The following is a 57,671-nucleotide window of genomic DNA, read 5'->3' as shown; positions in this document are numbered from 1 at the left end:
TTCTTTACTGTTATCCATGGTCTTAACAGTATTCTTCCAACAGCAAATGACCCTAAAAATTTATTTGAAATAGTTTTCAAGGTCAGTCCTAATAGTTCTGTTATCTTAGTTCTCTATATTGCCCTACTACTATGGGATTTTTACAATTGGAACCAGGCTGTCCACCAACAATCTATCGATAGACTTAACAAAGAACGTCATAAATTGTTGGGTACTATGACTAACTATAACAAATCCTTTATCCAGATTATTATGCAAAAGCAAACGTCCTTCGACTTATTCAAGAAAAATCTCAAGGACGTTTCTCTTGCCTTGGAAAATGAAGATACTGCCAAAGCTACTAGTCTACTTGAGATTTATAAAACGGACAATGCTAGCATTGGTAATCCAGAGACTCAAGAAAACTTAGATAGGCTTAGCAATCCAATAATATCTAGTTTCCTCTCTAACCGCATTTTAGAAATGCGAGCTGCTCATATTGATATTGCTATAAACATCAGTCCTCAGTTTGGTGAGATTCCTTTATCTGACCTCGATTTATATCAACTGCTCCAAGCTTCGGAAAGAGCGATATTTAAACTACTTCGTCCTGATGTCAAGGTCAATAGTAGTTACCTTCAACTAGATCACTCACAACTCCTTGTTGTTGAATTACCAGTTTTGGCTGATAAGGTTAGCAAAGATAAAGAACTGAATGATTTAGTAAAGAGTTTGCCAAATGTTGACTATCGCATCGGTTTACATGCAGGTTATCTGACTCAAATTATTGAAATCTTTGAACCTGGTTATTAAGATCATATTTAAAAAGAGCCACTGGCTCTTTTTTTGTTACTTTATATCTCTTCTCACTAAAAATTCCTAACAGTTTAGAATGAAAGGAATTATTCGCCAAACAAAAAGACACCCAAGATCATATAGACTGAGTGTCTCTATTGATAGTAAACTCCAACTAGCGTAGCTTAGAAGGCGCCACCACCGCCTCCTCCGCCACCACCAGAGAAGCCACCACCACTAAAGCCTCCACTACCACTACTTGAGTTGATAGAAAAATTACTTACAGTATCTGAAGCAGAAACATAATTTTGCAATGCAGTTGAATTATAGAGCATGGCAAAAGATACAGGTGAATAAGTAAAGGCATCTAAAGATGGATTGCTGAGGTGAATGTTGTAACGTTTCAGGACGTCACTAACTTTCTTGGCCTGTCCATAAAGTGTCGCATAAACTAGAATACGATTCCATAAAACAATGGATTGTAATTCTGCTTGATTAAACTGCCCGATACTCTTAATCATGTTGTTAAAACTATGCCATTGATAATAAATATCTGAGTTTTCTGGAACAAGGCATCCGTTTGCCCGCCCATTGATTTGAAAACGATAAATAAGATGCATGGTAATAACTGGGAAGAAAAAGAGTAAATATAACAAGGATAAATTAGAGGAGAAACCAATTGAGAGAAGGAAGAAACCAATCGCAATAAGTATGTAGAGGAATACAAATATGTTGTTCGCCACTGAAGATAAATGAGTTTCTGAAGAAGTAAGTTGCCTATATAGGCTTGGTAGTCCGAGTTGCTTTTCTTGCCTTTCGACACCTTGGGTAACCCTTGTAGCATCATCCAAAAACAGACTTCTAATATTTCTACCTATAGAGCGAAGCTTATCTCTTTCCGTACTATTTTTAGCTTTTTTATACTGACTCTCAATTTCATCTTCGTTAATATAGTATCGTGAGAACATATCTTTCTCTTTGACTTGAGTTTGACCATCAAAAAGCATCTCAATAAAAGCTAATTCAAAATCAGCTAAACCATCCCTTTTAACAAATTCAAGAATTGGCTCTTCCGTTGATTGACTAAACGATAAGTTTCCTCTATCTATAAGATCCAGTATCGTCGCTTGAACCATATGGTTAAAGGATATTGGGTAAGTCACACTATTCAGACCACTAATGTCAAATCGTTGGTTGTAGACGTTCTGAGCAAGAACAAGAGGAGCTAGATTTTGAGGAATGTCATAAAGTCTACTATCCTTTGGGAAACGTGGTGGTCTCGTGCTTCTCAAGACTGAACTATATAAAACGATTGCTATAACAAACAAGACGAGGAGAAGTCCTGGAAAAAGACCATAGAAAATTATGTGATAAATCTTTCTATTTCTCACAATATCATTTTCCTGTTTTAGGAATTTATCTTTAGCTGAACTATCGATGATATTAGTGGAATTTTTAGATTTTAGACTTGCTGTCATAGGCCAATAAGCATGAAGTTCGAGTTTTCCCTTTGCAGGAAAATTATCAAACTGAATATTATAGCCTTCATCCGTCCTTTGAACCTGAGGATTTTTTTGAAAGAATCCTGCATGAGCATAAAGCTCACCCTTATTGGAATCTAAACCATCAACAGTAAAATCAACATGACCAATTGACTTATCCCAATCGGAAATCGGAAACCAATTGAGGACAGCCACATCAGAATAGAGGTCTAACATGTGTTTGATTTGCCAAGTCACCTTAAGAACCACTTTATCATAAGCCCCAGGATTATAGACCTTTAGTTTGATACCGTCTTTGAGTTTTTCTGATTCCACACGTATCTGTCTTTTCGTAAAGACAGTTTCCACACCATTTTCTGTGGTTATTTTTTCAGCTTTATCAGAGACTGTGACAGTTGGATTTTCTTCAATATTAAAACCTTTTGGAAGTGGTTTTACACTGCCTAATGTCACGTACTGACCATTATAAGAACTTGAAAAATCATAAGTCACTTCTTGGGTAAAGGTCGCTCCGCCATCCTCGTGAATAGCCAAGTGTCCCTTATAACTTGGAATGCTATACGACACCTCATTATCGCTATCACTGGCTTTAGCGATGTCACAAGCTCCAATCGTTAGTATCATAGCTAAGACTAGTCCTAACCAAAGCAGTCCTTTTTTCATCAGTCACTCCTTACATATCAGTCAATCTTTAAATATCGAGATTGAAACATAAGCGTTTTACCTCTCTTCTCTTATGACTAGGCTTGATAGACAATCTCACCGTCACAGATAGTGTATTTAACACTGCCCGTAAGTTCTTCGCCTACAAATGGTGAATTGGCTGCTTTAGACTTAAAGTCTGCTGTGACCTGACGTTGTTCCTTGTCTGCAAAAATCACAAGGTCAGCTGGTCCATTTTCAGCCAAATAACCAGCATCGAAGCCATAAAGATCAGATGGGTTGCTAGTCATTACTTTCAAGAGTTCCGTCAAGCTTAAGTGTCCTGCTTCAACCAAGTAGGTCAATCCAAGAGATAGAGATGTTTCAAGACCAGTCATTCCTGATGGTGCTTTAGTCACATCATCGACATTCTTTTCATCGGCATGGTGTGGCGCGTGGTCTGTGGCAATGACTGAGATGACTCCAGATTTCAACCCTTCGATGACGGCCTGACGGTCAGATTCCAAACGAAGTGGTGGGTTCATCTTGGCATTAGCACCTTTTGAGAGCAAGAGGTCTTCTGTCTTAGAGAAATGTTGTGGTGCCACTTCGGCTGTAACTTGTGCTCCAAGTTTTTGAGCAAATTCAACCACTTTTACAGATTCAGCTTTTGACAAGTGTTGAATATGAACATGGGCTTGTGTATCATAAGAAATCATGACATCACGCGCAATCATACTGTACTCAGCTACACCTGTTGCCCCACAAATATGGAATTCTTTTTTAGCAATATTTTCATTGAAACCTAGAATACCATTTAGATCAGGATCCTCCTCGTGAAGGCTGATAAAGGTATTATTCTCCTTAGCTAGCTCCATGGCTTTTTTGACAATACCAGCATTGGTCAATGGAATACCATCATCTGAGAATCCGACAGCACCAGCTTCAAGCAAACCCTTGAAATCAGTGAGGTTTTCACCATCAAAATTCTTAGTAATAGTCGCAACAGACTTAACATGGATATTTTCCTTAGCTGCCGAAGTCAAGACCTCCTCCAAGGTTTCCTTATCTGAAATCGTTGGATTAGTGTTAGCCATCATTACAACTGTTGTAAAACCACCCGCAGCCGCTGCCAAGGCCCCAGTATGAATGTCTTCCTTATGAGTTTGACCTGGCTCACGGAAGTGAACATGGATATCCACCAAGCCAGGAGCAACCACAAGACCAGTCGCATCGATGACTTGAGCATCTCCAGCCTCGATATTTTCAGCAATTTTAACGACTTTTTTACCATCAACAAGAACATCAGCTTGCGTATCCAAACCAGACTTAGGGTCTACAACACGACCATTTTTAATCAGTAACATAATCTTCCAACTTTCTATTTTACTTCAACCAATCAATTGGGGATTGGCCTTGAGATACAAGGTAGGCATTGGCTTTTGAAAATGGCTTGCTGCCAAAAAAACCACGATAGGCCGACAAGGGACTCGGATGGGCACTCTCAATAATAGCATGTTTAGAATTAGTCACTAGTGCCTTCTTCTTACGAGCATAGCCACCCCAAAGTATAAAGACAACAGGAGTATCCTTTTGATTGAGAACCTTAATCACAGCATCTGTAAAAGGTTCCCAAACCTGACCAGCATGCCCATTTGCTTGACCTGCTGGAACTGTTAGACAGGCATTAAGCAAAAGCACCCCCTGCTCTGCCCATGACGTTAAATCATGAAAGGATCTAGGACCTAAATCTTCCTCTAATTCCTTGAGAATATTTTTCAAAGACGGGGGGGCTGGAAGGCTATCAGGTACCGAGAAGGAAAGTCCCTGTGCTTGATGAGGCCCATGATAAGGGTCCTGACCAAGGATTACCACCCGCACTTCTTCAAACGGAGTCTCCAACAAGGCATTAAAAACCTTGTCACGCGGCGGATAAACCGTCCCCTGGCTATAAACCTGGTCCATAAACTGATTTATCTTTGAAAAATAATGGTCAGGCAGCTCCTCTTTCAGAAGCTTGTGCCATGTCGAATGTTCCATAAAAACCTCTTTTTAGACTGTTTTACACCCTAAATTATACCATAATTTGTAGGGAATATTCGGAAAATACTGAAAAAATACCATGATTACGAAGCATTTCCTATCAAGTTTTAAAAATACATTACTCCACAAGTTTAAAGGGCTTACAACCTTTAACTCGTTATAGTTTTATGCTATAATTTAAACTTGTATTTTAACAGAAAAGGTAACCCTATGACTACGTATGAAAATTTAAGAGCAGCCAGACGAGGTCCCATTGTCAGCATCGCTGCCTACCTTCTTCTTACCATTGTAAAACTTCTAGCTGGACACTTTTTAAATTCTAGCTCTTTGATTGCCGATGGTTTCAATAACTTGTCAGATATTTTAGGGAACGTGGCCCTACTCATTGGATTGCACCTAGCTAGTCAACCTGCTGATGCAGATCATAGGTTTGGTCATTGGAAGATTGAAGACTTATCAAGCCTAGTCACTTCCTTTATCATGTTCGTGGTAGGCTTCCAAGTCCTAATTCAAACAGTCCGAAAGATTTTTCTAAGAGAGGAAACTGTAGTCGATCCCCTTGGTGCAACCGTCGGAGTTCTTTCTGCTATCGTCATGTGTGGCGTTTACTTATACAATAAAGGACTTGCCAAAAAGCTGAAATCTAGCGCTTTGATTGCGGCCGCTAAGGATAATCTCTCCGATGCCGTAACTTCTATTGGAACGTCAATCGCCATTGTTGCAGCATCCTTCAACCTCACGATTATTGACTATATTACAGCCATTATCATTACCTCCTTCATTCTAAAGACAGCCTATGATATCTTCATGGAAGCAACCTTTAGTTTATCAGACGGTTTCGATGAGAGAAACCTCAAAGCCTATGAAAAAGCGATTCTTGAGATTCCAAAAGTCACTAAGGTTAAGAAGCAGCGTGGCCGTTCTTATGGTAGCAACGTCTATCTTGATATGGTGGTTGAAATGAATCCTGACCTCTCTGTTTACGAGAGTCATGCCATTACTGAACAAATTGAAGAGGTTCTCAGCAAGCGTTTCTCTGTCTATGACACTGATGTCCATGTAGAACCAGCTGCTATTCCCGAAGATGAAATTTATGGCAATGTCCTTCACAAACTCTCTCGCAATGAAAAGATTATTCTGTCAAAAATTCCTGACTATGAAAATCTCTTAGCACCAGACTTCTACTTAATCGATGAAAATGGTCACCACCACAATCGTGAAGAAGTCATTGCCAATCACCAACCACTTCTCAATAATTTTGACAGCTTCAAGATGACATCTGTTAGTCAAAAAACGAAATTAATTAGTTATGAGTTGGGAGGAAATTTCCACACTAGTATCTGGCGTCGAAATGAAACCTGGTTCATGATTTACCACCAAGTCACAAGGATAAAAGATGAAAAGTAACGAGCAAGCAAGCTCGTTTTTTCTGCTTTCAAATAGATTTTGTGTAACATTCGATCGATTCTAAAAATTACATTAAAATACTAAATGTTAGGAAAACTCTAACTTTTATATGTTATAATGAAGATGTTTGTCACTACCGAATTTAGGGTTTTGACTGGCAAATGATATTAATAGATAAAAATAGGTTCTGCCAGCTACAGAACCCCATAGATATTAAAGGAGACACATTGTGAAAAAGAAAATTGTTGCCGTCCTTTTAGCAGCTTGTCTAGCCCTAGCACCGAGTTTGTCTAGTGCAGACGAATTGATGGATATCACACGCGCTGCTGGTTATACTGAAGCCACTGAGGCCTATCGCCCAAAATCAACCCTCTTAATCGATGGAAATACCGGAGATGTCCTCTGGGAAGAAAATGCTGATGAGGTGCGTGACCCAGCTTCTATGTCTAAGGCCATGACACTTTATTTGGTCTTTGAAGCTATGTCTAAAGGAGAGATTTCTGAAGATACTGTTATTACAGCTACTCCAACCGACCAAGCTATTGCCGATATTTACGAAATTTCCAACAACAAGATTGTTGCGGGTGTTGATTATACCGTTTCAGAACTCATCACTATGACAGCGGTGCCTTCCTCTAACGTTACAACCGTGATGCTAGCCAACTACTTGACCAATAATGATCCTGATAAATGGCTAGACATGATGAATGAGAAATCTAAAGAGCTAGGGATGACCAATACCAAATGGTTCAACGCTTCTGGTGCTGTTGCTGTTGCCTTCAAAGGTTACTACAGTCCTCAACGTTATGATAACAACCAAACCAACCAAACAACTGCGCGTGATTTGGCTATCATGACCTATAACTTCATCAAGAAATACCCTGACATTCTCAAATACACTAGCAAACCTGTTGTCACAGTTAAAAAAGGAACACCTTACGAGGAAACATTCGAGACTTACAACTACTCTATTCCAGGTGCCAAATACGGAATTGATGGGGTTGATGGGTTGAAGACAGGATCTAGCCCAGAAGGTGCTTTCAACTATATTGATACCATCAAGCGTGGTGATCAACGTATGATTGCTGTCATCATGGGTTCTGGTGATTGGTCTGACCAAACAGGTGAAGAGATTCGTCATACCTTTGGTAATGCTCTCGTTGAAAAGATGTACAAAGACTTCTCTTACAAGAAAGTTCTTAGCAAGGGTGAACAAGAAATCGACGGTAAAAAATACAATGTCGAAAAAGACGTCTATGCCACCGTTAAAAAAGGTAAAGACCCTAAAATCTCTGTTAAAGATGATCACATTGTCATCGATAATGGTCTGAAGACAGTGTCACCTAATATCAAAGCTACTTCTGTTAAGGCAACTAAAGTTAAGGGATGGTTCGATTTTGGAAGTAACCAGAAAGATAAAAAGGCTACTAAAACAACAGATAAGAGCCAACTCCCAGTTTATTTCTGGTTGCTATGTCTTGTCCCAGTTGGACTACTCTACTTGATTTACCTTAATGAAAAAGGACGTCGTCAAAAAGTTAAAGAACGTCGTCAAGCAAGACAAATCAATAACTAAAAACGTGCTCGGTTGAGCACGTTTTTAGTTGTCTCCAAGAAATGTTTTGAGATTAGACATATCATTACGCATTTGATCCAATCCTTCTTGATAAATGGCTTCAAACTTTTCAGGATCCTTCTCCAAACGACTAACTTCAAGTGCGTGTTCTGGACGGATAGTATAAAGATTTCCAGTTTTTTCCAAAGCCTCTATCTTTTCAATACTCTTATTGTAGTGTATGTGGCGATTTGAAGCCACTTGGACAAATTCAGGATACTTGCGGTAAAAGAACTTGTAGATTCGCTTACTCGTTTTAGATGGCTGTTTACGGTAGCCTTTAGGACGTGTCAGAACTACAATGAGTTTATCAAAGCCCAAATTTTCCATAAAATCAATAGGGAGACTATCAGACAGACCACCATCCATGTAGCGTTTACCCTTGTACTCGACAATTTCAGAAACCAGAGGTAAGGCGGAACTTGCCCGAAGGGCTTCCATTTGCTCAAAGACATGGTCAATCTTGATATAGTCTGGTTTTCCGGTCTCAATATCTGTAGTGACCACATAGAAGGGGACACCTGAATCAGCAAAGGACTCCTGATCAAAAACGTCCAACTCCATGGGAACCTTATAATAGGAGAATTCCTTATTAACGAAGTTACCTGTTGTCAGCCATGACCAGAAACTCATATAGCGACGGTCTCCCATAAAACGCTTGTTGTAGCGAAGGGCTCTTTGGGGCTGGTTAGAAAGGTAATTAACACCAAAAAGTGCTCCAGCCGATACCGAAACAACGCCATCCACCTTAATTCCAGCTTCTAAAAAGGCATCTAATACACCAGCCGTATATAAGCCACGCATCCCCCCGCCTTCGAGGACTAAGCCAACTTTCATTCTAAAATCTCCTTTATGATTGGTTCCGCAAGGACTTGATAACCTTGTGGACTCAAGTGCAAACCATCCGTTGTATAGTTGTCATTTAACTGTCCCATGTCATCAGTAAGGTAATCAAAAAGATCGACATAAGTCACACCGGGGAGGACAGCTAATTGTTGATTTAGCTCACGTACAGTCGTATTATTTCGAATCTTAACCTTAGAAGCATACTGTGATTCTTCACTAACTGGAAAGACACTCAGCAAATAGACCTCAGTAAAGAGGGATTCCTGACGAACTGTCATGATAATATCGGAAATACGAGTGACAATATCTCGAATAGGGTAACCTCTTCCGATGTCGTTAATGCCAATCAAGAGCACCAATTTACTTGGTTCCAAATCTAAGACCTGCTCTTTAAGGTGTTCTAAAAGCCAAACCGAGTCTGTTCCTGCAATCCCACGGTTTACCAAGGGAAAATCTCGACCCAAGTATTTTTTCAATGCAAAAAACTCCGTGATGGAGTCCCCTGCAAAAACAATTTGGCCTTTGTCTAACTTTTGATTTTCATTCACAAATTTGGCTAAACGCTCTTCTTGATAGGCCACAAGCTCGGGCCTAGTTGTTTCAATCATACTTCATCCTTTTTTCTTAAATATTATACGCACTACCGTGATTAAAGCTAGAAAAGTTCCAAGTCCAAGAAATAGCCAGGCAAGATTTTCAAAACCTGATTTATTGGCCAAAAGGGCACCGGAAAGTAGAAATCCCAATGTCAACAAGGCTAAAACCAGATTATTTAAAACTTTCTCAAAGACTTTAATTCGACCTGAAAAGTTGATAAAATCATGGTTTACCACAATTCGTCCGTTTAAAATCTGCTCCAAGAGCTGATGCAAGCGACGCGGAATATTTTTTCCATTGCGAATCAGATAAAAGAGTTCAATCAAGATACTCTCTTTGTTCAGAGCCTGTTTAAGCATGTCAGGGCCCATATTTTCTAGGAAATAATCCTTGGCCAGAGTCATCAAATCCATATTTGGGGCCAACTCTCGGAAAATACCTTCAATTTGAAGCGAAGCCTTCTCCAAAATGGTAATTTGAGATGAGGCCTTAAGATGGTTCTTCTGGAAAATAGCCAGTAAATCCTCTAGCAAATCTGTCATGGACAGACTTCCCAAGTCAACACCAGAATAACGCCCCAGCATCTGCTCCACATCCTGACTTAGAACTGCACGGTTTAGCCCATTATCAAACTGGGTAACTGACAAGATAGCCTTAGTCATGCCGTCAACATCCTGAGCAGTAAAACTATATAGGATGTCATTTAAGGACGCACGCATCCCCACTTCCAACTCACCCATAATGCCAAAGTCAATGAAACAAATCTTGCCATCACGTACCAAGAGATTTCCAGGATGGGGATCACCATGAAAATAGCCGTCTTTGAAAACCTGCTTGATAAATGACAACATGAGTTTCTTGCCCACATCTTCCAGGTCATAGCCAGACTCAATCAGTTGGCTGTAGTCATTAAGTGGAATCCCATCGATATACTCTTCGACTATGAGGTGTGGCGTCGTAAAGGAATCATAGACCTCTGGGACACCTAGACAAGCGACAGCCCTGTTATTTGCCTTAAAACGCTTCATGGCCTCTGCTTCATTCCTAAAATCAAGTTCCTTGATTAAGGTTTCACGCAGATTTTCCAAAACCTCCTGAACATCGACCATGGGGATAAAATGCTTTGGTATATGCCGTGCAAGCTTAATGAGAAGCTGAATATCTTCCTTAACGACCTCATCAATACCAGGTCTCTGGATTTTTACAATCACTTCCTGACCAAACAATAATCTAGCTCTATGGGTCTGTGCGACAGAACCAGAAGCTAAGGGTTCTTCCGAAAAGTCAAGGAAACTGTCAGAAAGCTCATTAGGTAATTCTCGCCTAATGGCAGTCATGACTTCCTCTTTATTCAAGGGAGGAACTGAGCTCTGGAGCTTTGATAATTCTTTGATATAGTTTTCTGGCAAAAGGTCAGAGCGCGTGGATAGGATTTGACCAATTTTAACAAAACTAGGTCCTAATTGCTCAAAGGCTTGGCGTAGCTTGACAGGTGTTGTCTGTTGGTCTTGAGGAAGATGCTTTTCACGATAAGAAAGGAGACCAACTGACGAGAAAACCTTCAACACATGTCTCAATCGTTTACTAGCCATTTTAGACTCCTTACATTTTATTTATTTTGACTGAGCAAAGCGTCAAGTTTTTCTTCAAGACGTTTCACATCATCCTTAGTCGCATACTCAACTGAAGATTTCTTAGCATCAAGTTTCGCTAAAAATTCTTGAGCTTCTTCCTTACTTTGACGTTTGAGCTCTTGTTCCAGTTCCTTACCTTCTTCAACAGTCAAACGCCCCTTTTCAACCAACTCTTTGACAAAGCTATCGGCCTTATCAACTGTCATAGCAGTCAACCCGATTCCAGCTAAGAGAACTTTTTTCAAATCATTCATTATCGTTACCTCCATCTAAGTAGGAAAAGCAAAGAGATAGACTCGCTACTTCTTCGGAAAATATAAGAACGCTTTCACACTTTTATTCTACCACTTTTTCAGAAAATATGTGGAATAACATAAACAAAGTTATTGTGTATTAAAATACTCTCTTTTTACTCATGTCAACAGAAATCCAGATATATCAAAGTTGTACTTTAATACTAAAAAAGAATCTCGAATATTTTTGAGATTCTTAGTCATACTCTATTTGTAAAGGGCTTCACCATTACTTTCGATAACAGACTTATACCAAACAAATGATTTTTTCTTATAACGAGCCAAGCTACCACTACCATCATCATTGCGATCAACGTAGATAAAGCCATAACGTTTACTGAGTTCAGCCGTTGAAGCTGATACCAAATCAATTGGCCCCCATGTCGTATAGCCCCAAAGTTCTACACCGTCTTGAAGGGCTTCGCCAACTTGAATCAAGTGTTTTTGAAGGTAATCAATACGATAATCATCTTCAACTGTTGGACCATCTGGGCCATCAACGAGAACATCCTTGGCACCTAAACCATTTTCGACGATAAACAATGGCAACTGATATCGATCATAGAAGTCATTCAAAACTAATCGAAGACCGATTGGATCAATAGCCCAACCCCATTCAGATTTTTCAAGGTAGGGATTTTCGACACCACCTAAGATGTTGCCTTTTCCAACCTTATAGTCTTGCGGATTGTGTGCTGTTGCCACAGACATATAATATGAGAATGAAATAAAATCAACGGTATTCTTCAAGATTTCTTCATCACCTGGAGCAAATTGTATTTCAATACCATTCTCTTTGAAATAGCGTTTAATATAGTTTGGATATTTCCCACGCGCATGGATATCTGAGAAGAGATAGTTTTGATTTTCAAACTCGTGAACAGCCAACTGATCCAAAGGATTTGCTGTCATTCCATAAGCTGGCATGGCAAGAACCATACATCCAATCTTAAAGTCAGGGTTGATTTCATGACCGATCTTGGTTGCTGAAGCCGAAGCGACTAACTCATGGTGAACTGCTTGGTAAAGATCCTGTTTAGAGAGCTCTTCCATCGGAGTTGAAATCCCACCTGACATGAACGGTGCGTGTAAAACAGAGTTCACTTCATTAAAGGTCAACCAATATTTGACCTTATCTTTATAACGTGTGAAGACTGTACGAACATAATTCTCATAAAAACCAATTAATTTACGATTAGTCCATCCATTGTACCGACGCGCCAAGTTGAGTGGTGTTTCATAATGGGACAAGGTTACAAGCGGTTCGATGCCATATTTGGCCAATTCATCAAAAACCTTATCGTAGAAGGCTAGACCTGCTTCATTTGGCTCGGCATCATCACCATTTGGAAAGATACGAGTCCATGCAATTGACATGCGGAAGACCTTAAAGCCCATCTCTGCAAAAAGTGCTATGTCTTCTTTATAACGGTGATAGAAATCTATACCTTCTAGTTTTAGATTATCTGGTGTTGGTTGGTCAGTAATCAAAGGATTCAAGGCCCCGGGTTCAAAGGGAACACCGCCTTTTGGCGTTACATCCTGTACGGACAAGCCTTTGCCATCTAGGTTGTAAGCACCCTCAAACTGGTTGGCAGCTGTTGCACCACCCCAGAGAAATTCTTTCGGAAATGTATATGTCATCTTTTATCTCCTTGCATTGTTCAATTTACTAATAGTATAACACTTAGAAAACGATTACACTTATACTATCTTCTTGAAATCTGATACTATAGCACGAAAAAAACAGACCGAAGTCTGTTTTAATTAGTCATTACTTTCAAGAGCATTTGCTGCTTTGGCTTCTTCTCGCCTAACAACATTATCTTTAACAATCTGATATAGGGTTGCGGCTACTGGCACAGAAACCAACATACCTAAGATACCACCCAAGGCAGAACCTATGGTGATTGCGAAGATAACCCAAATACCAGGAAGTCCGGTAGATCCACCGACCACATAAGGATAGATGAGATTCCCTTCAAACTGCTGCAAAATAACCACGTAGGCAACAAACAAAAGCGCCAAGGTCACAGAATGTGTCATAATCAAGATGGTACCAATCGTCACACCAATATAAGCCCCCACAACTGGAATCATTGCTGAAAAACCAATCAGGATAGAGATAGTTGCAGCGTATGGGAAATTAAAGATAATCATCCCAATATAACACAAGGTCCCCAAAATACAAGCCTCAAGCGACTGATAGACGAAGAAATTACGAAATCGATTATTGAGAATAGCAACTACATAGTGGAAAGTCTTACCATAACGTCCTAAATAGACGTCTACCAAACGATTGACCTGATTCCCAAGTTTCTCTTTTCCAGCTAAGACATAACAAGAAAAGACAATACTGATAAAAAGATTAATCAAGGTTGATGGCAGACTCGTTAAAGAAGTCAAGAAACTGGTCAAACCATTCATGATTTGTTGAAGCAACTGAGCACTGTAGCTATTGATTAGCTCTCTAACCTGTGTCACACCACCAAAATCTTGAATAATTTTTTGCAAGGATTTGTTCTTAAGCAACCAATTAATCAAATTATTAATAGCTGAGCGGTCTTGACTAATTAAGGTGTTGATACTGTCAATCAAATCAGGAAGGACAGTGAATACTACCCAAGTAAAGACCAAGCCAATGGTTCCCAATGCCGAGAGCAGAGCAATAGGTCGCTTGATTTTAGCGATAAAACCAAATGGAATAAACTTGACCAGCAGCTTCTCATAAAAAGACATCAGGATATTTACCACAAAGGCAATCCCTGCTCCAACCAGGAAGGGCTGACTGGCAACGTAAATGGTGTTACAAATTGAAATAACTGTTTCCCAGTAAGTATAGATCAAGAAACAGCTGAAAAAGAGGACAGCCAACCAAATGAACTGATTTTTTGTAAATTTCATAGGCACTCCATAATTTAAAATACCCTTCCATTATACACTAAGAAAGGGTTTCTTACTATCTTTGATCATGAAAGCCACTAAAATTCCACCAACTCTTGATCCGTTAAAGAATCAATCAGTTTGACAAAGTGAAAGTTCGATCCATCGTAATCAAAGACTAAGATGGCGCAATTGCCTGGACAAGACTGAAAGGTACGCTCCGGCTCCACAGCATGAAGAAAAGTCATCAAAGCTCCTGCGTGACTGACAGCCAAAATAGATTGGTTAGGATGTTTATCCACTATCTCTCTTGCACCATTTACCACTCGTTCTACAAACTGATCTTGACTTTCCCCACCAAACTGAGCATAATGGTCACCGAAATGCCCCTGAATTTGAATTTTAGGATGAAGATACTCCGGTTGCCCCTCAAAGATACCGAAGTGCATCTCTTTAAGTCCCTTAACACGTTTATAATCAGTACCCCCAGTAGCCAATTCAAGCGTATCAGAAGCTCTTTCAGTAGTCGTGCAGTAATACTGATCAAAAGTCAAACCATGTTTTTCAAAATAGGCACGCACCTGACGAGCCTGGTCCTGACCTTTTTCAGTCAAAGGGGAATCACACCAACCTTGAATTCGATTGAGTGTGTTAAAAAGTGTTTGTCCATGTCGCATTAAATAGAATCGTGTCATTCTTCACCTCCATAGATATACTCTTCTTCTACTGGATTATAAACTGAGACCAGTCCAAATTGACCTTGGTCATAAGTAAAGTGTAAAATACAACAATTTTTAAGACCACGAATATCTGGAACAGGATCTAAAACACGTCTACAGAATTGCAAAATAGATGGACCATGACTAACCAGCAAGGACTTAGAACCATCGGCCACACTCTCCATGATGGCCCTAATCGTCAACTCCATACGATCCCGGACCTGGCTCGTACTCTCGCCACCAAATTGAACAAAGTAATCACCAAAGCCTTGTCCATCAGGTAAGGTTTTAGGAGTAAGATACTCTGGCTGCCCTTCAAAAGCACCAAAATCCTGTCCTTTAAGCCCTTTAAGTCTTTCATAGTCTGTTCGTCCAGTCACAATTTCTAGAGTATCGCTAGCTCTCTCAGAGGTTGACGTAAAGACATGATCAAAAATTGGCTCTTGCTTGGCTAGATACTGACCAGCCTTTTTAGCCTGTTCAATCCCGACTTCCGTCAAAGGGGCATCGCAGACCCCCTGAAGCCTATGATGAACATTAAATCGTGTTTCTCCATGCCTCATTAAATAAAATTCTTTCATAATGTTACCTCTAAACCAGAAATCGGATCAATCACCTGAAGAAGCTCCAATTGACCTTGGTTATAATCATAAACACAAATATTGCAATTCCCAAAACGCACTCCTTCAGGAAAGGCTAAGTCTATGGTAATGATTAATCCCCATAAAGCCGCCCCATGACTGACAAATAGGAGATTCTCAGCACCATCTTTAGTATGTTCTTCTGCTTTCTCTACGACAGTCTTTAAAACCCTCTGTCCAACCTTGCGAATATCTTCGCCACCGTATGGGACCAAGAGATCTTCAAAGGATCGTGAACCTGGACGATGTTTGGGTAGGAGATGCTCTGGTTGAGCTTCAAAAGACCCAAAATTCATTTCTTTAATTCCCTTGAGCTGGGTTACAGTGTACTCAGGCGCCACAATCTTTGCCGTGTCAGTTGCTCTCTCTTGCGTAGATGAATAGACAGCATCAAAGGAAATACCTTTCTTCGCAAAGTACTGCTTAGCTTGTTCTGCCTGACAGATTCCATTTTCAGTTAGGGGAGAGTCACACCATCCCTGAACACGCTTTTGTGTATTAAATAATGTCTCACCATGTCGCATTAAATATAATTTCATTTCTTTACCACCCTTTTTTAATATAAACCTAAATAATCTTCTAAGATAGTCAAGACACCTTGATCCTTATGATGCGGTGCTACTTGGTCTGCCACTTGCAAAAGAGCAGGGCTGGCATTTTCCATCGCATAAGAATGACTAGCCATACGCAAGAGCTCAATATCATTGTCACCATCACCAAAAGCCATAACATTTGCCTCATTCAAGTCCCAATGGTTAAGAAGCTGCTTAAGCCCCCAAGCCTTGTGCATGCCTTTTTGAATGAAGTCAATAGCACCAAAACCGCTTGGAACAGCGACAAGATTACCATCAAAATCACGATTAAAATCCTCTGAAACACGATTGGCTTCTTCAGGACTCAGCAACATGGTGATCTTTATGAAATCATCCTCTAAATCCTTCAACCTATTCAAACGGTGAATGGATGCTTCCATAGCGGCTTGCTCTTCTTCTGTTATCATCTCTTTACCAAAATGTAGTTTCGTTCCTGATAGCATATAAGCAGATTTAGCACCATTAAATATAGTTGGTTTATCTAACAAATCATAATTAAAATAGCTTAGCAAGTTTTCAACATCATTTGATGCCATAAACTCCTGACACAGAAGCTTGCCATAGCTAACCACCTGACCACCATTTTCGGCTACAAAATGCAGGCGGTCAAAAGTCTCCGCAAACATCGGTTTAAGGCGACTCATACTATTACCTGAGGCAACAACAAAGTGCATATCACGCGCAGTCATGGCATCCAAAATCTGACTAAAACGCTCCTTATCATAGCTCCCTTTATCGTCTAAAAATGTTCCATCCATATCTGATGCAATCACCTTAATGGTCATAAAGCACCTCCTTGACTAACTTATCCCTATTATAACCCTTTTGGAAAACGCTTACCAGTACCATACTAGGAAAAACTGATACTATTCTTGGATATTTAATGGTCTTAGGATTGTTTTGTAAGCCTAGATTGTTTATAATTATAGTATGAAATTGAAGAATATTTTAAGAATACTATTTTCTCTTCTAATGATAGGTGCCATAGTTGGTGGACTGCTCTACCTCACCATCTATTTCAACAATCGAGATATTAAGAAGCTTTCCATGCCATCAAATAAGGATGGATTGAACTTTACCATAAAGAATAAAGAGCTCTTAGATCAGTCTGTCTTACTTGAAAAAGGCAATATTAAAAATGTAGACATGCAGATTCTCTCCTTCAAGAAGGACGGAAAATATGTCCTACAAAAAGGAAGAACCGAAGATAATAATCCTGAACTCACAGAGCAAAGTATTAAGTACGAAGCTAAGCGACGAGAAGCTCTTGCTCTTATTAACTCTGGTTTTTGGTCTTACGAAGGGTTAGATCGTCCTTTCACTCAAAAGGAAATCGAATTGGGCAAAACAGGCCTTCTATATGGAGATGATCAAAATAATATCACTGCCGGAACCTATCCAAATATCGACACAGCTAAAATGTTTACCCACATGGGAAGCAACGGTTGGGATACAGGTGCCTTTGGTATTCTCATTAAGGATAAAAAAGTAGATAAGACCTGGGAAAAAGGTGACCCTGACCAACCAAATGCTCGTTCCATTTACGTAGAGACCTATGATGGTATTATCCGTATTATCCAAACCTATGGCCACAACTCCCTTAATAAGGGCTTGAATCACGAAGACGTCTATAAGCTTTTAAAAAATATAGGCTACTCGAATATTCGTCTTGCCTTCCTACTAGATGGTGGTGGAACGACTCGTATGTACACGCGATCTGATAATGGTAAGGAAAAGGTTGCTGGTGCCTTTGTCGACAATAGAACCTATATTGAGTACCTCTACCTCACCAAGCGTGATACTAATGCTGCTGATCCAAATATATGGCGTGATCCAGAGCTCGTAAAAGCAGGTAAATCCAAGTCAATCACTTATGACGACTATATTGAAGCAATCTATTCAAATGGAAAAGTTCCAGGAACCCAATACCAGTTTGAAGTCTCCAAATAATGCAAAAAATCCTCACAAGCATGAGGATTTTTTTTCTTATTTTAAATTGTTCAATGCAGTAAGTAGGTAGTGACCATCACGAATACCTTTACCGACACGCTTGGTATTTTCAACCAAATCTTGGTAATCAGTATCTGAAAGATTGTCAATTGTCGCCTTCAATTCATGAAGTGACTCTACTGCAATTCCACAGCCGTTCTCAAGCACAAAATGAGATAAGGCTGACTGTTTCCAAACGACAAGTGGGAATCCTGAGGCCAAGTAAAGTGACGCCTTGTGAGAGTTGTTATAGCGAAGGTACTCGCCGAAAACACCACTACATGTCTCAGCACTGTCGCCATCCCAGACAAGCCCAAAACCACCCTCAAGGGCCGCAGGAAGCTCATCAGGTAGGAAGGAACCAAAGTAGTTCTCATTCTCAAGAGCTCTGCTTTCGTCGAAGCCGACACCATAAAGGTTATAAGCAGGTTCTTCAGGAAGAGAGTAAAGATAACCAGCTTTTTCTTGTGCCAAGTTACCAGCTACAATAATTGGCTGATTCTTTGTAAGACCCGTCTTCTCTTGGAAATTTGGAATCAAATAGTCAAAAATACCAAGACTGACAATCTTATCTTCTGCAACCCCTTTATCCACTAAAACAGATTTCATAATTGGATTGTGGGCAATGATACCATCAGCTACACCAAGAAGACCTGATTCTTGAATTTGAACCCGAATCTTATGTTTCAAAGGTACTGTATCCAAATTGGCATAGCGTAAAACTTCCAAATCGTGGATAATAAAATGAACTTTTACGCCTTTTTTCTGTGCTTTCTTTACATGATGTGTTGTGAAAAAACTATGATGAAGCATTGGGAACTGGATAAGTAACTCATCACCTTGCTTTAGTTGATTCAAGGCCTGTCCAAAAGCCTTCGATTTATGAAGTTGTGCTTTAAGTGTACTCATCTCGTACCAATTATCAACTGAAAGAACCAAGGCTTGATAACCTTCTCTCTTTACAATTTCTTCAACATCATTACGTGCCTTATTACCGGCATTTTTAACATTGTTATCGTGTAAAAATTCTTCTTTTAAATAGTATTTCATCTCTTATTTCTCATTTTTCAAAAGCTGATTTTTCAGGATAGCGTTCTTGTAAGATTTCCTTAAAACGAATGATATTCTCCTCTTTAAAGTCAACTTCATCATTCACACAAAGCAATTTTTTATGTTTATCTTTAAAGATACTCTCTAACCTATCTATTTGATGTAAATTTATCGTTTCACCAAAATTCTTTGATATAGGATAAAACTGATTACTTTCAATATGCCAATACTGACAGATATATTGATTAACGTCTACTTCGTAGTTTCTAATTTTATTTCGTGACGTTCTATCTAAGGTTTCTCCCTCAATTTGCCATAAATTCGCCAAGGTGCTTTTTTTCATTGGTGTAGCTAAATGGTTGTTCACATAGCCAGTCGGCCCCCATGGCAAAAGTAGCAAGTTTTTCAAAACTAAATGCCCATAGCGGTAGTTAAAAAATTTCCAAGGCGAGGACTTTAGGGCCTTCTTATTAGGAAAATGACGATAAATTAACTCAACATTTTTGTAATATGTATTTGTATAAGCTGACCAAGGAACCAAAGCATCATATACAGCAAAAAGCTTAGGTTGACCATTTTTATAAAAATCCGAAGGTTGACTATCCCTAATCAAGTACACATCATCATTGAAATAGAGATAGTTTTCCGACAAGCCTTCGATACGATGGAGATTAAGCTCAATTGCTGCTGAATTATAGGTAGGTAGATACTCTTCAGGCATAAATTCCTTATGAGTAATCCATCTGAGTTTTGGATGCTCCAAGTTCAACCAGTCAGGTTTTTGTCCGTTGGTAACTAAGTAAACATTATTCACCCAAGGGGCATGTTTTTCAATCATTCGGAACCAGTAATTAAAAATTCCAAATTCACGGTATCTTAAATCTCCATCAACTAATTCATTAGAAACTGAGATTTGGCCTGTTACTTCTTGTTTCTCACGGATAAACTCCGGGTCACTGCCATCTACCCAGAGGACAACGATATCAATTTTTTCTTCTGTCATTTACTAAATTCTTTCTCTACGACTTCCAAGGCACGCTCAATCACCACGTGCATGTCGTAGTATTTATAATCTGCAAGACGTCCACAGAAGATAACCTTGTCATTTTTCTCAGCTTCTTCTTGGTACTTAGCAAACATGGCATTGTTCTTTTCATCATTGATTGGGTAGTATGGTTCATCTCCACGTTTCCAATCGGCTGGGTATTCACGTGTGATAACTGTCTTAGGTTGTGTACCATACTCGAAGTGCTTATGCTCAATGATACGAGTATAAGGAATCTCACGCTCTGTGTAGTTAACCACGGCATTTCCTTGATGATTTTCTTCATCCAAGACTTCGTGTTCAAAACGAAGACTGCGATACTCCAACTCACCATGTTTATAATCAAAGTACTGGTCAATCATTCCTGTAAAGACAACTTTTTCAGCTGAAGCTTCAAGCTCTTCACGATTGGCAAAGAAGTCAACTCCAAGCTCTACTTCTACATCTCCAAGCATATTTTCAATGATGACATTGTAACCACCGATCGGAATTCCTTGGTAACGGTCATTAAAGTAGTTATTATCAAAAGTCAAACGAACCGGAAGACGTTTGATGATAAATGGTGGAAGGTCTGTGGCAGAACGTCCCCATTGTTTTTCAGTGTATCCCTTGATCAACTTTTCGTAGATATCTGGACCAATCAACTTGATAGCTTGTTCTTCCAAGTTTTTAGGCTCAACATCTTTCATATCAGCCGTTTGCTCAGCAATCTTGTCCTTAACTTCTTGAGGAGTCTTAGTGCCCCACATAGCATAAAATGTATTCATGTTAAATGGAAGGTTGTAAAGACTGCCCTTGTAGTTAGCAATTGGTGAGTTGATATAGTTATTAAACTCAGCAAATTGGTTGACATAATCCCAAACTTTTTTATTTGAGGTATGGAAAATGTGGGCACCATACTTGTGAACGTTGATACCTTCAACATCTTCACAGTAGATATTGCCACCGATGTGATCACGCTTGTCAATCACTTTTACTTTTTTGCCACGTTTTGTAGCTTCATGTGCGAAGATTGCCCCAGACAAACCAGCACCAACGATAAGATAATCGTACATATTTTTCTCCTTAGTTTTTCATTAACTGTTGCTTCAAGTCTTTCATATCAACGACACGTAAGACAATAATCAAGACAATATAAATGATAGCACCGACAAGACCATCTACTGCTACATTTAGCATTGGTTTCAATTGCACAAACATCTTAAAGACAACGAGTCCAAGATACATGACAACTGATGCTAAAATAATTTTTGACATGGCTGGAAGGATTGACACATCTTTGATGAATCTCCTTGAAAAATTCAATTGAATAACCCATACCAAAGCCTCTGTTAAAACTGATACAATTGAGGCCCCGACAAAGCCAAATGGAGGAATTAACAAAAGATTAAGTCCAACACTGACAACAGCCGGAATAGTCGTAGAGAGCATAAACTCACGATGTTTATTGTGTGGAATCAAAATCTGGATTCCCATAATATTTGTCCAACCGATAAAGAACATCCTAAAGACCATAATAGCAATGGCAAGATAAGCCTCTTGGAAATCTTTCCCTAGGAAGAAACTCACAAAGTCCTTATTAACAATCAAGAGACCTGCTATAATCGGGAAAATCACAAGATTATAAATCAAGAAAGACAACTCATGCATCTTGTTAACGGCCTTATGGTCTCCGCTAGATAAAAGACCAGATACCCTAGGAAGCATTACACTACCTAAAGACGTCACTAGTGTTAAGAGGATATTGATAATCTTCAATGCCTGATCATAAATACCGACGTCATTGGTAGATGACAAGGCACCCAACATCGTACGATCCAAAGTCACGTATAGTGAAATGGCAACCTGAGGGAGAAACAGCAAAATAACAGGTTTAAGATGTTTCTTAGCATAGGATAAATCAAATTGCGGTTCTCCAATGTAAGGTCTCGCTGGTAACCACATACTTAATTGCCCAAGCAATTCAAAGAAGGTCAATAGGAAAACATAGAGATACAAATCACCAGGTGTTTTCACAAATAGGAAGATAGAAATAACTCCTAAGACCTTTACCGTTGTATTCCTTGCGGTAATACGACGAAAATCCTCCAAACCTTGGAATAACCAAGAAATATCCATTCCTTTCGATATCAAGCTTAATCCTAAGATATAAGCCACCATATTTTGCATACCAGGAAAGAACAAACATAATGATGTATACAAGAAAAGAGACAAAATAGTCGCAATCAATTGGAGGGTATAAATACCCCAGAAATTTTTACGAATATCCTTTCGATGTCCTGAAATCTCTTTAGTACCATAGTTAGCAACACCTAAAGTCGCTAAAAGAATAAAGTAGGTCACAATCGAATTAAAGTAACCATAAGTACCTAAATCCTTAGAACTAAAAATCCTAGTAACATAAGGTGTCGTAATGATTGGTAAAACAATGACCAGTAATTGATAGGAAAGATTGTAGGCGTAATTTTTTAAAACTTTCATATGTATATGACTCTGTCTAGACTTTCTTGATGATATACCTCTGTTTCAATTACAAAAAATCTTTATCAGTCTTCATCACAAAGAGTCGACTAATCAATAAGATAAGAGGTGAGTAACGAAGAACAAGCATTTGCGGATCAAACATGCCATGAATAATCATAACACCTAAGCAAGCAAGGACAATATCTTTTCGATTAGTCACAAAATAATTCATGACACGTGTTAAAGCAAATAACATAAATGCACTAACAGCCAATCCATCAATTACGAGTAACTGCACAAACGAGCTATCAATAAAGTTATAGTTGCTTGAATAATTACCGAAGATGTCCATGGTTGTAAATGAAATTGGTCGACCTAATAAGGAAACTCCGAAGTTTCGGAATCCTTGAACACTAAGTCTTAGACGATTATGTGTAAATTGGTCAACAAGATGGAATAAATCACCAGTTGAATAGAAACAGAAATAGAGGGTTATAGCCAATGCTATAATAAAACCATATTTGGCAAGATTTGCTGTTATAACATTACTATCTATGAAATCAAATTTAAAGACCTTAAGACTAATTAAAGCATAAGTCAAAATCAAGAGACTTAGATAAAGTGGACTTGAGGTTGAGGTCTGTTGGTACATATAAAACGTAGCAAATAGTAGAGCTAACAACTCTATATAAGTAACCTTCTTCCCTCTAAACATAAGATAGCTACATAGGGCAAAAAACATACGTTGAGAAGCAAAGGAAACATAGTTAAATCCTAAACTATAACGATAACCACTATCAGCACTCATCAACATATTAGAAATAATGCCCATCTTACTAGCTAGAATAGTTACAAACAGCACTAAAAAGGTGGCGAAGGAGAAAGTCCCTAATAACTTCTTGAACTCTATATCCCTAGCTGAAAAAACCAACAGCAAAACGTTAATATCAGGAAGACCATCTCGATTTTTTGACACAATTAACATGGTCAAGGTAAATAATAGGAAAATTATTAATTCCTTCAAGTGGTATCTGAAATAATTTATGGTATCAGGAAGATTAATGAGTTCCTTTATCGTAATCATAACTATTGTAAAATATAACAAGATACGATAGAGGGACAAAAGACCATCCACCCTTACAAAATAAGTTGTAGTTACCAGAGATGCAAATAATACCCAAATAAAAAGAGTAAATAAATAGATTTTCTCTGAGATAAAGCGACTGCTATTCACAAGTACTTTCCATACCTTTCAATTATTCTTATTAATGTTGTAATATCATCTGCATTTTTTTGAGGTAAATCAAAAAAATATACATTCGACATCTTAACAACATTTTTATGAGGGGATTTAATATTGAAGAATCATTCCTAATAAAATCTGCCATATCTTTACTTTTACAAATTTCTTTAACGAGCTTAACTTTTTTTGTAACTAGTAATTTTTGCTTAGAAATATTGTAAATATTGCCCATCAATATTCTTGCCTTAACAGTATTATCAAGATTTGAACTATCTATATGCCAATCCTTTAGTAAGCTATCAACCAACTTCAACTCTTGAAGCTGATACTGAAGACGCTTAGGGTTATATCCCGACATAGCAGAACCTTTCCTGCCGATAACATAAACATAGTAGGAATCTTGAGAAAGATAAACCTTGTTCACATTACGATAAACATTGAGATTGAAGCGCACATCTTCACCCAACTCATACTTCTCAAAAGAAATATTAGTTTTGATAAGAAATTCTCTCCGATAAAACTTATTCCAAACAGTATAAAGCATATCCGATAAGAATAAGTCTGTAAATATCTTGATAAAATCATTTTTATCGTATAGCCCACTATAAGGAAGACACTTTTTTGTACGATTCCTCTCAGTCAGTTCCTGTTCAAAAGAATTATAGTAGCTAAATACAAGTAAATCTAAATCAGGCACAAGCTTATCTTCAAACTCAGCAAAGAGATTACCAACAAGATAATCATCACTATCAACGAAGTAGATAAACTCTCCCCTGGCTTTGGATAAGCCAAAATTACGGGCCGAACCAACACCATGGTTTTCGATATGATAGACAGAGATATTTGCGTACTCATTAGCATAAATATCACAAATACTACCACTACGATCTGTAGAACCGTTATCTATCAATATAATTTCCAAGTCATTATAACGCTGAGAAAGAATACTTTTTACACAACGATTTATGTACTTTTCAACGTTATAGACTGGAATAATAACAGAGTATTTCAAATTAAACTCCTAAATCATTTCAGAAAATGTTTTGAATACTGAAGGCTAGTCTTAATACTTTAAGTCTAAACAGTATATATTTTAACTTATTTGGTTGGTCTTTCATTTGAGAAAGAGAAACACTATTCTTAACTAATTCTTGTTTTACTTCTTTAGTAATGTCTATATATTTTTTATCTAATTTAGATTTATATAAACTTGCCAAGATATGAGTCAAGCCATTCACATAATATAGCTGTAAAATTTGTATTTCTTCTTGATTCAATTGAGAACGAACAAAATCAGAATAGAAAATATCTTTATAAAATCCAAACATATCACTAAACTTCTGCTCATTCCAAGACTGTGTAATGGAATCAGGATTATCAATTAAATAGTGATAATACTTTTGATTGGTAGCAAAGACATTTTTGGCTGAAAGAAAAAGCTTGTAATTGGTTCCCAAATCTTCATAATATTTTCCTTTTGGAAAAGAAATATTATTATCAATAAATAGAGACTTTTTATATATTTTGTCGTTGGCAAAACCTGTGATATAACTATGCTTGAGCATTTGGACAAAAGCATCTTTACCTTCAAACACTTGAGTTACTAATGGATCTGAAACTATAGGATCTTCTTCACCCTTCACAAACTCACGGTTAAAAGAAACGATATCAAACTCTTGGGATTCCAACACCTCTGCTAATTCTTTAAAAGTTTGTGGTTCAAGCCAGTCATCAGAATCAGGGAAATAAACATAGTCCCCCTTTGCATGTAAAATCCCTGTATTGCGAGCTTCAGAAAGCCCTCCATTTTCTTTATGAATTACTGAGATAAAGTCATAAACTTTAGCATAATCATCACAGATTTGAGGAGAACTATCAGTACTTCCGTCATCTACAAGTAAAATATCATAATTATGCCACTCTTGGACAAGAACGCTTTCTACACAACGTTTTAAATACTTTTCGACATTATATACTGGAATTACAACAGTTAAAAGTGGTTTCATGGATTCTTCACCTAAATTTTTTATTTTATGTTAAATCTTCTCCGCCCTTATTCAACCAAGTTACAACATTAAAATAGCGGTGGTAAGTTTTCAAATCAATCCCAACATGTCCTTGCTTCTCAGCTGATTTAAAATGGACCAATGAAGGTAGATTACTGTAATTCTTCGAAGAGAAAATCACCTTACTCTTGTATGGAAGCTCTTCGAACTCTTTCATCAGCTCGTAGTACAAGCATCATTATCATTGAACTTGAAATACAAATTATCCCAATGTATTCTCTTCAAATGGCGGTTCCATTTTTGAGTTGCTTCCTCTTCATCAGCATAATGCAGGAAATGAAGTTCAATATCATCAAGAAGTGCTAAAGGATAGGCATTATCAAAGTCTTTGATGTATTTCGATTCCTTAACAAATGTCAAAGAGATACTACCACTCAAATAGTGTTTTAAATTCTTAAGCATCTTGATGTAATCAGGAGAAAAGACAAACATCCCTACAAATGGTGTTTGATAAGGTAAGCCCAATTCCTGATAGACTTTTCCAGCCCAACAATTATCACAAATGATCGTAAAATTTTTATTCTTAAGTCTTCGTCTAGGAATAAAATTAATAATTGGATAAACGATTGGTTATAATTTATTTTTTAGTGTTTCACTGTTCATATTAGTACTTCTTAGAACTTCTTTTTATTTCTTATATAGCTCTGAGAAATTACGAATATAACTTTGTAATGAGAAGAGTTCTTTTTGGCGTTTAACAGAGGCCTTGCCAAATTGCTCTCTCTTCTCAGTGTTATCAGCCAATTCTTGGATGGCCTTAGACAATTCTGCAGGCTGATTTGGTGTGGCAAGAAGACCGTTTTCACCCTCCTTAACCATTTCACAGACACCACCATGACGGTAGCCGACTACAGGTTTGCCACAAGCCATTGATTCGAGAACTACGGTTGGTAGGGGATCTGGATTGGTACTTGGCAAGACAAAGATATCAAACATATTATAGAGCTCTGTTGTCTTACTATAATAATTGATACGCTTGATTTGTCCAGCTACTGGTGAGTCTGATATTGCCTTTTCCAGCTCATCAACACGCCACTCTTCACCTTCAAAAGCACTCCCTGCCAGAAAGGCTACTGCTTTTGGATTAGCCTTTAAGATTGGAGTCACTGCTTCCAAGAAATCGCCTTGACCTTTCCAAGCATTCACTCGACCAACCATTCCGATAACCAAGGCATCCTGTGCGATACCAAACTGGTCACGAACTGCGCTGGCATCCATTTCATGATAGACGGCATTGTCAACACCATTATAGATGACCTGAACTTGGTCATTTTTTACAAAGCGAGACTGCTTCACGTGGTTGGCCACAGCATTTGAAACTGTCACAATCGTATCAGCATAACGCCCCATCAAAAAGTTGATGAAATCAGAGATTGCTTTTGGTTTGACGATAATCTCGTGAACATGCCAAATCAAAGGAAGTTTCAACTTACGTTTGAGATAAATTCCCTCAAGTACCGCAGTCGTATTATTGTGAATAAGAGTAATGCCATTTTCCTTAGCATATTTAGCAATTTGCTTTGAATAACGATTATAAGAGCCAAAATACTCAAGAATTCCCTTAGGATTAAAATACTTCCGGCGCAAGATTGGATAATCGATAACTTTTACCTTAGCACCAACCTTTTCCAATGCACCCACTAAGACGCCATCGTTGGGCAAAATGACATGAGCCTCAAAGGCTTCTTTATCCAATCCTTTAATAAGCTCCAACAAAACCTTATCAGCACCATACATTTCGGCACCAGCGTGAAGATATAAAATTTTCTGCATTTCTATCCTTTAAATACTTTCTCGTAGTCTGTAACAATTTTTTCCCAAGTAAAGGCTTCTTCGATACGTTTACTTGATTTTTGATTGAGGTCTGCGATAGCTTGTTCATCCAATTGTTCAGCTTGATTAATGACACTTGCCAATTGGTCTTTTTTCCAATAGAGAGCACCATCTTCACCGACTTCACGGTTAAAGCCAACATCCAACAAGAGATTGAGCTTAGTTGACTCAAGTGCCTCAAGAAGTGATGGATTGGTTCCACCTACCTCATGACCATGGAAATAAGCAAAGGCATTCTCACGAATGTACTTGAGCAATTCTTGGTCATAAACAGTTCCGACAAACTTCACACGAGGATCCTTGTCAAAACCAGTTTCCTGGCGCAACTTGTCGTAAAATTTGTTTTCTTCAACATTGGTAATGAGAACAAAATCCTTATCGGAGCTAGACGCCATAAAACCACGAATCATAGCCTCATAGTTATTTTCAGGCACAAAACGTCCTACAACAAGATAATAATTGTTTTCAATAACACCCTTTTCGAAGTACCATGTGCGTACCTTATCATCAACCTTAGTCAATCGAGATTTAGTTGTATCAGTTCCATAGGCAATATAGGTTGTTTGAGGACGATACTTCGCATAATCATTTTGAATATAAGATTCAATGTTTTTACTATCACAAATCAAGAGATCTGCATGTTTAACCATGAGTTGCTCTGAAATTTTCCAATACTTACGAACCGGAAGACTCCACTTTGCACGAAGCCATTCATGACCATCCGGGTTAACCATAAGGGTACCACCGATAGCCTTGATTTTCTTTTTAATACCTGAGATAAATGGACCAATTCGGCAGGCCAAAACATAGAAGATTGGTGCTTGATCATTATTTTCCTTAGCAATCTCAATGGCCTTATTAAGAGCTGCGATGTCATAAGCGATGGCACGTGCGGGCCCGATATTTGGGACGTCAATATTGTAGCATTTAGCACCGTTATGTTCGAAAGTATCTGCTGTAATTCCTGATTTAGCAGAATTTTCACGCATACAAGCTACATAATATTGGATATCTTTGTCTTGTTGGAACTCTGTCAACTTCTCAACAAAGGTCTCAAATCCACCATATTTTGCTGGAATTCCCTTAGAACCAACGATATAAACTGTTTTTGTCATTTAATCACCATTAAAAGAAATGGAGAAAGCCATCACTTTGCTCCATCCTTCATTACTACTACTTTAATTGTTTTCAATAATATTTTGATATCGCGCCAGATTGTCCATCCGTCCATATAAGCAACGTCTAGTTTTACAACTTCATCAAAATCAGTAATTTCACTTCGACCGCTTACTTGCCAAAGACCAGTAATACCTGGTTTAAAGCTGAGGCGACGTTTTTGTTCAGGTGTATAAGATTCGTACTCATCCAATGTTGGTGGACGTGTTCCTACCAAGCTCATATCACCTTTTAGAACATTCCAAAATTGTGGAAGTTCATCAAGACTCGTTTTACGAATGAAATGTCCAATTTTGGTAATACGTGGATCATTGTCCATCTTAAACATACCACCAGACATTTGATTCTGTGCCATCAAATTCTTCTTAATTTCTTCCGCATCAACACGCATAGAACGGAATTTATAAAACTTGAAGATACGTCCATTTTCTCCAACACGATCTTGAGCAAAAATAGCTGGTCCTCCATCTTTACGAATAAGAGGATAAAGGAAGATTCCAACAATCCCACAGAGCACCAAACCAACTAGGGCTCCACAGATATCGAGGAAACGTTTCGCCATGATATCTCCATAGCTATAAAAATGCGTTGAAAACGTAACAACTTTGAAAGGACCCAATTGTTGGATACGTTTTTCACCCTGACTCATAAATTCAAGGGCATTCAAATTAATAGAAACTGGAATTCCCATGAGCTCAAAAGGTGATGCATAATCCCAAATCTTATACTGCTCACTTGGCAGATTAATCAAAACTTGGTCTACTACTGAGTGTGTCGCATATTCAATCAAATTTTCAGGTTTAACACTCTTGATAAATGGATCCGTGAAATAAGGATTATCCAAGACACAAACTGCTGTAATCCTACCATCCATATTGTCTTTCATACGAGACAAAACATTTTCAAGACGTGCCTGATCAGAAATCAAGAGAATATTCTTGTTACTTTTACGACGGGTATAAATAGATGAGCGGAAATACTTAAGAACTGTATTTGTAAAGTATAAGAGAACACCTGAAATTAGGGTGACGTAAAGAAGTCCGCGACGTGAGATTGAAAAACTTCCATCTGCAAAAAATGAGAGGAAAGTTGCAATTAGAGCAAATATGAAACAATATTTGACAGTTGCAATGAGTTCATCCAAGTAGCCTCTATACTTAAGATTTTCATAATAACTACTAATATAGTAAGACACTACATGTACGACACCTAAAAGGACAATGCTTCCTTGGGTAATCTCTGTATATGGTATTTTACTAGCTACCATGGCTGCGAAAACAACCACAACCAACTGTATAATACCAATTTCAATGCGACGAATTTCTTGTTTTTCTTTCACTCTAAACCCCTTTTTAATCTGTTAAGGTATAAGGAGCCGCATCATCCCCATTAATGCTATCCTTTTCTACGACGATGTGCTCTTGAATGACCTTCTTTTTGGTCTGATTTTTTCCCGTACTCACCATATGATCCGTAAGAACCATATGATCCATATTTATCAACTGTCATGTCAACTTTATTAAGGACGACACCTAAGAACTGAGAACCACTTTGTTCCAATTGTTCAACAGCCTTAGTTACGAAGCGACGTTTGATTTTCCCAGCTGCTGTAACCAAAAGACTAGCGTCAGCCTGATGGGCAATAATAACAGCATCAATGACCAAACCAATTGGTGGCGTATCAATTATGACATAATCATAACGACTACGAGCAACTTCCATCAAATGTCTAAAATTGTCATTTTGCAAAAGACTTGTTGGATTAGGTGGTACAGGACCAGATGCAATGACATCCAAACCTGAAATATCAGTTTGACAAATCGTTTCATTTAAATCAGCATTTCCAGAAAGGAAATTTGAAAGGCCTTTATAAGGCTCATTTGATTTAAATGTACCTGACAAAACAGAGTTACGAGTATCTGCATCAATGAGAAGTGTTCGGAGCCCGACACTAGCAAATGAAATCGCCAAGTTAACAGATGTCGTTGATTTTCCTTCACCAGCTTCAACAGAGCTAACCGCAATCACTTTCATCTGAGCACCAGAAAATTGAATATTTGTGCGAATGGCATTGTAATACTCTTCTGTTTGTTTGGCAAAGTTTTCTTTAGATTTTACTAACTTTAATAGAGGCATTTCTTCTCCTTAAATTTTATCTGTATCAGGGACAATTCCAAGAAGTGTCATTCCAAGGGCATCTTCCACATCTTCTGGACGGCGAATACGATCATCTAGGATTTCACGTACCAATACACCAACCACTGCAAGGAATCCTCCAAGCACTGCTCCAAGAAGCACATTACGTTTGATATTTGGTGAAGATGGTGACTCTGGCAATTTAGCTTCTTCAAGCGTTGTAACATCTTCAACTTTTGTCACGTTCTTGATTTTTTCTGAAGCAACTTCACGAACCTTATTGGCAAGTGTTTGCGCATCTTGACCAGTTTTAGCATTAACAGAAATTGAAATAAGACGAGTATCAGTAGGAATATTAACTGAAATCATTTTAGCAAGTTCTGCTTCTGTCATATTCAATTTTTCATCTTTGATAACTTCTGACAAGACATCGTTTGATGTAATAATTTCTTTGTAGTCTTTTGTCAAAAATGTACCGGCCTGCAAGTCTTGAGCAGAAAGGTTTTTGCCATCATTAGCTTGATTAACCACATAAATACGTGTAGACGATGTATATGTTGGCTGAATGAGGAAGTAAGTTCCTAAGAAGGCAAAGACAGCGACATAAAAGGCTGTAAATAAAATAAATACTTTTTTAGTCCAAAGTTTTTGCAATAGTGCAAGTACATCGATTTCAACACGCTTCGTGTTTTCCTGAGTCATAGTTTCTCCTATATATATTGATTTTCAAGTAGTGTTTGTGGATTTTCGATAAAAAGGTTACGAGCACGTCTCGTTCCGTAAGTCTTTTCGATAATAGCGTAAGCATCTTTCATAAATGGTGGTCTTGGACCAAGATTATGCATGTCACTAGCAACCATATGAACCAAATTTTTCTCCAAGAAATAACGAACACGTTTTTTTCTTACTTTATCTTTATCTCCAAAGAGCTTTGGTTTTAGAACATGAGAGCTATTAACTTGAGTATAGCACCCCATGTTGATGATTTCTCGAACACGGTCAGCATTTTCTTCGAGGGCATCATAGCGCTCAATATGAGCAACAATAGGCGTTACCCCCGCTCGCAAAACATTACTAAGCCCACTATGAATTTCTTTCCAAGATGTGCGAGCACTAAACTCAATCAAAGCAAATTGAGTGTTGTGCATACGCGGAATAAGATTCTTTTCAAGTTTCTCCACAATGTCTGAGGTGTAATAAAGTTCACCACCATAATAAATAGTTAAGTCTGGATAAAGTGCTTCTGCTTCTGCTTTTACCTTAGAAAAGTTGGCAAAAATTTTATCCTCTGGAGTCTCAAACATCCCCTTACGACGGTGAGATGTTGAAACAATCTTACGTACCCCTTGGGCATAGCTTTCACTAATAAGGTCTAAACTTTCTTCTAAAGTTTTAGGACCATCATCAACATCAAAAACAATATGTGAGTGAACGTCAATCACTTATTTTTCCTCCATCAGATTTTTGATAGCTTGAGAGGCACTTGCCACACTCGAATCATCTAGTTTCATCATGTAAAGACTAGAATTTGGCATAGCATAAGAGGTCAATTGACCAGTAGAACCAGTACCAGTTACTGCTTGAGACGTTACTTTAAATTTAGAGCCTGAATCAAGTTGTGTATTAGCCAAAGCATTAATGGTATCCAAAGACATATTTGTCTGAACAGAGTCTTGGAGATTATTAACGATTGAAGTAAAGTTTGATACAGATTTTAGAGAAGCCAACTTGTTTACAATCGCAGAAATAACTTTCTCCTGATTTTTACCACGGTCATTATCTCCGCCATCTAAACTATAGCGTTCACGAACAAATCCAAGTGCTTGCTCTGAATTCATTTGGATATCTCCAACTGGAAAATCAAACTTCCCATGAAGACTTGTGAAAGCTTGATCATTATGGACTGTCACACCACCAAGTTGGTCAATCAACTTAAGGAAAGATGTGAAATTAATTCGTGCATAGTAATCAATATTAATGCCATAAAGGTTTTCCAGAGTTTTTTCAGATGTTTCGACACCATAAATACCTGCGTGGGTTAATTTATCATACTGGTCTGCCCCACCATCAGGAATCTTAACGTACGCATCACGTGGAGTGGTCGTCAAGAGAATCTTATGTGTGTTCATGTTAACGGTCATAATGATATTGACATCTGAACGTGACACTGTTGAAATCGAACCGTAGGTATCAATACCACTAATATAAATATTGAAGACTTTTGAATCTACTTGTTTTGCAGAGTTGCTATTCTTCTTTTTAATTTTATAAGTATAAATTGTTTTTAGATTTGAAGCATAATTACTATCGACAGACTCTAATAGGCTAGCATAAGAGCCACTCAAGACCATAGCTTTAGATTTGCCAGACTTAAGATTATCATAAGCTTCTTGATATGAGGCAACATCATCAACTTTAACATCAACTTTTTTATCTTTTTTGAGAGCTGACATCAAGGTCTCGATATTGTTCTTATCAACCTTAGTAGGTGCCTGTACGCTAGTAAGCTGGCTCACATCTTTGATGTCACTTTCCTTAGGAACCACGATGCTCATTTCTACTTCAGAAAATGCTGCCGTCTGATTCATACGGTTAGTGATGTCAATCATTTGTTTAAAACCAAAAATACCAACCAGAGAAACTAGCGAGAAGATAACCAGTACAACCGTTGTCACTAGTGGTGATTTCTTAGTCTTCTGAAGGAAGATGCTAATAGCAAGAACTACCAACAAACCAATGGTGATAATGATGTTCAAAAACCTAAAGGATAGGAAATTATAATTGAACATGGTGAATAATAAGACCAATGCTAAAATAGCATACAGAATGGTCAACCCAACGTTGACCATCCCCCACGATCTATTACTCGTACGTTTTTGCTTACGATTCGTACGCGAACTCATATAAATTGCTCCTATAAATTAAAATTAGACATTTCCCATTATCATTATAACATTACTATAACTTCATTTCAATTGTCATTCTTTTTAAAAAAGAAGAAACCGTTTTTCATTATGATATCAAGCATTTAATTTCTATCATTTTTCATTGTTTTGTAAGTTCTTTTTCACATTTTTAGCGGTTGTTTTTTAAATTGTCGGATATTTACTTATTCCTTAAAAGCATCCTTCTTCCGAATATTTTTATTTTTTTATAGTAGTTTGAAAAATTTTAACCATTGTCACTTCGAACAGATATTAGCTACAACACAAAAGGACGACCAAATGGCGTCCTTTTACAAACTAGTCTGCAATTAGTGTTTCAAGACCAACTTTCATCATGTCAGTGAAAGTATTTTGACGTTCCTCAGCTGTTGTGTCCTCATCTGGATTAACCAAACTATCAGAAATAGTCATGATGGCAAGAGCATCTACTTGGTGTTGAGCCGCAAGGTAGTAAAGTGCTGCTGCTTCCATTTCTACAGCTTTCACACCCCATTTACCAAGCTCGATGTTCTTTTCACCATAGTTCGAATAGAAGACGTCAGAAGACAAGACATTACCAACATGTGTAGTCATACCAAGCTCTTTAGCAATGTGGTAAGCCTTATCTAAGAGATTGAAACTTGCAATTTGTGGGAAATCGTATTGTGGCCAATCGTTACGAATAATGTTAGAGTTTGTCGCTGCCGCTTGCGCTAGAACTAACTCACGAACGTGAACATCCTCATTCAATGAACCAGCAGTTCCCACACGGATCAATTTTTTAACCCCGTAGTCAACAATAAGCTCACGAGCATAGATAGAGATAGATGGCATCCCCATTCCAGTTCCCATTACTGAGACACGTTCACCTTTGTATGTTCCTGTGTAACCAAACATATTACGAACTTCATTGAAACATACAGCATCTTCGAGGAAATTATCGGCAATGAATTTCGCACGTAAAGGATCTCCAGGTAGGAGAATTTTATCAGCAATTTCACCTTGCTTAGCAGCAATATGGATAGACATAATATAAGATACCAAGGGCGTTAAAGAGGCAAAGTAAAAATAGGAAATCCAACAAAGATGCTTCGCATCTAGGAGGATTTATCTTTTTTACACATACTCTAGTCCGGGTTCAGTTTCAAACCTGAACTACCCTTCCTTTCATTTTTTATATACAGGACAGGCGACAGAGAACAAAATAATAATTGGAAACTGACAACACATTATAAATGCTAGACAGTTTATCTTTTTACTTCGTTCTCCGCCCGTATTCAATTTAGTGAATACAGTTAACCCGTAATTTCTATTTTAGATGGTAAAAGAGCAACCTGAACACACTATCTACCATTCTTATTTTTTATTTTTAAATAATTTTTCTACTATTATATAGTTGATAAATAATTACTTTTTTAAAAGTGGATTAAGCTTGAGTCAATGAATCAAGAAAATCATATAACTTCTTGTTCATTTCTGAATAATCGTTGGTACGCAATTGTTCAGGTGTTTGAACAAAAGGTAACTCCTTATTTTGCTTACGCAAGTGTTCTTCGCCATCCGCAGCTATGAGCAAATCAATGGCTTGGGAATCAAACTCTAGGTGTGCTTGGAAGGCATAGTGTTTAGGACTAAAGCGAATAATTTGACGTGGACAACCTTGACTAGTAGCAAGAACAACTGCATTATCAGTCAATCCAGGCATATCACCATGCCAGTGGCCAGTATTGAGAGTTGTGCCAAAACCTTTGACATGCTCATCAGCTAATCCATCATCCGTAAGTGTTATTGGAAACACCCCAATTTCGCGTTCTGGACTATGCTCATACTTACCACCATAGGCTACAGACAGAAGCTGAGCTCCCAAACATACACCAACAATATAGATATCAGCAGCAATTGCCTTTTGCATAAATGCAATCTCAGCGTTTGGGTCATAATAAGGAAAGGTCTGACGATCCTCATCAGGTGACTGAGGACCACCCATCACAATTAGAAAATCAATACCTTCAACGGTTTCAGGAAGGACCTCTTCCTCATATACCTTGGTTGATGTGATATTATGCCCACGGTCTTGAGCCCATTTTAAATAGGCTCCTGGAACTTCAAACGTTTCGTGTAAGATAAAATGAATATTCATTGTTTTTTCTTCCATCTATTATTAATTATCCTTGATAGTAGACCCGCTAAGATTAGAGGAATTGCTACTAGCCCTCCTTGACCGGTAAAACCTAGAACTAAGGCTATTCCCGTCAGAGGAGCATCCAAAGTTGTTACTAAAAATATGGTTGCACCAAGTAACATTCCTAGATTAGGATTTAGGGATAAACCAAAAGTCTCAAGACACCTTGTTAATAAGAAACCAAATCCGACACCTAAAGTAAACGAAGGCGTCAGTGTTCCTCCATAAGTACCTGACCATAGCAACAAGCACACAATAAGCCCTTTGATTACTAGCAAAATCGGAAGGTATTCCGAAGTTCCTCCAGAGAACATCCATTGTGCTAGAACCTGACCATTTCCCATGATTATAGGATAGAAAGCTACAATACCACCTAATATTATAAAAGAGACGGGCATGGTCCAGAGAATATGTTTATCTGTTATACGACTTTTACTCGCCTTTTTAGCTAAAACTTTAAATATAAGAGCAAGCGGAGTTACAAACAGCGTCAAAACAAGAATCTGTATCAAACTAGTAGGATGTAAGCTTACTTTATCAACTAAATATATAGCTTTCCCACCAACAATTGGACGAGCACAATAAGCTGACAAATAGGTTGTCACAAGAATGATACCAATGTTTTTCAGTTTCCAAGCAACTCCCAAAGTTTCCAAAACAAACAGTGTACTGGCAAAGGGAACTTGGTAAACCGCAGCTAAACCTGCTCCTGCACCACATGCAATCATGAGTTGTCTTTCAGGAATTTCTAAACCCAGTTTTTTTGATAAACTGCCAGCACATAAGGCACCTAATTCTCGTGGAGCTGCTTCCTTGCCTACCGAAGCACCTGCTCCAACGATTGCTACCTGAACCAAAGCATGTAGACTTTGGCCAAGAAAATTTGGACTCTTCTTGCCAACGAGTTGCTTAACCTTTCTAATGGAAAGAAGGGACACTCGACGCTGAAGGAAATACCAAAAGATACTAGCTAAGACACCAGCTACCACTATAACTACGAAGCGTCGATAAGCACTTACAGAATTAAATTGTAACAAGAGATCTGTCGTATCATTGCCAAAAGTAAGAATTTTTATAAAATCTAAAAGATAGTGGCAAAGAATACCGATCAGACCAGAAGCTATACCGGTTGTCAAAACAGCCAAACTTAACCTAATTAACTTAGCTGACGAGATTAAACGTTTTATTTCCCGAAAAATCATGTTTTAGAGTTCAGCCAAAATAGCTTTCAGCAAGCCTTTGAAATCCCCTTTAACACGTTCTGTCACTTCCATAACTTCTTCGTGATTGAGTTCTTCTTGGAAACCGGCCGCAAAGTTGGTAATACATGAAATACCAAGAACTTTCAAACCAGAATGTGCTGCAACAATAACTTCAGGGACAGTTGACATCCCAACAGCATCTGCACCAAGAGTCTTATAAGCACGAATTTCAGCTGGAGTTTCGTAAGTTGGACCAGTTACGCCGATATAGACACCATCATCTAATTTTATGCCCAATTTGTCAGCAACTCGATGTGCAGTCTCACGGTATTCTGGAGTATACGCTTTAGACATATCAGGGAAACGAGGACCAAAATCATCCAAGTTTTCTCCAATCAATGGATTTTGACCAGTCATGTTGATGTGGTCAGTGATGGCCATCAAAGTACCTGGACCAAAGCCGATACCACCAGCTGCATTGGTTACAACAACTCCTTCGCATCCAAGAGCTTTCATAACACGTACAGGGAAAGTAACTACTTCAAGCGGATTTCCTTCATAAAAATGGAAACGTCCTTGAAGAGCTAAAACCTTACGTCCAGACAAAGTTCCATAAACAAGTTTTCCAGCATGACCGACAACCGTTGATTGTCCCCAGTTTGGAATATCCGCATAGTCAATAACAACTGCGTCTTCAACTTCTTCAGCCAACTCACCAAGTCCAGAACCCAAAATTAAACCAAACTCAGGTTTTTCAATTCCTTTACTTTCCAAAAATGCTTGAGTAACTCTAATTTTTTCAAGTAGCGACATGTTAATTCTCCCTTAATTTTATTTCATTCTTAAAAACTGACCAATTTTTGAAAAAGTTCTTGCATTTCGAATGGTTATAGAAGGATAAAAAGATGCTTTCAATAGCTTCTTATGATAAGCCGTTTGGTTATAGCTTGATTTATCAAATTTACCCCAGTAGATTCCAAGTTGACCAAGATGAATAATTTCATCTCCCAACTCTAAAGAGTTAATAATCTTCTTCATTTCGTTCTTATCAAGTCTTTCAGTGAATAAGAGGACGTCTTTTCTATAGAAATCATCTTCCCACCACTTAGGTAATGAGGCCACTTCATTTTGATAATCTTCAAGAGTAAAAAGAGAAAATACCTTAATAAATGGATAAGCCTTATTTAGAAATTCCTCTAAAACTAAGAGGAGTTCCTCTTTCATCAAGGTAGAATCAAAGAAAAGATTTCCACTATTTATATAGGAAGAAACATGTGACATACCGAGTTCTTCCAACTCACGACAAAATTCCTCCATGACTACCTTGTGACGACCACCAACGTTTATTCCACGAACCAAAAATGCATAGCGCTTCATTTTAGATAAGTTTATCCAAGAAGCTTTCACCAATCATGGCTTTATCTACACCAAAGTTTTCAGCGACAGTTGCTGAGATGTCAGAGAAATGACCTACTGGAATAAGTCCATTTCCTTTGAATGATGGGCTATAAGCCAAGAAAGGAATATATTCACGAGTATGGTCTGTACCTGCATAAGTTGGATCATTTCCATGGTCAGCAGTAATCATCAAGAGATCATCTTCACGCATAGCAGCAATGATTTCAGGCAAACGTTGGTCAAATTCGTGCAAGCAATCACGATATCCATGTGGGTCACGACGATGTCCATAAAGGGCATCAAAGTCTACCAAGTTTGTGAATGAGAAACCATGTTTGAAGTCTTCAGAAGTCATAGCTTTAATCAAATTATCAATACCATGGCTATTTGATTTGTTGTGTCCCATATCGTGGTTGATACCAGCTCCATTGAAAATATCATTGATTTTACCAACGGCATAAGTATCGATACCAGCTTCATTCAATTTATCCAAAACAGTTGGTGCAAATGGTGAAACAGCCAAATCACGACGGTTAGACGTACGAGTGAAGTTTCCAGGTTCACCAACGTAAGGACGAGCAATGATACGCCCTAGAAGAGCTGGACGCTCAAGAGTAATTGAACGTGCATATTCACAAATATGATACAATTCAGCCAAAGGAATAACGTCTTCGTGTGCGGCAATTTGAAGAACTGGGTCAGCTGAAGTGTAAATAATCAATTCACCAGTTTCCATTTGACGAGGTCCAAAGTCTTCAATAACAGCCGTACCTGAGTATGGTTTATTAGCTTCACGAATGACTTTACGTCCTGAGAATTCTTCAATTTTAGTGAGAATTTCTTCTGGGAATCCGTTCCAGAAAGTATCAAAAGGTTCAGTAATATTGAGACCCATGATTTCCCAGTGACCAGTCATCGTATCTTTACCAAGAGAAACTTCCTGCAATTTTGTTGCATAACCAGTTGGGTTGCTCTCTGCTGGTACTGTTTTCAAAGGTGTTTCACGAGGAATATTTCCTAGACCAAGCTTAGCCATATTTGGCACATTCAATCCTACAGATTTAGAGATGTGACCAAGGGTATCTGAAGCACCGTCTGGCACACCTGCATTGACAAAGTCATTGGCATCTGGAGCAGCACCAATTCCTACTGAATCAAGAACGACTAAATGCATTCGGTTAAATTTGGACATAATAACACCACAAAGAGCTAAAATCTTTTCGAAATTACCTCTTGCCTTTCTATATTATTTAATAGTTTGAAAATAATTAATTAGTTTTCCTCATTAAAAGTGAGGGGAATAAAAATCGGACTAGGCCTTAACTTCAACGACCTTAACACCGTCTTTTCCTGCAACGATGACTTTGTTAACCATGCCATTGAACAATCCATGATCGACAACCCCTGTCATAGCTTTTAGTTCTTCACCAAGAGCTACTGGATTTTCAATCTTACCTAAATCAAGATCGATGATATAGTTCTTCATATCTGTAACAAAGCGGTCACCTTGTTCCGTAAGTCGGAATGATGGCTTATAGCCCTTAGACTCAAAGACACGGTACAGACGGTCAGCACCATATTGAACCACTTCAACTGGTAGTTTGAAAGCACCTAATTGATCAACCATTTTAGACTCATCAACCACCCAGATATATTCTTTTGTAGGTGTAGCGACGATTTTTTCCATCAAAAGGGCGCCACCGCCACCTTTAATCCCGTTGAGTTGAGGGTCTACTTCGTCGGCTCCATCAACAGTAACATCAATACTGTCAATGTCATCCACTGCCTTCAAAGGAATGCCTAAGCCTTCAGCTTGTTTAGTGGTTTGACTTGATGTCGTTACACCAACAACACTAAGACCTTCTTCCTTAATACGACGGCCAATTTCCTCTACAAAGAAGTAGGCTGTTGACCCTGTACCGAGTCCAACAACCATTCCATCTTCAACATATTTGGCAGCGGTTACACCAGCGATTTTCTTAAGTTCTTCCATGCTCGTCTCCTTGCATCTTTCTAAAATAGTCGTTCAAAACAATTATAACATGTTTCACCAGTAAATAGAAATAATATGAGGGAGGAAAAACGAGCAAAAATAAAAACTAGATCCTAAATAGAATCTAGTTTTGATGGGGAACTAATTTAATAGCACCACTTAATCTTCTTTACGACGTTTGAAGAATCCTACAAAGGCTGCAAAAATCATTGAAAGAAGTCCAATAAATCCAGCATTGCTAGTGTGCTCACCAGTTTGTGGCAACTCAGCTTGAGGCACTACAGGAACTTCAGTATCTGGAGTTGGTGTAGTTGGTGGTGTCACTGGAGTTGGAGGAGTAACAGGTGTTGGTGGTGTAGTCGGTGGTGTTGGTGGTACCACGTGAGACTCTCTCTCAACGACATAGTTCTTGTGCCATACAATACTTGGTTTTTCAGGAGTTTTAGGTTCTACTGGTTTAGCAGGAACTTCAACTACTTTTGGTGTTGGTGGCGTTGGTGCCGTTGGACCTGTTGGTGGTGTTGGTTCAACCGGTTTTTCTGGAACTTCAACCACTTTTGGTGTTGGTGGCGTTGGTGCTGTTGGACCTGTTGGTGGTGTTGGTTCTTGTGGTTTACCAGGAACTTCAACTACCTCTGGAGTTGGTGGCGTTGGTGCCACTGGCTCTTTTGGAGGTGTTGGTGGTGTTGGTTCTTGTGGATTGATACCAACTGTTTTAACGACTGGTTTAACCGGTGCTGTTGGTGGTGTTGGTGCCTTAGGCTCTTCAGGTTTTTCACCTGGATTCTTAGGCAAACCAAGGTTAGAGTTGATTGCGAACCAATAAACTGTTGGTGCACCATCAGCATTTGCACCTTCAGCAGTAAATACCAAGTGACCATTAGTCATCTTGATACCTGCACCTCCATAGTAGAGGTAAGGTGAATCAGCGTTATCCCAACCTGTCAATTCTGATGTTGTCTCACCATTAAAGACTGCACCATGGTCAATGTATTGGTTATCATTGACAGATGTTACTTCTTTAGTGGCAGCATCATAAGTAACTGATGATTTTGGAATAGCGATGAATTGGTTATCACCAATATTTACATATTCTTGGTGGCGTGTTGATTGGTATTTTTTCTTAGGTGTGAATGTAATCAAACCAGTTTCAGCAGAAACACTGTATGAACCAATAACATCATCTTTATCACCAAACGTATAATCTTGGTTACCAAGAGCGTGCCCATTACCGCTACCTGAAGCATTAAGAGTTGTGACATCAGATGGAATTTCACGTGAGACAACCCATTCTGAACCATTCCAGTCAGTGATAGGAACCACTACCTTAAGTGGGTTCTCATCTGAAATGTTAACTGTAGCTCCACCAAAATCTGCGTAACCAGATTTTGTAACAACTTCACCGTTTTGGATTGCCAAAGTAGAACCATCTGCGTAAGGATTGTAAGTACCGCGAACAGTATTACCATTAACGTCTTTCGCTTCTACTGTAAGTGGACGTGGGCGCTCAGATGTTTCAACATAAGCTGCACCGTTCCAGTGGTTAAGTGAGTTAAGTGCTACGATAGCATTACGCTCACTAAGGTTGAACATTTTACCATCTTTATCGTAAAACTCAACATCTACAGCTACTTTAACCGGTTTATCTTGATCAGTTGACGCTCCAACTGTCATAGTTACTGTTGGATCCTTACTGATTTTCGCGATACCTTTTCCGTCGTTTGATGGAAGGCTAACGATTTCGTAACGGTATACAACACGTTTGATTGCTGATGCTTCATTCTCAACAAGCATGCTTGATTGGTTCAAGCCATCATAAGTAACAACAAATTTGTCACCTTCTTTAACTTGAATCCACTCGTCTTCAGTGTTTGTCCAAGGGCTATTTGAAACAATGTCAGATGCTTGTAACTTGTTAGAGTCATATTGGAAAACATTACTTGTGTTAAGACGCTCTTGTGCTTCTTTTGTCAAGAAGTTGCTTACACCTTCAACTTTGTGTGTCGCATCGTTTTCACGTTGGAAAGTCAATTCTTGAACAACTTCAGCATCTTTAAGGTTACGATATACAGGATCATTCATGTATTTATCGTAAGCTGTTTTAGCATCTTGGTATTGTTTAAGTGCTGTTTGGTAGACAGCTATTTTGTTTTGATACTCAAGGTACTCTTGGTCATATTTAGCTTTTTGCTCATTGTAGACAACCAAGGCAGCTTCGTATTTAGCTTTAGCATCTGCATTGTATTTTTCAATAGCTTGTTTTGTTTCAAGATCTGCTTCATAAGCTGCTTTCTTAGCGTTATAAAGTTCAAGATTCTTGTCATATGCTGCTTTTTCTACATCATATTTAGCTTTTGCTTCATTGTATGCTGCTAGCTCCGTTTGATATTTAGCTTCAGCTTCGGCGTTACGTTTTTCAGTAACAACTTTTTCAGCTACTTTATTATCATAGTTAGCTTTTTCAGCATTGTATTTGGCTTTATCGCTATTGTACTGAGCAAGAGCTGCTTCATAATCAGCCTTTGCTTGGTTATATGTTGCCAATTCTGCTTGGTATTTAGCTGCAGAAAGCGCATTTTCTTTATCAGCGGCTTCTTTTTCTGCTACCTTAGCATCATAAGTAACTTTCTTAGTCTTGTACTCTGAAAGAGCTGAGTCATAAGCTTGCTTAGCAATTTGGTATTGCTCTGAAGCTTTATCATAAGCTGTTTTTTCAGTATCATATTTAGCCTGTGCTTCAGCATTTGTTTTATCAGCAAGTGCTTTCTCAGCTAATTTGGCATCATAGTTTGCTTTTGCTTTATCATAGTCAGCTTTATCTGACTTGTATTGTTCTTTAGCCGCTTTATAATCAGAAACGACTGTATTGATTTTCTCTGCTTGTGCTTTATTATCTGCAGCAGCTGCTTCAACAGTTTCTTTGGTTTGAGCAGGTTCTTCCTTAACCTCAACCCCTTCGTTAGTTGCAGCTGTTTTTGCAGCTTCTAAGCTTGTATTTGTTACTTCACTCGTTGTAACAGTTGTGTTGCCTTCTTCAGTAACGTTAACAACTTTCTTTTCAGTTGAATCTGCTACGGCTGAAGTGTTTTCTTCAACAGCATCTGTTGCTTCAACTGCTGGTGTTGCTGAATCTGTAGTTGTTGCTACCTCATCAGCGCTTGCATTTGAAGCTCCTACTGCAAGAACTGCAGTCCCCAAAAGAACAGAAGCCGCACCAAGGCTAGACTTTCTGAGTGAATAACGTTGTAATTCCTTTTTCCCCATTTAAATTACGTCCTTCTATATTTAGTTATGTTCATATTCTAACAAAAGAAAGAACCATGTCAATTTGAGATATCTCATAAAAACACGCATTCCTTTAAATTCGATTAGATTCTTAAATTCAAATACTTTTTAATATCAAAATATTTGATAGACAAAACCCTATTATTAATAGCGTTTTCGATACAAAAAGGAGGTTTAATTTTATAATATCTAGTCCAATTCGCTTTAATGTTTTTTTATTGAAAAGATTATGAAAAATACATAACTATACGTTTTCATGCTACTTTTCATTGCGAGAATTAGTTCTTGATAACCTATTTCAGCTAAATTCTTTCTTCTAGTTTCCTAAATTAGTTTTAACAATCAAACTAGTTTAAGCTGATAAAACTCAAAGAATAGATAACAAAAAAAGACTAGACTGTCTTGCACAGCAAAACAAACTAATCTTTCATATTTCCTATTAATGTTTACGTTTGCGAACTGACCATAGACCTGAAAGGGCCATTGAAAGCAAGCCTAGACCTGTTACAGATGCTAATTTTTGGTTAGATTCCCCTGTTTCTGGTAATTTTTCAGTGTATATGCCTTGTGTTTGATTCTTAGCAACGACTGTTGAAGTTGAAACGACACTTGGTCCTGTAGGTGTTCCAGGAGTTTTTGGTTTTTGAGGAGTTGGTGGCGTCGTTGGTACTGGACGTGTTACGCGCTCAACAAGGTAATTCTTATGCCATTTTACTTTAGGAGTCACAAGCTCTTTAGGTGAAACAGGTTTATTAGGTACGTTTACCACAACCATAGTTGGTGGTGTAGGTGCTTTAGGTTCTGTTGGTGGTGTTGGTTTGGTTGGCTCTCCAGGTACATCTACAACTACTGGTGTAGGTGGAGTCGGCGCTTTTGGCTCTACTGGAGCCGTAATCTTACGTGGCTCTACTGGCACTTCAACTAAAGCTGGAGTTGGCGGCGTTGGAGCTTTTGGTTCTGTTGGAGCCTTAGGTTCCTCTGCATCAACTGTAACAACAGTGTAGTTAGGTTCTGTCGGTGGTGTTGGCGCTTTAGGTTCTTCTGGTTTGCTTGGTTCCGCTGGAACTTCAACAACTGTCGGAGTTGGTGGTGTTGGAGCCTTAGGCTCTGTTGGAGCTGTTGGACCCTCAGCATCAACTGTGACCACTGTATAAGAAGGTTCTACCGGTGCCACAGGAGCTGTTGGTGGCGTTGGTTCTATTGGTTCAGCTGGAAGTTTATCCAAAGTAATCGTTGGTGGCGTTGGCGCCTTTGGTTCTTCTGGAGCTGTTGGCTCTTTTGGTGCTTCACCAGGATTTTTTGGAATACCAACATTTGAGTTAATCGCAAACCAATATACTGTTGGTTGACCAGCAGCATTAGCTCCATTGGCCGTAAATACCAAGTGACCATCAGCCATCTTTAAGCCTGCTCCACCATAATAGAGATATGGAGAAGATGGATTATCCCAACCTTCAAGAGTCGTTGAAGATTCACCATTAAAGATAGACCCATGTTCAATGTATTGGTTATCTTTAAACGACGTTACTTCTTTAGTAGCGGCATCATAAGAAACACTAGAATTTGGAATTGGAATATATCTATTATTGCCAATATTTACAGACTCTTGGTGCTCTACATTTTCAAATTTCTTCTTAGGAGTAAAGATGATACGTCCTGAAGTTGGATCAATAGTGTAAGAACCAATCACATCATCTTTACCGTCTAATGTGAACTCATCTGTTCCGATAGAGTGACCATTCCCAGCACCTGAAACATTGACTGAAGTTGCGTCAATAACAGTTTCTTCACTAACTGTAAATTCACTACCATTCCACGTTGCTTTTTGTGCCACAATTTTAATTGGATTTTCAGCAGAGATAGTGACGTCAGCAGTACCAAAGTCAGCTGTTCCATTTTTAACAACAACTGCATTGTTTTCAATGCTCATTGATGAACCATCTGCATATGGATTCCAAGTTCCTCGAACAGTCTTACCATCTTTATCCTTGGCTTCTACTGTAAGGGCACGAGGTTTATCTCCACTATCCACATAAGAAGCACCTGTCCAGTGGTTAAGGGAATTAAGCGCAACAATAGCGTTATGCTGTGTCAAATCAAACTTATTGCCATTACCATCATAAAATTCAATATCTACAGCCACCTTAACGGGTTTATTTTGGTCTGTTGAAGCACCGACTGTTAGTGTTACAGTTGGGTCTGAGCTAACGGCTGCAATTCCTTTACCGTCATTTGATGGAAGACTCAAAATTTCATAGCGATAAATCACGCGCTTGATCGGATGCATATCCGTATTTTCACGCATGCTTGACTGATTCAAATTGTCATAGGTTACAACAAATTTGTCACCTTCCTTAATTTGAATAAATTCAGTTTCATTATTGGCCCAAGGACTAGTTGCTACAATATCTGAAGCTTCCAATTTATTGGAATCATACTGATGTACATTGCTTGTATTCAAACGAGCTTGAGCATCACGAGTGAGATAAGCGCTGATGCCATTGATGGTATGAATGGCTCCACCTTCACGTTGGAAGGTCAAATCTTGAACAGTTTCTACATCTTTCAGATCTTGGAAACCATTATCATTCATGTACTTATCATAGGCTGCTTTAGCATCTTTGTACTGTGCCAAAGCTGTTTGATATTCAGCAAGTTTTGTTTGGTAGGTAGCAAAATCTTTGCCGTATTGCTCTAAATCTACATTGTATTTTGCAAGCTCAACTTCATACTTAGCTTTTGCAGCATCTTCTTCTGCTTTAATAGCAACAAGTTGATCATAGGCTGCTTTATCTTTATCGTATTGCGCTTTCTTAGCTTGGTATTCTTGTAAATCTTTATCGTATTGTGCTTTAGCTGTATTGTAAACAGCCATTTCTGCATCATACTTGGCTTTAGCTTCCGCATTTGCCTTATCAGCAGTTGCTTTTTCGGCTACTTTGGCATCGTAGGCTGCTTTAGCAGTCTTGTAGGCAGCTAAATCAGTTTGATATTTTTGGTAAGCCGTATTGTAAGCAGCAAGATCTTTCTCATATTGCTCTTGAGCTGCCTTATCAGTAATTTCTGCTTGTGTTTTCTCAGCTACTTTAGCATCATAGGCTGCTTTTTTCGTATTGTATTCAGCTAGAGCGGCATCATACAAAGCCTTATTTGTCTTATATTCAGACAAGGCTGCTTCGTAAGTGACCATTTCCGCATCATACTTAGCTTTAGCTTCTGCATTAGCTACGTCAGCTGCTGCTTTTTCGGCTACTTTAGCATCGTAGGCGGCTTTGGCAGTCTTGTAGGCAGCTAAATCGGTTTGATATTTTTCGTAAGCGGCATTATAAGTAGCTAAATCTTTCTTATACTGCTCTTGAGCTGCCTTGTTTTCGATTTCTGTACGAACTTTTTCAGCTACTTTAGCATCATAAGATTCCTTCTCAGCATCATATTTTGCCTTGTCTTTGCTGTACTGAGCCATAGCAGCTTCATAGTTCTTCTTAGCAGTTTCATAAACAGCCAACTGTACTTTGTAATCGGCTTCTGACTTAGCATTAGCTGCATCGGCAGCTGCTTTTTCTGCTACTTTAGAATCATAAGTTAATTTTTGAGTATTATACTCTTCCAATGCTGCATCATAGGCTTTTTTATCAGCTTGGTATTTAGCTAACCCTTTTTCATAAGCAGCTTGATCAGTATCATACTGTGCTTTAGAAGCAGCGTTTGCTTTATCAGCTGCTGCTTTTTCGGCCACTTTAGCATCGTACTCAGCCTTAGCTTTATCATACTCAGCTACATCTTTTTTGTGGCTTTCTTTTGCCTTCTGATAATCCGAAACAACCGTGTTAATCTCTTTTGATTGAGCTTGATTGTCAGCAATAGCACCCTCTAGGGATGTATGTGTTTGAGGTGCAGTTTCTTCGACTTCTACCCCTTCTTTTACCGCAGAAGTTTTAGCATCCTCAAGACTATCAGTTGTAACAACACTTGTTGTTACAGTGGTATTTCCTTCTTCTTTAACAGAAACAACTTGCTTCTCTGAATGATCAACAGTTGTTGCCGGATCAGCAGCAGTATCTGTTAGTACAGAAGCACTAAGCGGTGTATCAGTAGCAGCTGAAGTTGAAACCTCATCTGCATGTACACCAGTTGCCCCCATCGCAAGAATGGTTGTACCCAAAAGAACAGAAGCAGCTCCAAAGCTATACTTTCTGATTGAAAAACGTTGTGAATCTTTTCTTCCCATATCACAAATTTCCTTCTATATTTTCTTAACACCTAAAGTCTATCACTTTTAAACTTTCTGTCAATAGAATTGTCTTAATATTTCCAAAAATTTACACTCATTTTCAATTTGTAAGTATTATTTAATTGATTCTTTAGTTTAAAAGGATAGCTACCTTAATTTTATATGTTACTTCTTCTGAAAATTAGAATTAAATTGCACAATATAAGCTTGATATTAAAGCTTTGTTAATTATTTTTGCGACTCTTTTTGTTAAAGTATCAAAAAGAGCCCCAAGGGGCTCAAATCTTTATATCATTGGGATATGTTCTGTTACTTGCTTCATTAATTTGATAACAATACCTAATGACAATCCAAGTTCATATATCAGAAATCATTGACTTAAGATTTTTTTGACCAAGGCCTTCAAATCTGGAACTACTTCTTCCATAAGCCATGGATTTTTGGCTTGCCATATATTATTTCTAGGAGAGGGATGAACGAGAGGAAAAAACTCTGGGAGATAATCTTTATAATGCTTAACTGTATCCGTTAATTTTGCCGATGATTTTTGATGCAAATAGTAACGCTGTGCATAGTTACCTACTAAAATCGTCAATTGAATATCAGGAGCTAAAGCAAGAACTTTCTCATGCCACTTGTCTGCAAATCCTTTGCGAGGAGGTAAATCACCTGATTTACCATGACCTGGGAAATAAAAATCCATTGGTACAATAGCAAACATGCCAGATTCATAAAATTCTTCGCGTGAAACACCCATCCAATCCCTAAGATTATCACCGCTAGGATCATTCCAATAAAGACCGGACTCTTGGGCGCGAATACCAGGAGCTTGTCCTACGATATTAATTCGTGCCGTTTTTGGAATGGTAAACAAGGGTTTTATACCTTGTTCCGTAAAAGCTTTATTTTGTTCATCGGACATGATTGCTTGTGTTAATTCATCGAGTGTTTCCATATTTTCCTCCTCAAAAAAGAGACAAAACCGTCTCTCTTTTTTATTTGATTAACTCATAGATAGCTTCTGCATAAATGGCAGCTGCACGGTACAAGTCTTCAACCTCAGTAAACTCATTGGCTTGGTGCATAGTGTTGACATAACCAGGGAACATAGCTCCATAGGCAACACCACGTTTTAGGAGACGTCCAAATGTACCACCACCAATAATTTGTTCATGACCTTTAAGTCCTGTTTGTTTCTCATAGACTGAAAGAAGGGTCTCTACCATAGGATCATTAACTGGTACATAGTGTGGCACATGACCATGTTCTGAGAGACTAACAGCCTTAGGACCTTCAAGTTTTTCAAGGCCGGCCTTAATACCGTCTACATCAACGCCTTGAGGGTAGCGGAAATTCAAAGCGATTGTATTATCTGCTGATTCCTTATTGAAATGAAACACCCCAGCATTCATGGTCAATTCACCCATCTTAGGATCTGTGTAAGCAAGACCTACTTTTTCACCAAAGAAATCTTTATGCAATGTTTCAGCAATTAAATCCAAATACTTTTTAGCATTACCTTGGAAATCAAATTGGCTAAGGAAGAGTGCCAAGTAGGTTGCTCCATTAATACCATTTTGAGGCATCATACCATGAGCAGATTTCCCATGAATAATCACATGGAAAACACCCGCTTCCTCGGTCACTTGACCAGTAACTTCTTGCTCCGCAACAAAGTCTCCTAATTTGGCCTCGAGTTCTTTCAAAGTGGTAGGCCCAGTAAAATATGCACTTGCTGATTCAGGAACCATATTTTCACGCAAACCACCATTAAATGACACAAGACTAAAGTCCCCATCATTTTGACCTTCAAAATGGAGATAGGCTGTAATATTACCTTTTTCACCATTGATAATTGGGAATTCTGCATCAGGTGAAAAACCAAAATCAGGATCTTTCAATCCATTATGAGCGAAGTAATAATCCATATCGCCCCAACCAGATTCTTCATCAGTACCAACAATGAAACGCACACGCTTAGATACTGGAAGCTCGAGTTCTTTAATAATTTTCAAGGCATAGTAACAAGCCATTGTTGGGCCTTTATCATCTGATGACCCACGAGCATAAAGTTTGCCATCTTTGATTACAGGTTCATAAGGATCTGTATCCCAACCACTCCCAGCTGGAACCACATCCAAGTGTGCAAAGATACCCAATACTTCATCACCTTGACCAAATTCAAAGTCACCAGCATAATTATCAATATTACGAGTTTTATAACCATCACGTTCAGCTAAAGCAAGAAAATGTTCCAAAGCTTTTACTGGTCCAGGACCAAATGGGTGCTTATCATCAACCTTACTGTCATCACGTTCTGAGTTAATACGCAAAAGACCAAAAAGGTCCTCCATCAAGGCATCTTTGCGCTTATCAACTTCGGCACGAAAATCAATTGTCATAATTTACTCCTTACTGTCTCTAGTTAGCACTATTTTACCATTTTTAGTAAGAGTTTTCATCCCTTATAAACAAAGCCAATAAAAAATGCAATCCCTTACCGAATGTCAAAAGACTTCATACCATCTTCAATAGAATGTGAAAAATTTCCTTAATCAGGAACACTCGAATCAAAGTAATACTATTGCTTTCGACTAGAAAATCCTACCCTTGGTTACTGATTTTTTTTTACTTTAGGCTTTACTATCGAAATCACTCACATTGTAACATTGCGATATTATCATTTCAAGAATTTCCAAAAACTTTAGAATATTCTCTTAATTAATGCTATAATAGGACTATCAAAACTAAGGAGATGCATTATGCCATTTGTAAAAATTGATCTCTTTGAAGGTCGTACTGAAGAACAAAAAATCGAACTTGCTCGCGAAGTTACTGAGGTTGTATCACGTGTTGCAAAAGCACCTAAAGAAGCTATTCATGTTTTCATTAATGATATGCCAGAGGGAACTTACTACCCACATGGTGAAATGAAGAAGAAAAACTAATCATCATTAAGCAGTCACATCCGTGGCTGCTTTTGATATAAAAAAACTGGAAAGAAACTCCAGTTTTTTTATATTATCGTTGGTAATTCATCATCGTCGTCAAAATTCTCAACGACTTCTTCACCAGGCAATGGTTTTTGTAGTTTTCCCAAGATAAAACGTGAGATTGGACCAACCACTAGAAAATTAAGTGGTAAAGCCATGATAACATTTGTCAACCAAGCACGACCATAGGATAATAACGTCACCGACTGACTGTTGTAAACTAATCCATAGAATGACATAAACGTTACCATGAGTAGCGCCATGGTCCCAGAAATCACTAAAATCTTTGCCCATCGTTTATCATGGGCTTTTACTTTATGCAAAATTGCAAATGCTATTGTTTTGGCTAGTGGCCCCACCAAAAGCATATCAAGTAAGAAAGCAACCACAAATCCAGGAAAATAACCTTGGAAAAAGTGACCCCAAGCAAAGGGAACTACTCCAGTCCAATCAAGGATGAGAAGATTCCAGAGACTCATCCCACAGACCATCATTCCACACATCAAAAACGTAAAAAGCAAAGCTTCTTTAAAATTACGAGGCATTAAAATTCTCCATTTCTAAGAGTTCTCTTTTAGCATATCAAAAATATTTTTTCCTCGTAAGTTAAATTTCTCTCATGAAAACGTATTATCTTAGGATAGTTTCCATTTCTGTATATCTCGGTTTCATACCTAAACGTTCGTAAAAACGTAGAGCACCTGCATTATCATTCCATACGTGAAGTGTCAGATTATAACAACCTAGCTCCTTAGCATAGTCCAAGGCAAATTGGTAAAGCTTTTCTCCTAATTTTTGACCTCGAGCTTCCTTATCAACACATAAATCATCAATAAAAAGAGTCTTAACAGCCTTTTGTGGACCATCATTTTCAGTTTCTTCTTTAATCATTAAGAAAAGATGGCCCAAGATACGCCCTTCGTCATCCTCGTACACAAAAACAGGTTTTTTTGAATCATTAATTACTGCTTCTAACTCTGCATCTGTAAATTTACTGCCTTTTGACTTAAAAACATCAGGGCGTGCTTGATGATGAACAATAAGAATCTGCTCCAATAACTCCTGTAATCTTGGAATATCTTCAAATTTTGCTAAACGAATCATGATTACCTCCACAAAAAAAGATGGGTAAGACCCACCTTAATTCTTATTTACCAAGTTTTGCTTTAGCTGCATCTGCAAGAGCTGTGAAAGCTGCTGCATCGTTAACTGCCAAATCAGCAAGCATTTTACGGTTAACTTCGATTTCAGCCAATTTCAAACCGTGCATCAATTGTGAGTATGACAAACCGTTCAAACGAGCTGCCGCATTGATACGTGTGATCCAAAGTTTACGGAAATCACGTTTCTTTTGACGACGGTCACGGTATGCATAGTAGTAAGAGTTCATTACTTGTTCTTTTGCAGTACGGAACAAGATGTGTTTTGCACCATAGTAACCTTTAGCAAGTTTCAATACACGTTTACGACGTTTGCGTGATACAACGCCACCTTTAACACGAGCCATTTATATATTCCTCCGAATTAATTCTAGTTTAGTTAATTTGTAATGCTTTTAGCGAATTAACGCATTTGTGAAAGCATTGATTTGATACGTTTAAAGTCACCTGAATGTACCATTGACGCTTTACGAAGGTGACGACGTTGTTTTTTAGTTTTACCGTGGAAACGGTGAGATGTGAAGGCACGGAAGCGTTTCAATCCACCTGAACCTGTACGTTTGAAACGTTTAGCTGATGCGCGGTGTGTTTTTTGTTTTGGCATTTTAAAATTCTCCTCTTAAAATAGTGTTAGTTTGACAATTATTTTTTGTCAGGAATTGGTGCAAGTTGCATGAACATTTGACGTCCATCCATCTTCGCTCTTTGCTCAATAATCGCAATATCTTGCGTTTTTTCAGCAAATTCCGCCAAGACCTTAGCTCCGATTTCTTTGTGAGTAATCATACGACCTTTAAATCGGATAGAAACTTTAACCTTGTTTCCTTTTTCAAGGAATTTACGGCCATTACGAAGTTTAGTTTCAAAGTCACCTTTATCAATAACTGGACTCAAACGAACTTCTTTAACGGTAACAACGCTTTGTTTCTTACGTTGTTCTTTTTGTTTCTTTTGATACTCAAATTTGAACTTACCGTAGTCCATAATCTTCGCAACAGGTGGCGTAGCTTGTGGTTGGATGAGAACCAAGTCAACATTTGCATCATCTGCAATAGCTTGTGCTTCTGACAATGGTTTAATTCCCAATTGTTCACCATCAAGACCAACAAGACGAACTTCGCGAACGCGAATTTCATCGTTAATGAATAGATCTTTCTTAGCTATGATCTTCACCTCTTTATTTTTTTAGAGAAAAACAAAGCGGACTTGATATACAAGCCCGCACACATAATATCCCTAGAGGGATTTGACATGTTGGGCCAGACAACCTAAGTCGCAAGGCGAGAAGTTCTCACTTCTGCTTTTCTCATTGTTAATAGTATAACAAGTGAGTCATCCTTTGTCAATAATTTTTTTTGCTTTTTCTTGAATAAATTCCACAACACCATCAATAGACACACCTGTAGTATCAAAAGTGATGGCATCTTCCGCTGGTTTAAGAGGTGACACCTTACGATGACTATCTTTATAGTCACGTTCAGCAATTTCTTTTTTTAGAGTCTCAAGGTCAGCAGGGATACCTTTTTCGATATTTTCCTTATAACGGCGTTCCGCACGTTCATCAACTGAGGCAATCAAGAAGATTTTTAGTTCTGCATCAGGCAAAACCACGGTCCCGATATCACGACCATCCATGATAATAGCCCCATCTTGAGCGATACGTTGTTGTTGCGCAACGAGTTCTTGACGCACTTCAGGAATAGCTGCGACCCAAGAAACATTATTTGTAACTTGGTTATCACGAATTGGGTGTGTAATATCGACATCACCTACATAAACTTGCTGACTACCATCTGCTGCTTTTCCGAATGAAATCGGATATTGAGATAGTTGCTCCAAAATTTCTGGTACATTTTCCTCAGTTAAACCATTCTGCAAGGCCAAATAAGTTGCAGATCGGTACATGGCACCTGTGTCAAGATAAGTATAGCCAAGATTTTTTGCAATAATCTTGGCTACTGTACTTTTTCCACTTGACGCAGGACCATCAATAGCAATTCTAATATCTTTCATGATGTTCCTTTGCTTTAAAAATTATTGAACGTTAACGACGTCACCTGGGTTAGCATACCAGTAACCATTTGTCATGTGATTAGGGTTAAGACGTTCCAATTCATCTACAGAAATACCTGCACGTGCGGCGATTGAACCAGCACCTTCACCAGATTGAACAACAATTGATGAACCATCTGCTGCTGCCGTAGCGCTTGATGGTGTTGTCTCAGCTGACTCAGTTGCATCTTCTTTTACTACATGTTTAGAAGAGCTTGATGCTTTAGTTGAAGATGATTTCTCTTTTGATGATTTTTCTTTTGAAGATTTTTCTGTATTAGATTTCTCACTTTCCTCATCTTTGTTTGAGTCTTTCTCGCTAGATGAAGATTTAACAACTTTGCTAGTTGATGATGAGTAGAATCCAGATGATTCCTTAGATTCCGCAGTTTTGTTTCCACCGACATTTGAAGTATAGAAAACAAAGAACAAAATACATACAACAATAACAAAGAATAATCCAAGCAAGACTGTCAAGAATGATGAATTAATGAAGCCACCACCTTTTTCGCGTTTTTCATCAGAAGGAGTTACATCCTCTTCTTCTTCATAATCCTCAAACTCATCTTCATCATCTAGAAAATCAGCGTCAACTACTTCTTCCAACTCTTCGTCAGAAACCTTATCTTCCCATGGTTTTTTACTCATGATATTCTCCTTGTAAAAACAATAAATCTATTTTAAAATAATACTATGAAAGTATCATTAATTCCAGAAAAATGTATCGCTTGTGGTTTGTGCCAAACCTACTCTCCCGTCTTCGATTATGATGACGAAGGTATTGTTAGGTTCAGAGATAGCGACCAACTCAATCAAATTATTGAAAACACCCCTGAGACTTTGACTGCTGTCAAGTCTTGTCCCACTAAAGCCCTTATTTGCGAAGTTTAAGCTTGAGGGCTTTTTTTGATTCCTCATAAAAGGCAAAGTAATCAAAGTTAGTCATATGATCCAATAGCTCTACCTCACCTTTGAAATCAGGGTGAAGCGCTAAAGCATCTAAGAAATATTTCTTTGGCCACTTTCTCATATAAAACTGACGTTTTTTACCATTTTTAAAAATAAGGCTCAAGCCAGTTTTAATAACTTCGACTTTTTCAATATCACTAATTTTCACTTTGCGTGGTTTAAAAATATTGAAAGAAACAATACGCAGAATCCCATGATCTTCAATAATAAAGTAACGATGGAAACCTAAACCAAACAAGGCAACGAAAATAGTGAAGAGCATCAAAATATGTGAGGGCACCGAGTACAACTCGAACAGAAGGGCCGCCGCAATAAAGATTGGCGTGATGGCTAAAGACCAGTAGATGATTAGCCAAGATAATTCGGGTTGCCAATGGTAACGATACTTGCCGAAAATTTTAATCATCTCAGCACCTCCATTACTTCTAATTTTACCATAAAATCAGTATTTAGCAAGCTCTATTAAGGTTTACTGACAATTCCAAGAATAACATCTACGGCTTTTTCCATTGTCTGCAAGGAAACAAACTCATATCGACCATGCATATTTTCGCCCCCAGCAAAAAGGTTTGGAGTTGGAATACCCATAAATGAAATCTTTGAACCATCTGTTCCACCACGAATGGGTTCAATAACTGGCGTAATATCCAATTCCTCCATAACTCCTTTAGCCAACTCAACAGGCGTCATATCTTTTTCAATAACCTGACGCATATTATAGTATTGATCTTTGAGTACCAAATCAACTCGTGTCTGACCATAAGTTTTATTCATTTCATCGGCAATCTTTTGGAAGGCTGATTTACGATTTTCAAAAGACTCTGTTTCAAAATCACGGATGATATAAGATGCTTTTGCTTCTTCGACAGTACCTGTCATGGTTTGAAGATGGTTGAAACCTTGATAGCCATCTGTCAACTCAGGGCGTTCTTCTGCTGGTAACTGATTATGAAAATCAACTGCCAACTGCAAGGCATTAACCATTTGGTCTTTTGCTGTTCCAGGGTGAACATTACGTCCATGGAAGGTAAGTTCTGCTCCCGCAGCAGAGAAGGTTTCATACTGTAATTCACCCAATGGGCCACCATCAACTGTGTAGGCAAAATCAACATCAAAATCATCGACATCAAATTTATCTGCGCCAATTCCAATTTCTTCATCAGGACCAAAGCCTACACGAATCTCACAATGCCTGATTTCAGGATGAGCCTTCAAATAAGCCAAGGCTGTCATGATTTCTGCAATGCCAGACTTATCATCAGCTCCAAGAAGAGTGGTGCCATTTGTAGTAATAAGTGTCTGACCGACATAATTCTTGAGATTTGGAAAATCTGCTGGATCTAGGTTATAACCTGAACTTCCAAGGGGTATGATACCTCCATCATAAGAGTCAATGACTTGAGGTGACACACCTTCTGCATTAAAATCAGCAGTATCCATATGTGAGATGAAACCAATCTTACGTGTTAATTGGTCATCGTTAGCCGGAAGGGTTGCCACTAGGTAACCATTACTTTCCAAATAATGGATGTTACTTAAACCTAGTTCTTCTAATTCTGGTTTTAGAACCTTCAAGGCAAAATCTACCTGGCTTTGTGTTGTTGGTGTTCTTGTCGCATTTTCGTCACTACGTGTATTGATTTTAACGTAACGTAAAAAACGCTCTAAGAGTAAATCGTAGCCCATAAGCACTCCTTTAGTTGTATTTAGTATTTACCTCAATTATAGCACAAAAACCCAGCATATTGATGGGTTAACCGTATAACTTAAACTTTAGCTGCTTTTTCGTAGTAAGACTTAATCCCTGCCACAATTGCGTTAGCTAAAGTCTCTTGATAAGCAGAGGTACTCAAACGAGCTGCTTCTTGAGGATTTGACAAGAAGCCAAGTTCAAGGAGAACTGCTGGCGCTGTTGTTTCACGCAAGACTGCAAAGGTGCGACGTTTCACACCTTGGTTTTGAGCGCCAGTCGCATTAATAAGGCTGGACTGGATGGCATTGGCCAAAGTGTCACTCATGCTCAATCGTGTCGGATTAGCATGGTAGGTCGCATTAATACGTGATGGGTATTCTGCATAAGGTTGGTAATAAT

Annotated in this window: 54 protein-coding genes, 1 pseudogene and 1 other annotated feature (1 of these 56 only partly in view); of the genes and pseudogenes, 6 read left to right on the top strand and 49 right to left on the bottom strand. The window is 38.3% G+C overall.

Features of this window, described 5'->3' with window-relative positions; translation table 11 throughout:
* A protein-coding gene (locus tag HMPREF2867_RS09325) for a hypothetical protein (RefSeq protein ID WP_070577206.1) crosses the window boundary here: on the top strand, positions 1 to 792 show its 3' portion. 498 nt of this gene lie to the left of the window's left edge; 792 of the gene's 1,290 nt are visible here — the last part of the coding sequence; its start codon lies off the left edge, out of view; the stop codon is at positions 790 to 792.
* A 167-nt stretch (positions 793 to 959) separates the two neighbouring features.
* Here HMPREF2867_RS09325 and HMPREF2867_RS09320 read toward each other — a convergent pair whose 3' ends face one another.
* The 3 genes from HMPREF2867_RS09320 to HMPREF2867_RS09310 all read right to left on the bottom strand — a co-directional run bounded on the left by HMPREF2867_RS09320 (position 960) and on the right by HMPREF2867_RS09310 (position 4,958).
* Positions 960 to 2,939 (bottom strand): DUF2207 domain-containing protein, encoded by a 1,980-nt coding sequence (locus tag HMPREF2867_RS09320; RefSeq protein ID WP_070577205.1) that lies wholly within the window; start codon positions 2,937 to 2,939, stop codon positions 960 to 962.
* A 77-nt stretch (positions 2,940 to 3,016) separates the two neighbouring features.
* Positions 3,017 to 4,285, bottom strand: a complete 1,269-nt coding sequence (locus HMPREF2867_RS09315; protein WP_070577204.1) for a dihydroorotase — start codon at positions 4,283 to 4,285, stop codon at positions 3,017 to 3,019.
* Between the two features lie 19 nt (positions 4,286 to 4,304).
* Positions 4,305 to 4,958, bottom strand: a complete 654-nt coding sequence (locus HMPREF2867_RS09310; RefSeq protein WP_049545851.1) for a uracil-DNA glycosylase — start codon at positions 4,956 to 4,958, stop codon at positions 4,305 to 4,307.
* Between the two features lie 213 nt (positions 4,959 to 5,171).
* On the opposite strand from HMPREF2867_RS09310, the gene HMPREF2867_RS09305 reads away from it, so the two are divergent.
* Positions 5,172 to 6,368: a cation diffusion facilitator family transporter gene (locus tag HMPREF2867_RS09305; RefSeq protein WP_070577203.1), complete on the top strand. Its 1,197-nt coding sequence runs from the start codon at positions 5,172 to 5,174 to the stop codon at positions 6,366 to 6,368.
* Positions 6,369 to 6,597: 229 nt separating this feature from the next.
* Positions 6,598 to 7,944, top strand: coding sequence for a D-alanyl-D-alanine carboxypeptidase (locus HMPREF2867_RS09300; RefSeq protein ID WP_070577202.1), 1,347 nt, complete (start codon positions 6,598 to 6,600; stop codon positions 7,942 to 7,944).
* 24 nt (positions 7,945 to 7,968) lie between these two features.
* Here the strand turns inward: HMPREF2867_RS09300 and HMPREF2867_RS09295 are convergent, their stop codons facing one another.
* The 10 genes from HMPREF2867_RS09295 to HMPREF2867_RS09250 all read right to left on the bottom strand — a co-directional run bounded on the left by HMPREF2867_RS09295 (position 7,969) and on the right by HMPREF2867_RS09250 (position 16,974).
* Positions 7,969 to 8,820, bottom strand: coding sequence for a patatin-like phospholipase family protein (locus HMPREF2867_RS09295; protein WP_060971272.1), 852 nt, complete (start codon positions 8,818 to 8,820; stop codon positions 7,969 to 7,971).
* Positions 8,817 to 9,437, bottom strand: a complete 621-nt coding sequence (locus HMPREF2867_RS09290; protein ID WP_070577201.1) for an SGNH/GDSL hydrolase family protein — start codon at positions 9,435 to 9,437, stop codon at positions 8,817 to 8,819. Before HMPREF2867_RS09290 ends, HMPREF2867_RS09295 begins: the two co-directional genes overlap by 4 nt.
* A gap of 3 nt (positions 9,438 to 9,440) precedes the next feature.
* Positions 9,441 to 11,018, bottom strand: a complete 1,578-nt coding sequence (locus HMPREF2867_RS09285; protein WP_070577200.1) for an ABC1 kinase family protein — start codon at positions 11,016 to 11,018, stop codon at positions 9,441 to 9,443.
* A gap of 17 nt (positions 11,019 to 11,035) precedes the next feature.
* Positions 11,036 to 11,314 carry a phasin family protein gene (locus HMPREF2867_RS09280; RefSeq protein WP_013990645.1) on the bottom strand — a complete coding sequence of 93 codons (279 nt, stop codon included), beginning with the start codon at positions 11,312 to 11,314 and terminating at the stop codon, positions 11,036 to 11,038.
* A gap of 246 nt (positions 11,315 to 11,560) precedes the next feature.
* Positions 11,561 to 12,997, bottom strand: a complete 1,437-nt coding sequence (locus HMPREF2867_RS09275) for a glycoside hydrolase family 1 protein (RefSeq protein ID WP_021144203.1) — start codon at positions 12,995 to 12,997, stop codon at positions 11,561 to 11,563.
* Between the two features lie 123 nt (positions 12,998 to 13,120).
* The gene (locus HMPREF2867_RS09270) at positions 13,121 to 14,257 is read right to left on the bottom strand and encodes an AI-2E family transporter (protein ID WP_070577199.1); all 1,137 of its coding nucleotides are present in this window, start codon (positions 14,255 to 14,257) and stop codon (positions 13,121 to 13,123) included.
* Positions 14,258 to 14,334: 77 nt separating this feature from the next.
* Positions 14,335 to 14,931: a histidine phosphatase family protein gene (locus HMPREF2867_RS09265; RefSeq protein ID WP_070577198.1), complete on the bottom strand. Its 597-nt coding sequence runs from the start codon at positions 14,929 to 14,931 to the stop codon at positions 14,335 to 14,337.
* A complete protein-coding gene (locus HMPREF2867_RS09260; protein WP_037600594.1) occupies positions 14,928 to 15,536 on the bottom strand; it encodes a histidine phosphatase family protein in 609 nt (202 codons plus the stop codon). Before HMPREF2867_RS09260 ends, HMPREF2867_RS09265 begins: the two co-directional genes overlap by 4 nt.
* Positions 15,533 to 16,135: a histidine phosphatase family protein gene (locus HMPREF2867_RS09255; protein WP_037600592.1), complete on the bottom strand. Its 603-nt coding sequence runs from the start codon at positions 16,133 to 16,135 to the stop codon at positions 15,533 to 15,535. The genes HMPREF2867_RS09260 and HMPREF2867_RS09255 overlap by 4 nt, the downstream gene beginning before the upstream one ends.
* A 17-nt stretch (positions 16,136 to 16,152) precedes the next feature.
* The gene (locus HMPREF2867_RS09250; RefSeq protein WP_070577197.1) at positions 16,153 to 16,974 is read right to left on the bottom strand and encodes a Cof-type HAD-IIB family hydrolase; all 822 of its coding nucleotides are present in this window, start codon (positions 16,972 to 16,974) and stop codon (positions 16,153 to 16,155) included.
* Between the two features lie 145 nt (positions 16,975 to 17,119).
* Here HMPREF2867_RS09250 and HMPREF2867_RS09245 point away from each other — a divergent pair, with 145 nt between their 5' ends.
* Positions 17,120 to 18,139 carry a phosphodiester glycosidase family protein gene (locus tag HMPREF2867_RS09245; RefSeq protein WP_173018474.1) on the top strand — a complete coding sequence of 340 codons (1,020 nt, stop codon included), beginning with the start codon at positions 17,120 to 17,122 and terminating at the stop codon, positions 18,137 to 18,139.
* A gap of 36 nt (positions 18,140 to 18,175) precedes the next feature.
* Here HMPREF2867_RS09245 and HMPREF2867_RS09240 read toward each other — a convergent pair whose 3' ends face one another.
* The 26 genes and pseudogenes from HMPREF2867_RS09240 to pepV all read right to left on the bottom strand — a co-directional run bounded on the left by HMPREF2867_RS09240 (position 18,176) and on the right by pepV (position 50,807).
* Positions 18,176 to 19,228 carry a glycosyltransferase gene (locus tag HMPREF2867_RS09240; protein ID WP_070577195.1) on the bottom strand — a complete coding sequence of 351 codons (1,053 nt, stop codon included), beginning with the start codon at positions 19,226 to 19,228 and terminating at the stop codon, positions 18,176 to 18,178.
* Positions 19,229 to 19,238: 10 nt separating this feature from the next.
* Positions 19,239 to 20,231, bottom strand: coding sequence for a stealth family protein (locus HMPREF2867_RS09235; RefSeq protein WP_070577194.1), 993 nt, complete (start codon positions 20,229 to 20,231; stop codon positions 19,239 to 19,241).
* Positions 20,228 to 21,328 carry a UDP-galactopyranose mutase gene (glf, locus tag HMPREF2867_RS09230; RefSeq protein ID WP_060972915.1) on the bottom strand — a complete coding sequence of 367 codons (1,101 nt, stop codon included), beginning with the start codon at positions 21,326 to 21,328 and terminating at the stop codon, positions 20,228 to 20,230. Before glf ends, HMPREF2867_RS09235 begins: the two co-directional genes overlap by 4 nt.
* Before the next feature lie 10 nt (positions 21,329 to 21,338).
* On the bottom strand, positions 21,339 to 22,754 hold the full coding sequence (locus tag HMPREF2867_RS09225; protein WP_070577193.1) for a flippase: 1,416 nt from the start codon (positions 22,752 to 22,754) through the stop codon (positions 21,339 to 21,341).
* Between the two features lie 49 nt (positions 22,755 to 22,803).
* Positions 22,804 to 23,970, bottom strand: a complete 1,167-nt coding sequence (locus tag HMPREF2867_RS09220) for a polymerase (protein WP_070577192.1) — start codon at positions 23,968 to 23,970, stop codon at positions 22,804 to 22,806.
* A gap of 31 nt (positions 23,971 to 24,001) precedes the next feature.
* On the bottom strand, positions 24,002 to 24,991 hold the full coding sequence (locus tag HMPREF2867_RS09215; RefSeq protein WP_070577191.1) for a glycosyltransferase family 2 protein: 990 nt from the start codon (positions 24,989 to 24,991) through the stop codon (positions 24,002 to 24,004).
* Between the two features lie 19 nt (positions 24,992 to 25,010).
* The gene (locus HMPREF2867_RS09210; RefSeq protein ID WP_070577190.1) at positions 25,011 to 25,985 is read right to left on the bottom strand and encodes a glycosyltransferase; all 975 of its coding nucleotides are present in this window, start codon (positions 25,983 to 25,985) and stop codon (positions 25,011 to 25,013) included.
* A 25-nt stretch (positions 25,986 to 26,010) separates the two neighbouring features.
* A pseudogene (locus HMPREF2867_RS11795) lies at positions 26,011 to 26,612 on the bottom strand (DUF1919 domain-containing protein).
* A gap of 60 nt (positions 26,613 to 26,672) precedes the next feature.
* Positions 26,673 to 27,818 carry a glycosyltransferase family 4 protein gene (locus tag HMPREF2867_RS09200; protein ID WP_070577189.1) on the bottom strand — a complete coding sequence of 382 codons (1,146 nt, stop codon included), beginning with the start codon at positions 27,816 to 27,818 and terminating at the stop codon, positions 26,673 to 26,675.
* A 2-nt stretch (positions 27,819 to 27,820) separates the two neighbouring features.
* Positions 27,821 to 28,993, bottom strand: coding sequence for a beta 1-4 rhamnosyltransferase Cps2T (cps2T, locus tag HMPREF2867_RS09195; RefSeq protein ID WP_070577188.1), 1,173 nt, complete (start codon positions 28,991 to 28,993; stop codon positions 27,821 to 27,823).
* 32 nt (positions 28,994 to 29,025) lie between these two features.
* Positions 29,026 to 30,393: a sugar transferase gene (locus HMPREF2867_RS09190; protein ID WP_070577187.1), complete on the bottom strand. Its 1,368-nt coding sequence runs from the start codon at positions 30,391 to 30,393 to the stop codon at positions 29,026 to 29,028.
* Between the two features lie 56 nt (positions 30,394 to 30,449).
* On the bottom strand, positions 30,450 to 31,190 hold the full coding sequence (locus tag HMPREF2867_RS09185) for a tyrosine-protein kinase (RefSeq protein WP_002890888.1): 741 nt from the start codon (positions 31,188 to 31,190) through the stop codon (positions 30,450 to 30,452).
* A 9-nt stretch (positions 31,191 to 31,199) separates the two neighbouring features.
* Positions 31,200 to 31,892 (bottom strand): capsular polysaccharide biosynthesis protein, encoded by a 693-nt coding sequence (locus tag HMPREF2867_RS09180; protein WP_048790943.1) that lies wholly within the window; start codon positions 31,890 to 31,892, stop codon positions 31,200 to 31,202.
* Between the two features lie 8 nt (positions 31,893 to 31,900).
* On the bottom strand, positions 31,901 to 32,632 hold the full coding sequence (cps4B, locus tag HMPREF2867_RS09175; protein WP_070577186.1) for a capsular polysaccharide biosynthesis protein Cps4B: 732 nt from the start codon (positions 32,630 to 32,632) through the stop codon (positions 31,901 to 31,903).
* Positions 32,633 to 34,093: an LCP family glycopolymer transferase CpsA gene (locus HMPREF2867_RS09170; RefSeq protein ID WP_070577185.1), complete on the bottom strand. Its 1,461-nt coding sequence runs from the start codon at positions 34,091 to 34,093 to the stop codon at positions 32,633 to 32,635.
* A 339-nt stretch (positions 34,094 to 34,432) separates the two neighbouring features.
* Positions 34,433 to 35,143, bottom strand: coding sequence for a purine-nucleoside phosphorylase (deoD, locus tag HMPREF2867_RS09165; RefSeq protein ID WP_070577184.1), 711 nt, complete (start codon positions 35,141 to 35,143; stop codon positions 34,433 to 34,435).
* Positions 35,144 to 35,540: 397 nt separating this feature from the next.
* Positions 35,541 to 36,254, bottom strand: coding sequence for a type 1 glutamine amidotransferase (locus HMPREF2867_RS09160; RefSeq protein WP_037601325.1), 714 nt, complete (start codon positions 36,252 to 36,254; stop codon positions 35,541 to 35,543).
* Positions 36,251 to 37,498: a chloride channel protein gene (locus tag HMPREF2867_RS09155; RefSeq protein WP_070577183.1), complete on the bottom strand. Its 1,248-nt coding sequence runs from the start codon at positions 37,496 to 37,498 to the stop codon at positions 36,251 to 36,253. The genes HMPREF2867_RS09160 and HMPREF2867_RS09155 overlap by 4 nt, the downstream gene beginning before the upstream one ends.
* 3 nt (positions 37,499 to 37,501) lie before the next feature.
* The gene (locus HMPREF2867_RS09150) at positions 37,502 to 38,311 is read right to left on the bottom strand and encodes a purine-nucleoside phosphorylase (RefSeq protein WP_070577182.1); all 810 of its coding nucleotides are present in this window, start codon (positions 38,309 to 38,311) and stop codon (positions 37,502 to 37,504) included.
* An 18-nt stretch (positions 38,312 to 38,329) separates the two neighbouring features.
* Positions 38,330 to 38,875 carry a DUF1697 domain-containing protein gene (locus HMPREF2867_RS09145; protein ID WP_070577181.1) on the bottom strand — a complete coding sequence of 182 codons (546 nt, stop codon included), beginning with the start codon at positions 38,873 to 38,875 and terminating at the stop codon, positions 38,330 to 38,332.
* Between the two features lies 1 nt (position 38,876).
* Positions 38,877 to 40,088: a phosphopentomutase gene (locus tag HMPREF2867_RS09140; protein ID WP_070577180.1), complete on the bottom strand. Its 1,212-nt coding sequence runs from the start codon at positions 40,086 to 40,088 to the stop codon at positions 38,877 to 38,879.
* 120 nt (positions 40,089 to 40,208) lie between these two features.
* Entirely contained in the window at positions 40,209 to 40,889 is a 681-nt protein-coding gene (gene rpiA / locus HMPREF2867_RS09135; RefSeq protein ID WP_002884973.1) for a ribose-5-phosphate isomerase RpiA, read from the bottom strand.
* A gap of 159 nt (positions 40,890 to 41,048) precedes the next feature.
* On the bottom strand, positions 41,049 to 44,153 hold the full coding sequence (locus tag HMPREF2867_RS09130; protein WP_070577179.1) for an LPXTG cell wall anchor domain-containing protein: 3,105 nt from the start codon (positions 44,151 to 44,153) through the stop codon (positions 41,049 to 41,051).
* Between the two features lie 460 nt (positions 44,154 to 44,613).
* Positions 44,614 to 48,402: a GbpC/Spa domain-containing protein gene (locus HMPREF2867_RS09125; protein WP_060972253.1), complete on the bottom strand. Its 3,789-nt coding sequence runs from the start codon at positions 48,400 to 48,402 to the stop codon at positions 44,614 to 44,616.
* Between the two features lie 373 nt (positions 48,403 to 48,775).
* The gene (locus HMPREF2867_RS09120) at positions 48,776 to 49,360 is read right to left on the bottom strand and encodes a uracil-DNA glycosylase family protein (RefSeq protein ID WP_060972254.1); all 585 of its coding nucleotides are present in this window, start codon (positions 49,358 to 49,360) and stop codon (positions 48,776 to 48,778) included.
* Between the two features lie 40 nt (positions 49,361 to 49,400).
* Positions 49,401 to 50,807 carry a dipeptidase PepV gene (gene pepV, locus HMPREF2867_RS09115; RefSeq protein ID WP_060972255.1) on the bottom strand — a complete coding sequence of 469 codons (1,407 nt, stop codon included), beginning with the start codon at positions 50,805 to 50,807 and terminating at the stop codon, positions 49,401 to 49,403.
* 360 nt (positions 50,808 to 51,167) lie between these two features.
* On the opposite strand from pepV, the gene HMPREF2867_RS09110 reads away from it, so the two are divergent.
* The gene (locus tag HMPREF2867_RS09110; RefSeq protein ID WP_002885057.1) at positions 51,168 to 51,353 is read left to right on the top strand and encodes a 4-oxalocrotonate tautomerase; all 186 of its coding nucleotides are present in this window, start codon (positions 51,168 to 51,170) and stop codon (positions 51,351 to 51,353) included.
* Positions 51,354 to 51,421: 68 nt separating this feature from the next.
* Here the strand turns inward: HMPREF2867_RS09110 and HMPREF2867_RS11645 are convergent, their stop codons facing one another.
* From HMPREF2867_RS11645 to HMPREF2867_RS09075, 7 genes are all read right to left on the bottom strand, one after another.
* Positions 51,422 to 51,943, bottom strand: coding sequence for a DUF2798 domain-containing protein (locus tag HMPREF2867_RS11645; RefSeq protein ID WP_060972256.1), 522 nt, complete (start codon positions 51,941 to 51,943; stop codon positions 51,422 to 51,424).
* Positions 51,944 to 52,028: 85 nt separating this feature from the next.
* On the bottom strand, positions 52,029 to 52,502 hold the full coding sequence (locus HMPREF2867_RS09100) for a GNAT family N-acetyltransferase (protein ID WP_070577178.1): 474 nt from the start codon (positions 52,500 to 52,502) through the stop codon (positions 52,029 to 52,031).
* 43 nt (positions 52,503 to 52,545) lie between these two features.
* The gene (gene rplT / locus HMPREF2867_RS09095) at positions 52,546 to 52,905 is read right to left on the bottom strand and encodes a 50S ribosomal protein L20 (RefSeq protein WP_002885090.1); all 360 of its coding nucleotides are present in this window, start codon (positions 52,903 to 52,905) and stop codon (positions 52,546 to 52,548) included.
* Between the two features lie 56 nt (positions 52,906 to 52,961).
* Positions 52,962 to 53,162, bottom strand: coding sequence for a 50S ribosomal protein L35 (rpmI, locus tag HMPREF2867_RS09090; RefSeq protein WP_002885093.1), 201 nt, complete (start codon positions 53,160 to 53,162; stop codon positions 52,962 to 52,964).
* 38 nt (positions 53,163 to 53,200) lie between these two features.
* Complete coding sequence (infC, locus tag HMPREF2867_RS09085) at positions 53,201 to 53,731, bottom strand: translation initiation factor IF-3 (RefSeq protein ID WP_002885108.1); 531 nt, start codon at positions 53,729 to 53,731, stop codon at positions 53,201 to 53,203.
* 13 nt (positions 53,732 to 53,744) lie between these two features.
* Positions 53,745 to 53,867 (bottom strand) — a sequence feature (ribosomal protein L20 leader region).
* Positions 53,868 to 53,890: 23 nt separating this feature from the next.
* Entirely contained in the window at positions 53,891 to 54,571 is a 681-nt protein-coding gene (cmk, locus tag HMPREF2867_RS09080) for a (d)CMP kinase (RefSeq protein WP_002890865.1), read from the bottom strand.
* A gap of 21 nt (positions 54,572 to 54,592) precedes the next feature.
* On the bottom strand, positions 54,593 to 55,258 hold the full coding sequence (locus HMPREF2867_RS09075; protein WP_070577177.1) for an SAG1386/EF1546 family surface-associated protein: 666 nt from the start codon (positions 55,256 to 55,258) through the stop codon (positions 54,593 to 54,595).
* Positions 55,259 to 55,303: 45 nt separating this feature from the next.
* Between HMPREF2867_RS09075 and HMPREF2867_RS11085 the strand changes: the two genes are divergently transcribed.
* Entirely contained in the window at positions 55,304 to 55,501 is a 198-nt protein-coding gene (locus tag HMPREF2867_RS11085; protein WP_002890861.1) for a ferredoxin, read from the top strand.
* On the opposite strand, the gene HMPREF2867_RS09070 is transcribed toward HMPREF2867_RS11085, so the two are convergent.
* The 3 genes from HMPREF2867_RS09070 to HMPREF2867_RS09060 form a co-directional block, all read right to left on the bottom strand.
* The gene (locus HMPREF2867_RS09070) at positions 55,485 to 55,985 is read right to left on the bottom strand and encodes an EbsA family protein (protein ID WP_002890860.1); all 501 of its coding nucleotides are present in this window, start codon (positions 55,983 to 55,985) and stop codon (positions 55,485 to 55,487) included. The genes HMPREF2867_RS11085 and HMPREF2867_RS09070 overlap by 17 nt on opposite strands.
* A 56-nt stretch (positions 55,986 to 56,041) precedes the next feature.
* Positions 56,042 to 57,265, bottom strand: coding sequence for a peptidase T (gene pepT / locus HMPREF2867_RS09065; RefSeq protein WP_070577176.1), 1,224 nt, complete (start codon positions 57,263 to 57,265; stop codon positions 56,042 to 56,044).
* A gap of 80 nt (positions 57,266 to 57,345) precedes the next feature.
* Positions 57,346 to 57,671, bottom strand: a 326-nt coding sequence (locus tag HMPREF2867_RS09060) for an N-acetylmuramoyl-L-alanine amidase family protein (RefSeq protein ID WP_141751023.1), incomplete at its 5' end; no start/stop codon positions are given.

The sequence above is a fragment of the Streptococcus sp. HMSC064H09 genome (assembly GCF_001812625.1).
Lineage (GTDB): Bacteria > Bacillota > Bacilli > Lactobacillales > Streptococcaceae > Streptococcus.
This window is presented reverse-complemented; position numbering and strand designations above follow the sequence as displayed.

Excerpts from the sequence above, each read along its gene's own strand:
- cmk (WP_002890865.1), bottom strand. The coding sequence starts at position 54,571 with ATGAAAGATATTAGAATTGCTATTGATGGTCCTGCGTCAAGTGGAAAA.
- HMPREF2867_RS09315 (WP_070577204.1), bottom strand. The coding sequence starts at position 4,285 with ATGTTACTGATTAAAAATGGTCGTGTTGTAGACCCTAAGTCTGGTTTG.
- HMPREF2867_RS09285 (WP_070577200.1), bottom strand. The coding sequence starts at position 11,018 with ATGGCTAGTAAACGATTGAGACATGTGTTGAAGGTTTTCTCGTCAGTT.
- HMPREF2867_RS09120 (WP_060972254.1), bottom strand. The coding sequence starts at position 49,360 with ATGGAAACACTCGATGAATTAACACAAGCAATCATGTCCGATGAACAA.
- rpmI (WP_002885093.1), bottom strand. The coding sequence starts at position 53,162 with ATGCCAAAACAAAAAACACACCGCGCATCAGCTAAACGTTTCAAACGT.
- HMPREF2867_RS09305 (WP_070577203.1), top strand. The coding sequence starts at position 5,172 with ATGACTACGTATGAAAATTTAAGAGCAGCCAGACGAGGTCCCATTGTC.
- HMPREF2867_RS09295 (WP_060971272.1), bottom strand. The coding sequence starts at position 8,820 with ATGAAAGTTGGCTTAGTCCTCGAAGGCGGGGGGATGCGTGGCTTATAT.
- HMPREF2867_RS09235 (WP_070577194.1), bottom strand. The coding sequence starts at position 20,231 with ATGACAGAAGAAAAAATTGATATCGTTGTCCTCTGGGTAGATGGCAGT.
- HMPREF2867_RS09100 (WP_070577178.1), bottom strand. The coding sequence starts at position 52,502 with ATGATTCGTTTAGCAAAATTTGAAGATATTCCAAGATTACAGGAGTTA.
- HMPREF2867_RS09170 (WP_070577185.1), bottom strand. The coding sequence starts at position 34,093 with ATGAGTTCGCGTACGAATCGTAAGCAAAAACGTACGAGTAATAGATCG.
- cps2T (WP_070577188.1), bottom strand. The coding sequence starts at position 28,993 with ATGACAAAAACAGTTTATATCGTTGGTTCTAAGGGAATTCCAGCAAAA.
- HMPREF2867_RS09280 (WP_013990645.1), bottom strand. The coding sequence starts at position 11,314 with ATGAATGATTTGAAAAAAGTTCTCTTAGCTGGAATCGGGTTGACTGCT.
- rpiA (WP_002884973.1), bottom strand. The coding sequence starts at position 40,889 with ATGGAAGAACTTAAGAAAATCGCTGGTGTAACCGCTGCCAAATATGTT.
- HMPREF2867_RS09270 (WP_070577199.1), bottom strand. The coding sequence starts at position 14,257 with ATGAAATTTACAAAAAATCAGTTCATTTGGTTGGCTGTCCTCTTTTTC.
- HMPREF2867_RS09145 (WP_070577181.1), bottom strand. The coding sequence starts at position 38,875 with ATGAAGCGCTATGCATTTTTGGTTCGTGGAATAAACGTTGGTGGTCGT.
- pepT (WP_070577176.1), bottom strand. The coding sequence starts at position 57,265 with ATGGGCTACGATTTACTCTTAGAGCGTTTTTTACGTTACGTTAAAATC.
- HMPREF2867_RS09180 (WP_048790943.1), bottom strand. The coding sequence starts at position 31,892 with ATGACTCAGGAAAACACGAAGCGTGTTGAAATCGATGTACTTGCACTA.
- HMPREF2867_RS09110 (WP_002885057.1), top strand. The coding sequence starts at position 51,168 with ATGCCATTTGTAAAAATTGATCTCTTTGAAGGTCGTACTGAAGAACAA.
- HMPREF2867_RS09265 (WP_070577198.1), bottom strand. The coding sequence starts at position 14,931 with ATGACACGATTCTATTTAATGCGACATGGACAAACACTTTTTAACACA.
- rplT (WP_002885090.1), bottom strand. The coding sequence starts at position 52,905 with ATGGCTCGTGTTAAAGGTGGCGTTGTATCACGCAAACGTCGTAAACGT.
- HMPREF2867_RS09130 (WP_070577179.1), bottom strand. The coding sequence starts at position 44,153 with ATGGGGAAAAAGGAATTACAACGTTATTCACTCAGAAAGTCTAGCCTT.
- HMPREF2867_RS09160 (WP_037601325.1), bottom strand. The coding sequence starts at position 36,254 with ATGAATATTCATTTTATCTTACACGAAACGTTTGAAGTTCCAGGAGCC.
- pepV (WP_060972255.1), bottom strand. The coding sequence starts at position 50,807 with ATGACAATTGATTTTCGTGCCGAAGTTGATAAGCGCAAAGATGCCTTG.
- HMPREF2867_RS09255 (WP_037600592.1), bottom strand. The coding sequence starts at position 16,135 with ATGAAATTATATTTAATGCGACATGGTGAGACATTATTTAATACACAA.
- HMPREF2867_RS09125 (WP_060972253.1), bottom strand. The coding sequence starts at position 48,402 with ATGGGAAGAAAAGATTCACAACGTTTTTCAATCAGAAAGTATAGCTTT.
- HMPREF2867_RS09310 (WP_049545851.1), bottom strand. The coding sequence starts at position 4,958 with ATGGAACATTCGACATGGCACAAGCTTCTGAAAGAGGAGCTGCCTGAC.
- HMPREF2867_RS09070 (WP_002890860.1), bottom strand. The coding sequence starts at position 55,985 with ATGATTAAAATTTTCGGCAAGTATCGTTACCATTGGCAACCCGAATTA.
- HMPREF2867_RS09140 (WP_070577180.1), bottom strand. The coding sequence starts at position 40,088 with ATGTCCAAATTTAACCGAATGCATTTAGTCGTTCTTGATTCAGTAGGA.
- HMPREF2867_RS11085 (WP_002890861.1), top strand. The coding sequence starts at position 55,304 with ATGAAAGTATCATTAATTCCAGAAAAATGTATCGCTTGTGGTTTGTGC.
- HMPREF2867_RS09245 (WP_173018474.1), top strand. The coding sequence starts at position 17,120 with ATGAAATTGAAGAATATTTTAAGAATACTATTTTCTCTTCTAATGATA.
- HMPREF2867_RS09260 (WP_037600594.1), bottom strand. The coding sequence starts at position 15,536 with ATGAAAGAATTTTATTTAATGAGGCATGGAGAAACACGATTTAATGTT.
- HMPREF2867_RS09250 (WP_070577197.1), bottom strand. The coding sequence starts at position 16,974 with ATGACCATTAAGGTGATTGCATCAGATATGGATGGAACATTTTTAGAC.
- HMPREF2867_RS09290 (WP_070577201.1), bottom strand. The coding sequence starts at position 9,437 with ATGATTGAAACAACTAGGCCCGAGCTTGTGGCCTATCAAGAAGAGCGT.
- HMPREF2867_RS09210 (WP_070577190.1), bottom strand. The coding sequence starts at position 25,985 with ATGAAACCACTTTTAACTGTTGTAATTCCAGTATATAATGTCGAAAAG.
- HMPREF2867_RS11645 (WP_060972256.1), bottom strand. The coding sequence starts at position 51,943 with ATGCCTCGTAATTTTAAAGAAGCTTTGCTTTTTACGTTTTTGATGTGT.
- glf (WP_060972915.1), bottom strand. The coding sequence starts at position 21,328 with ATGTACGATTATCTTATCGTTGGTGCTGGTTTGTCTGGGGCAATCTTC.
- HMPREF2867_RS09155 (WP_070577183.1), bottom strand. The coding sequence starts at position 37,498 with ATGATTTTTCGGGAAATAAAACGTTTAATCTCGTCAGCTAAGTTAATT.
- deoD (WP_070577184.1), bottom strand. The coding sequence starts at position 35,143 with ATGTCTATCCATATTGCTGCTAAGCAAGGTGAAATTGCTGATAAAATT.
- HMPREF2867_RS09185 (WP_002890888.1), bottom strand. The coding sequence starts at position 31,190 with ATGCCTCTATTAAAGTTAGTAAAATCTAAAGAAAACTTTGCCAAACAA.
- HMPREF2867_RS09240 (WP_070577195.1), bottom strand. The coding sequence starts at position 19,228 with ATGAAATACTATTTAAAAGAAGAATTTTTACACGATAACAATGTTAAA.
- HMPREF2867_RS09225 (WP_070577193.1), bottom strand. The coding sequence starts at position 22,754 with ATGAAAGTTTTAAAAAATTACGCCTACAATCTTTCCTATCAATTACTG.
- HMPREF2867_RS09320 (WP_070577205.1), bottom strand. The coding sequence starts at position 2,939 with ATGAAAAAAGGACTGCTTTGGTTAGGACTAGTCTTAGCTATGATACTA.
- HMPREF2867_RS09200 (WP_070577189.1), bottom strand. The coding sequence starts at position 27,818 with ATGCAGAAAATTTTATATCTTCACGCTGGTGCCGAAATGTATGGTGCT.
- HMPREF2867_RS09150 (WP_070577182.1), bottom strand. The coding sequence starts at position 38,311 with ATGTCGCTACTTGAAAAAATTAGAGTTACTCAAGCATTTTTGGAAAGT.
- HMPREF2867_RS09075 (WP_070577177.1), bottom strand. The coding sequence starts at position 55,258 with ATGAGTAAAAAACCATGGGAAGATAAGGTTTCTGACGAAGAGTTGGAA.
- HMPREF2867_RS09275 (WP_021144203.1), bottom strand. The coding sequence starts at position 12,997 with ATGACATATACATTTCCGAAAGAATTTCTCTGGGGTGGTGCAACAGCT.